This window comes from Candidatus Halocynthiibacter alkanivorans (assembly GCF_003333265.1).
Lineage (GTDB): Bacteria > Pseudomonadota > Alphaproteobacteria > Rhodobacterales > Rhodobacteraceae > Halocyntiibacter_A > Halocyntiibacter_A alkanivorans.
Genome location: NZ_QOLB01000155.1, coordinates 1 through 55,069 on the forward strand (window position 1 = coordinate 1; position 55,069 = coordinate 55,069).

The following is a 55,069-nucleotide window of genomic DNA, read 5'->3' on the forward strand; positions in this document are numbered from 1 at the left end:
GCTGTCAACGAAGCGGTTGCGGTTTATAAACGTGCGTTTTTCAACGCTTTTGTGAAACCGGCCTCGCTGCGTGATAAAATTTCAGCAAGCCGGCTCTCAGCCAACTCCGCGCTGGAATTAGCGATCGAAGGGACCATGAATGGTCTTACGATGCGCGCTCAGGTTGTCAGCGTTGGTAATGCAACGGCGATCTATTCTCTGATTGAGAACCAGGTTGATACGATGCTCACTCTCTCTCGTCTCGACAGTGCTTTTAAGGACTATTTTAACGAGGGTCTGAAAGGGGCGGTTGCCTCTGACGTGATCCGTGCAAATGCGGTCCAGCGGGCAATGGACGGACGTCTGGAAACGGTCCGTGCGTTGGTTGAAGCGTCCGACCCGTCGCTGAGCACGCTTGTTGAAGACGCCGCAGAGATTTCCGACAAGAAAATTGGCATTGTTGCCGCGCGCATCGCGGTTCTTCAGGCGCAGGCCGATACGGTCACAAGTTCCGATCTGGCCGCCGAGAAAGTCCGGCAGATTTCTGCTGATGCGGTTCTTATCGGCAATCACTCGGTCAACCGGATCACCGAAGCCACCGTGGCAATGGGTGTACAATTTACCGATGCCGAAAAACAAATGCAGTATATCATGATCGCGAGTATGGTCCTGTTTCTGGCGGCGCCATGGATGACCTATTTCATGATTGTTGGCCCGCTGCGCCGCGCCACCGCTGCCACCGGACGTCTTGCGTCCGGCGATATGACAGAATTGACCGGGCTGAAACGTCAGGGCGGTGAAATCGGCAGCCTTGTCAGCGCTTTGAATGTGTTCCGCTCCAATCTGGTCGACAAAGAACGCATGGAAGCCGAACAGGCTGAAGCCGAGCTGCAACAGCGCAAAGACGAAGAGCAGGCGCGGCGCGACGAAATCGGGCGCAAAGAAGCTCAGGCCGCCCGTGAAGCTGAGCGTCGTGAGGAAACCCGTCAGCGCGAACTGGCCGAGGCTGCGGAGCGTGACGCGATCCGCCGTGCTGCTGACGAAGACCGCCAGTTGCTTATGGATGAGCAGGATCTGGTTGTGGATTCACTGGCATCCGGGCTGCAAAAACTGGCCGGTGGTGACATGCGGGCAACCATCAATCAGAACTTTGCCGATCGCTATGAACAGCTTCGTTCTGATTTCAACCTTGCGGTGCTGAACCTGTCCGAGATGGTCCGCTCGATTTCGGCCAGCGCGGTGACCATCGACCACAATTCTGGCGAAATCAGCCATGCTGCGCTGGACCTGTCGCGGCGGACTGAAGAATCCGCTGCCGCTCTTGGCGAAACAGCCGCGACGCTGACCGAACTGACCTCCTCAGTGCAATCTGCTGCGGATGGTGCTCTGCGCGCAGACCAGCTGGTGCGGGTGGCCCGCGACAATGCCGAACAAAGCAGCGAAGTTGTGCGTGAGGCCGTTGAAGCCATGGGGGAAATCGAAACTTCGTCAAACCAGATCTCGAAAATCATCTCGGTGATTGACGACATCGCCTTCCAGACCAACCTGCTGGCGCTGAACGCCGGGGTGGAAGCAGCGCGCGCCGGGGATGCTGGCCGTGGTTTTGCGGTGGTGGCCTCGGAAGTGCGCGCACTTGCGCAGCGTTCTTCAGATGCGGCACGCGAGATCTCGACGCTGATTTCCAACTCAAGCAGCCAGGTGCAGCGGGGCGTTGGTCTGGTAGACAGAGCCGGCACAGCGCTGCAGTCGATCGTCACAGAAGTGGAAGAAGTTTCGGTGCATGTCGCTGAAATTGCGGCCTCGGCCAAAGAGCAGTCTACCGGGATCACTGAGATCAACCACGCGATCCACCAGCTCGACAGCGTGACCCAGCAAAACGCGGCAATGTTTGAAGAAACCACCGCCGCCAGCCAGGTTCTCGCCGCCGAGGCAACCACGCTGTCCGGCACGGTTGGCGCCTTCAAAACGGAAGAAGTGGCGACCAGCTGGGCTGAGGCGGAAGAGAGCTGGGACAGCAACGGCTACGCCACAGCCTCCTGATCCGAAATTGACCTTTCCCCGGCAACGGGGGAAGGTTAAGCAGGCCCATGGCAAAGACATTTGAGACATTGCAGGCGTTCTGCGACGCGGGGTTCGACACGGTCATTGACGTGCGGGCCCCGTCTGAATTTGCAGAGGACCATATTCCCGGTGCGATCAGCCTGCCGGTTCTGTCCGATGCTGAGCGGGCAGAAGTCGGCACGATCTATGTCCAGGACAGCCCGTTCAAAGCGCGCAAGCTGGGCGCAGCCCTGGTGGCACGCAACGCTGCTGATCACATTTGCGGACCGCTTGCGGACAAGGATGGCAGCTGGCGACCGCTGGTCTATTGCTGGCGCGGTGGTCAGCGCTCCAACTCCTTTGCCTCGATCCTTAGCCAGATTGGCTGGCGCACCGAGGTTGTCGACGGCGGCTACCGGACCTATCGCCGTCTGGTGGTTGATCTGTTGCACAAATCCACTTTGCCCCATGCGCTGATCCTGCTTGATGGCAATACCGGCACTGCCAAAACGGACCTGCTGCTGCGCCTGGGGCAACTGGGGGTGCAGATCATCGATCTGGAAGGGCTCGCTGCCCATCGTGGCTCGCTGTTTGGCGCCGTTGCCGGCGGCCAGCCGTCCCAAAAGATGTTTGAAAGCCGGCTCGCCGCCGCCTTTGGCGCGCTGGACCCCGCGCGGCCGGTGCTGCTTGAGGCGGAATCCTCGCGTATCGGTAATCTCAACTTGCCGGCGTCGCTGTGGACTGCGATGTGCGCCGCGCCCCGGATCGAAGTTCAGGCCGCGCCTTCAGAACGTGCCAGCTATCTTGTGCGTGCCTATAGCGACGTGATTTCTGATCGCACGAGAATGGCTGATACGCTTGCCGCCCTGACCAGTGTCCAGGGCCATGAGCGGGTGGAGAGCTGGCAGAAAATGGCGGTGTCCGGTGACCATGTGACCCTGGCGCAGTCCCTGATGCAGGAGCATTATGACCCGCGTTACCGGCGCTGGCGTGCGCGCCAGAACGTGGTCGCGGACGTGGTGCTTACCGTCAACGACATGTCAGAAGCGGGGCTTGATCTCGCGGCAGAACAATTGGCGGACCGCATCGCCGCCGGTATCACTGCGCGGTAATGAACGGCGCACCGGGGTGCAACTCGCCAATTTCAACCGCATCAAATCCTGCCTCAGTCAATGCCCGCACGAGGGCGGCGCTGTCCGCTGAAGGCACCGCCGCCAGCAATCCGCCAGCGGTCTGCGGGTCAAACAACAGATCGCCGCGCGCGCCGGGGCGCACGTCACATTGCCCGATCAGGGCGGCGCGGTTTTTAGGGTAAAGCGTCGATTGCACCCCTTGTCCGGCCAACAGCTCAGCGCCCTCAAACAGCGGCAACTGGTCCAGATGCAGTGTCGCGCTCAGCCCGAAGCCTGTGCAGATCGCCATCAGATGCCCGGCAAGACCAAATCCGGTGACGTCGGTCATTGCATTGGCATTGCTGAGAATTCTGGCCGCTTCCCCCTGAGGTCTGGCCATAGAGGCCAGCGCTTCTGCCACCCAATGCCCCCGCGCGCTCAGCGCCATCTCCGCCGCCAGGATCACACCGCTTCCTAGTGGTTTTGTCAGGATCAGACGATCGTCGGGTTGCGCGCCACTGACCGTGATCGCGGATTTTCCGCACAAACCGGTCAGTGAAAAGCCGATGCAAAGCTCCGCGCCGATGGAGGTATGGCCACCGACGATTTCTGCACCTGCCGCACTGAACACCTCTCCGGCGCCGGCCATGATCTCCGCCAGCCATTGCTGTTGCAGCGTATCTGACATGCGGGGCAGGGTGATCGAGGCAAGAGCGGCCTGCGGGCTTGCCCCCATTGCCCAGATATCCCCCAGCGCATGGGTGGCAGCGATACGGGCCATAACGTAGGGATCATTGCTGAAGGCGCGCAAATGATCGGTGGTGAACACCTGGTGTTGCCCGCCGGTCAACAACACCGCCGCGTCATCCCCCGCCCGGGTCAGCACATCTGCGCGGGCAATGGAGGGCAAATCCGCGAGGACGCCGGCGAGCACATCGCTGCCCACCTTGGCACCACAGCCACCACACATCGGTTTGCCTGCAGCCAGGGCCTCGGCCACCCCATCAGCCACTGGGTCAGGCAGCGGCACCGCTGCCATCGAGGGTAGCCGTTTCAGCTTTGTCATGAATTTTTGGTCGATCTGGTCTTTCCATTTCCACAGCAAAGCCCCCTCGAGCCGGACGCCGGATTTATCGGCCAGCGCGGACTTTCCACCCAGGGAAATCAGCTTGAGATAATCGCGCTGCGGCCGGAAGCTGCGCAGCTCCGCACCGGTCAGCGCCGCTACCAGATTGTGGTACAGCACCGGGGCCTGGCGCACCGCAAACACACCTGCTTTGGGCCGCGGTGTCAGGTGCATATGGGCGCAGTCGCCACAGGCAAAAATATCGGGATCATTGCTGGATTGCAGTGTTTCCCCCACCTCAATGAACCCGTCCACCAGGGTCAGCCCGGTCTCCTTGAGCCAGCCCCAGGGGCGGGCCCCGGCAGCACCGAGTGTAAAGGCTGACGGAATTTCATCGCCACCTTCAAGGCAGACGCGGTCGTGCTCAATGCGCAGGACCTCAACCGTTTCGCGCAACTGGACTCCCTGCGCCTTCAGATGCTGCAACAACTGATCCCGGGTCTTGCTGCGCATCTCCGCCAGCACTTCTGCACGGTCCACCAGGCTGATATTTGGGGCCTCACAGCCGTCCCGGCGCAGTGCATGCGCCATCGCCATGGCAATCTCGACCCCGGCGACTCCGCCGCCAATGACAACCGCATCCGCACTGGCCCTGCTGTTATGTACCTGTTCGCGAAAGCTGTCCCAGCTGTTGGCAAATGTTTCCAGCGGCTTGGCCGGTGTGGCGTGATCAACGAACCCATCAAGCCCCGGCATAGCCGAGGTGATGCCAATATCGATTGAGGCGATGTCATAGGCAATCGGCGGCCGGCCGGGCACAAGGATGCGCTTTTGCGCGCGGTCAATTCCACTGACCCGGCCCAGCACCACTCGGGCACCGGCAAAACGGGCCAGCCGCACCAGATCAAGCTCCAGCTCGTGGCGTTGGTAATGGCCTGCGATAAAACCCGGCAACATGCCGGAATAAGCGGCGCGTGCATCCGGGTTGATCACCGTCAGCCGTACGCCAGGCAGTGGTTTCATCCCCCACATGCGCAGCAGCAGTGCGTGGGAATGTCCGCCACCAATCAGCACAAGTTCGCGGGTCAGGGGAAGGGGCAGCTGCATGGTCATCTCCGCTCACAAGGCATCGGGCAGTTTGGCAGTCGGGTCCTGGGGCAAAGCGCGAGGCTGTGCCCGCTGAATTGGCGCACGGTAGACGTTTGGTCCGGGCCCTGGTATTTGCGTCTGGCAGCTGGCGATTGCCACATGAATCGGGCGCGCGGGAGAGCGCAACCAGGCGCAGTGGTGCCAATTCAGCGGGTGCATTGCAAGCCAGTATCACCGCCGGCGCCCGGGACCAGGGTTCAGCCCGGTTGAAAGCGCCCGTCCAGAAACATCAGCGGCGCGCCTTCGCGGGTTGCCGCACGGATCACCTGTCCGATAACCACGGCATGATCCCCGGCCTCAGTCACACTGTAATTCTCGCACTCGAACCGCGCCAGGCAACCCTCAAGCAAGGGCACATCATCGGCGCCCCGGCTCCATTTCAGCGGCGCAAAATCCAGCCCGTCGCCGGTGAAATGGCGGGCCAGCTCCAGCTGATCCTGCGCCAGAACGTGGATGGCAAAACTATTGCACGTGGTGAACGCCTCGTATCGGCGGGAATAACGCGCCGGGCACCACAGCACCATCGGTGGATCCAGCGACACGGAGACAAAGGAATTGGCCGTGATACCCAGTGGCCCGCGCGGGCAATCCGTGGTGATGACACAGACACCGGTGGCATATTTTCCAAGCGCATCGCGGAATTTTCGCGGGTCCTGTGCGTTGGGGATAAAGCTTTGCATGCGGGTGCCTTTGTTGCGGGTCTCATTTGCTGCGTCTGTGTGTCACACCGGCACCCGGCGTCAAGCCTTTCTGCGACCCGGCACCGGCCAAACCCGGCAATCCCTGTGATTTTCCGGCGGATCACCGTGGTTTCACTTGATTTTCCCTGGTGCACAGCCGGGAAATTGCCGCAGTTCAACTGAAACCCGTTGCAATCCGGAGCCAGCTCTCACAAGGTGACAGCCGGATGAAACACGCAAGACACGGAGAGCATCGATGAAGTTCACACGTCGTGACGCGCTGACGCTTGGTCTCGGGGCCACAGCGGCCTCGTTGCTGCCGTTTTCGGCCGCCTCGGCTTGCGAAGATGCTATCGCCGTGTTCACCGGTGGCCAGGAGCCTGGAGAAGGCGATATCAGCCTGCGTCTGCCGGCCTCGGTCAAAGATGGCAGTTCGGTGCCGGTGCTGGCAGAGGCGCCTGGCGCGGTGGTATTGGCGCTGTTTACCACCCACAACCCGGCGCCGCAGATCGCAACTGTGCATTTTGGCCCATTGTCAGAGCCTCAGTCACTGCTGACCCGGATCCGCCTGTCCCGCAGTCAGGACATTGTCGCAGTCGCCAGGCTGGCGGACGGAAGTTACATCCGGGACCGTAAAAGCGTAAAGGTCACTGTGAACGGCTTCAACATCTGAGCCCTTGAGATCAGGAACCCCATAATGACACCCGGCGTAAAACCCCATATTCAGATGCCAGCCAGGGTTGCGGCGGGGGATGTCATTACCATCAAGGTCCTGGCCATGCACGACATGGAATCCGGCCAGCGCCAGGACGGGGCCGGCAATATTGTACCGCGCTCAATCCTCAACCGGTTTACCTGCGCCTTTAATGGCGCGCGTGTTGTGGATATCCAGCTGGAACCGGCGATTGCCCGCAACCCATATTTTCAGTTTTCAGCCCTGGTGCCGGAGGCCGGTGAATTCACGTTCAGCTGGTATGGCGACGATGGTTCGGTGATTGAAACCACAAAACACATTCAGATCACCTGACTGCCGGCCATTTGAGGCTGTGGTGCCAGGCGGGTAAGGGATTCCCTATCCGATTGGTATGACGGGTCTGTTCTTATCTTGTCGCGGCGGACGAACCGGGCCGTATTGTACCCTATGCGTGAACAACCTATATCAGCGGGAACGGGCCAGACTTCGGTTGCACCGGTGCAGATCTGCACCCGGCCGGAAAAATCAACGCAGGGGAATACCGTGGATTGGATCGATCGATTTCCCGGGCTACGCAGCCTGGACGACAGCCTGCGCAAGGTCCTGCTGGAGCGCTCCACCATTGTCAGCCTGGCCAAAAATACTGTGGTGTTCGGGCCGGGTAAATCGTCAGAAAACCTGCTGTTGCTGCTGGACGGCACCGTGCGGGTTCAGCAATTGTCTGAAAGCGGCCGCGAAATCGTGATGTACCGGGTGCAGGCCGGTGAAAGCTGTGTGCTGTCCACCGCCTGTATGCTGGCCTATGAAGACCACTCCGCCGAAGGCATTGCCGAAGTCGACGTTCGCGCGGCAGCGATCCCACGCCAGGTGTTTGACGACCTGATTGCCAACTCCCAAACCTTCCGCACTTTTGTATTCACCGCCTATTCGCGCCGCATCACAGATCTGTTTTATGTGATCGAGGAAATCGCCTTCCGGCGTATTGATATCCGGCTTGCGGCGCGGCTTGGCGAACTGGCGGACGGGCAGGGGATCCTGCGTGCCACCCATGCGCAACTGGCGTCCGAACTGGGCACTGCGCGCGAGGTGATTTCCCGTCAGCTGCAGGAGTTTCAGCGCAAGGGTTGGGTGGAACTTTCGCGCGGCAGTGTGAAAATGACCGATCAGGGAGCGCTGGCGGCGCTGGCGGAAACCACCTGATCTCCGGGTCTTTCCTGGCCCGGATCCGGTGCAAACCTGCAGGGCGCTGGTGCAAACCCGGATCTGGGGCGCTTGGCCCTTGACCCGTAAGCCTGTGCAGGGCATCCCATCATCATGGTACCAATAGATAAGCTTGCACAGATCACCCAGCGTTTCGAATTTCTCGAAGCTTCCATGAGCCAGGGCAGCGGCGACATCGCCGCGCTTGGCCGGGAATATGCTGAACTGCGTCCGGTGGTTGAAGAAATCAACGTTTACCTTCAGCTGCTTGACGAGATCGCCGAGGCCGAGATCATGCTGGATGATCCGGAAATGAAAGACCTTGCGGCAGAAGAACTGCCGGCACTGAAAGCGCGGCTTCCCCAGGTGGAAGAGGGGCTGCAGATTTCACTGCTGCCCAAAGACGCCGCTGACAGCCGCCCGGCAATGATCGAGATCCGCCCCGGCACCGGCGGCGATGAAGCGGCGTTGTTTGCCGCTGATCTGCTGCGTATGTACCAGCGCTATGCCGAAGGCCGCGGTTGGAAATTTAACATCGTGCAGGAGAGTCTGACCGAGTTGGGCGGCATCAAAGAGGTCATCGCCAATATTCAGGGCGACAACGTGTTTGCGCGGCTGAAATTTGAAAGTGGTGTGCATCGGGTGCAACGGGTGCCGGAAACCGAAAGTGGCGGTCGTATCCACACGTCAGCCGCCACTGTCGCAGTGCTGCCTGAAGCGCAGGACGTGGATATCAAGATCGATGCCAATGACATCCGCATCGATACCATGCGCGCGTCCGGGGCTGGTGGCCAGCATGTGAACACCACCGATTCCGCGGTACGTATCACCCATATTCCCAGCGGTATTGTTGTTGTCAGCGCCGAAAAATCACAGCATCGCAACCGTGAAATCGCCATGCAAGTGCTGCGGGCCCGGCTTTACGATGCGGAGCGCCAGAAACTGCATGACGAACGTGCCGACAGCCGCAAATCCCAGGTCGGATCCGGTGATCGTTCGGAACGGATCCGCACCTATAACTTCCCGCAGGGCCGGATGAGCGATCACCGGATCAACCTGACGCTTTATAAGCTGGATCAGATCATGGGTGGCGATCTGGACGAGACAATTGATGCGCTCACCGCCGATCACCAGGCCACATTGATGGCCGAGATGGGGCAATGATTACCGGTTCGCAAGCGCTGTTACCTGCCGTCCGGCGCCTGCGTGATGCGGGGATTGAAGGTGCCGCCGGCGATGCACGACGCTTGATGGCCTGGGCCATGGGTATCGGCTCTGACCGCTTGACGCTGGTTTTGCCGGAGACGCTCAGCAAAGAGGCGCAAGCGCGGTTTGAAGCCGCAGTGCAGCGGCGCCTCGCGCGCGAACCAGTCAGCCATATCATTGGGTTCCGGGCCTTTTATGGTCGCAATTTTATTGTAGGGCCCGATGTGCTCGACCCGCGTCCTGAGACTGAAACCCTGGTGGAACATGCGCTGTCTGCGCCGTTTACCCGGCTGCTGGATCTGGGTTGTGGCAGCGGCGCTATCGTGCTGACACTGTTGGCAGAATGCCCGGACAGCACTGGCGTGGGCTGCGATCTTTCTGATGCGGCGCGCCAGATGGCGCAACAAAACGCCACCGCTCTGGCCGTCGCTGAGCGGGTGGATCTGATCGCCTCCGACTGGTTTTCTGAGGTCACTGACCAGTTTGATCTGATCGTCTCAAACCCGCCTTATATCTCTGCTGCAGAAATGCAGCATCTCAGTCCGGAAGTGCTGCGCCATGAACCCCATATAGCACTCAGCCCTGGCGGTGACGGTCTGGAGGCCTACCGGCAGATCTGTGCGCAGTCCGGGCCGTATCTGGCGCCAGGCGGGCGGCTGTTATTTGAAATCGGCCCGACCCAGGCCAAAGCGGTCGCCGGGCTGATGACGGCGGCGGGACTTTCTGATATACTGGTGCTGCCAGACCTGGACGGGCGGGATCGGGTCCTGTCGGGCATTAAACCGTGACCTTTGCGCGTTTCGGATGGCAAATCTGGACCGATAACCGCCTATCTGTCAGATAATACTTGTTTTTGAATTCAGCGCATGGTTAGTGAGAAACACGCGGGCGGCGGGACATTCGGTGTCCCCCTCGCCGAAAAATCAAACATCGTTCTGGCAGCCGGGAATATCCCCGTCGCATGACAGCGACCATAGCCACAGCGAAAGCCACCTATAGGGCTGGATACCAAATCATATGAGATCTTCTAAACCACGTTCACGGTCTAAGAATAACCGTAACCGTTCCACCGTTGGAAACGTTGTAAACCGGGTCTTTGACAGTTCCGGTCCTCAGGGCAAAGTCCGCGGAACGCCTCAGCAAATTATCGACAAGTACAACCAGCTGACCCGGGATGCGCAGTTGAGCAACGACCGGGTTGCGGCTGAAAACTTCCAACAGCACGCCGAGCATTACACCCGGATGTTGTCAGAAGCGATGCGCGAACAGCAGGAGCGCCGCGACCAGCAGGAGGCCCAGCAGCGGGAACGCCAGCAGGCCCAGCAGGCGCGCCACAATGAACGCCGTCAGGACCGCAGCGACGATCAGCCGCGTCACAATGGCCGACGTCATGAGCGTGACGGTGATCAGCCGCGCGCCGGTACACCTGAGCAGCTCCAGGAGCAGCCTCAAGAACAACCTGTTGAACAACCACGCGAATTGCCAGTTGAACAGCCACGTGAGATGCCGGCTGAACAGCCACGCGAAATACCGGTTGAACAGCCAAGTGAAGTGCCGGCCGAACAGCCGCGCGAAATACCGTCGGAACCGTCGCAGCCTTCCTATTCTGCTGAAATCTCACCTCAGCCCGATGTGATCGATATGGGCACTGAGAGTGACAGCGGCCTGGTCGAGACCCCGGAAGAAGCGCCAAAACCCAAACGGGTTGCGAAGCCACGTAAACCACGGGTGCGCAAAGCAGCGGCGCCAAAAGCCGACGCTAATGCCGACGTCAAAGCTCCGGTACAGGCGGAGGCCGAGGTCAAAGTCGCGCCCAAGCCCAGGTCTAAGCCCGAGGCAGCGCCTGCAGCGGCACCGGAAAAACCGGATACACCGGAAGCCGCTGAATAATCAGCGTTGCACACCGCATTAAAAAAACCCCTGCCATCCGGCGGGGGTTTTTTGTTGTTCGGGTCGGTTTGTAGTCAGGACTGCCTGTAATGCGATGACCGGGCAAGCGACCCGTCAGGTCTCAGCCCTTTTCGACTTCCCGTGCCAGGGCGCAGAATTTTTCCAGCGAAATCTCTTCCGCCCGTTGTGTCGGTTTGATGCCGGCGGCGACCAGGCGATCTTCCATGTCGGGTGCCTGTCCCTTGAGCGAGGCGCGCAGCATCTTGCGCCGCTGGTTGAACGCCGCGGCTGTCAGACGGCTTAAAACCTTCGCATTGGCCGGAAAGCGGGGTTCGGGCAGCATTTTCAGGTGCACCACCGCAGAATGGACTTTTGGCGGCGGGGTAAAGGCTTCGGGCGGCAGTTCCATCATGATTTGTACATCTGCACGCCATTGCGACAGTAGGGCCAGCCGGCCATAGGCTTTGGAGCCCGGCGTCGCGACAATGCGCAGCGCCACTTCTTTCTGAAACATCAGAGTCAGACTGTCCCAGAACGGCGGCCATTGTTTTGGCGTCAGCCAGCGCACCAGCAATTCGGTCCCGACATTATAGGGCAGGTTGGCCACCACCCGGATTGGTTTTTGCAGACTTTGCAACGGATCCACCGCCAGCGCATCGCCGATGATAAATTCCAGCTGACCCGGATAGGTTTCTGCAATTTCTTCCAGCACTGGCGCGCAGCGGGCGTCTTTTTCAATCGCCAGCACTTTGCGGGCGCCCTCAGCGAGCAGCCCGCGGGTCAACCCACCAGGGCCAGGGCCGATTTCCAGCACGTCTGAACCGCTCAGATCCCCGGCCTGACGGGCGATTTTCGCGGTCAGGTTCAGATCGAGCAGGAAATTCTGCCCCAGCGATTTTTTGGCCGCCAGCTGGTGGGTTTCGATCACCTCGCGCAGCGTAGGCAGATTGTCGATAGTGGCCATGTGGCTCTCCTGGGGTTGCGCCCGGAGAAACCGGGGTTTGCGCCTCTGGCGCGACCGGGGCGGCTTACGCCCTTGCCTGCACCATATGCCCCGCCAGGCGCAGCGCTGCAAGCAGCGATGAGGGATCGGCGATGCCCTGACCGGCAATGTCAAAGGCAGTGCCATGGTCGGGTGAAGTACGCACAAAAGGCAGCCCGAGCGTGACATTCACACCACCGGCAAAATCAATCGTTTTGATCGGGATCAGTGCCTGATCATGATACATGGCGACGGCGACGTCATACCGGGTGCGGGCGGTCGCATGAAACATTGTGTCTGCAGGCAGGGGACCGGCAAGATCAAAACCTTCGCTCCGCAGCCGGTCCAGCAGCGGGATAATCCAGTCCAGCTCTTCCCGGCCCATGGCACCACCTTCGCCGGCATGCGGGTTCAGACCGGCGACGGCGATGCGCGGCGCGGCAATGCCAAAATCACGTGTCAACGCGTCCCGGGTGATGCGCAGTGTTGCTTCCAGACTGTCGGCCGTCAACGTGCTGGCCACTTCAGACAGTGCAATATGGATTGTCGCCGGCACCACCCGCAGTTCGGGGCAGGCCAGCATCATCACCACCTGATCCACGCCGCCAAGCGCGGCGAGAAATTCAGTGTGACCGGGATAAGCAAAACCGGCGCCGTCTTTCAACGCTTTTTTGTGGATCGGATTGGTGCAGACGGCACCGGCATTCCCGGTTTTCACCAGATCGACCGCCAGTTCAATCGCAGCGATGACGCCGGCGGCATTTTCCGGCTGCGCCACACCCGGTACCGCATCACCCTCAAAGGCGATCGGCAAGACCGGCATGCCTGTCTTAACCGCGCGCGCGGTCTCCGACGGATCAGTTATCAACGATATATTGCTGCCTGCAGGCAGGTGACGCGGATCGCCGATCCAGAAAAACGGCAGGTCCGTTCCCAGTGTCTGCCAGGCTTTGAGCGCGATTTCATTACCAACTCCGGCGGGTTCGCCACAGGTGAGGGCAATGGGGGCCGGGCTGCTCACTTTACAATCGTCGCATCTGCGCGCAGTTCAGCCAGATAACTGCTGGCATAAGATCCGATACGTTCGTTTTGCAACCGGGACCGGATATCATCACGCGACAGTTCGGCGGTCACCTCATAGTTGCGGCCGCACATCATCAGAAACAGCGGTGTCTGCCCGTCATCCGCCATCAGAGCAGTGGAGATCTCGCCGGCGTCCAGCCTGGCAAGTTCCAGCGCAACACCCTGTGCAATATCATCCGGCGCCAGAACATAGCGCTGCAATGTACCACCTGGTTTTCCGAGCGCTTCGCCATAGAGATCGTTGCAAGTGTCAGCCGCCGCCCGCAGATCTGTCGCCGCTGAGATCCCGCCCTCCAGCCGGTAAGTGGCATAATCCACCGAGACCGGACGCGGATCGGGCACGGAGGTTTCCTCCAGCGCGCGCAGCTGAAACAGGCCAAGCGCCTTGCCGGTGTTAAACGGGCCGGTCACTTCTCCGGGTTTCATGGTCAGGAAGGTGCGGGCCATGCCGCCGGGCAGTTTGGACAGGTCAACCCAGTCCGTCGCGCCACCTTTTTCACGTGAAGGCGCCACAGAGACCTGCCGGGCAGCGCTGTTAAACGTATCAATCGATTTGATTTCGAGGATCTGGCGCGCCAGCGGCTCTGAGCGGGCCAGTTCTTCAGCGTTACGCGCTGGCAGGAAAATCTCATTCATCAGCACGCGGGCACCGCCGCGCGCGTTCTGCAGCGCCAGGGTGCGGTCGATATCGGCTTCGGTTATTTTGATACGCCGGGCAAATTTGCGCCGCACCACTTCCCGCCACACAATGCCGGCGTTAACAAAATCGCGGAACGTTTCCGAAGCGATGCCGTTATTGGCCAGCAATTGCTGGAACTGAGGCACACTCAGCTGGCCACGCGCGGCGAATTCTTCCATGCCTGCCTGAATGGCGTCCGGATTGGCGGCGATACCAAACTGACGCGCGACCCGGAGCTGAAGCCGCTCATCGATCAATTTGACCAGCGCATCTTTTTCTGCGTCGGCGGTTGGCGTTAGCATTTTGAGAAGCGCGATGCGCTGGTTCAGCTCAAACCGGGTCACCACGTCATCGTTTACCCGTGCCACTGGCGAAAAAAGGCTCTGCGCCTGAACTGGAAGGGCGGGCACGGAAATCGTACCTGCGGCCAGTATCACTGCGACTCCGATACGGGCGAATACCCCGTTTGCCGTCTGCTTCAGTCCCATTGTCAAAATCCGTCCTGCTCAGTTCGTAGCGTTATATTCGCCTGTTTGTGCCCTTGTCCGGCTCAGTTGTCACAGCGTTTGCGCGGCGCTGCTTCACCACTGCCGCCAAAGCCGGCCAGCGACACAGTTATGCCAAAATCTGTCGTCGGTTCAAGACTAGTCGAAGAGGTGAAACGGCGCGAGAGAGAAAAATTCACCGTGGCACATTCATTGCGAAACTCTGCGGCGATGCTGGCACTGGCGGCGCGGCCCGCGACAAAATCATACCGCCAGTCCGCCGTGCTGGTCCAGTACGAGCTGAAGTTCCATGCCACATCCAGCGTCAGCTCAGAGGCGTCGTCGTCCCGTTCTTCATCGGCATCTGCCACCAGATAGGTATAGGTTGAAGCAAGACCGAACGGGTCTGAAGCCCAGTCAAACCGGGTTTCCGATTTGGTCAGGGAAAAATCGTCAGCCACCAGGTTGCGGCTGCTCAGGCGCGATCCGTTGCCAAATTCAACCTGACCGGCGACCAGCCAGTCTGATTGCGTGCCATCCAGCCCCGATGCGTTGAAAAAGCTGGAACTGTCGTCCTGGTAATAAACCCGGCCAAGGGTAACTCCCAAAGACCAGCCCGCCGGGTCGTAGCGGTTCCAGCTGCCGCCAAACGTGGCTCGGGCCCCGTCTTCAAACCTGTCGCCTCCGGGAAAGCGGGACAGGGCAAACAGATTGCCCTCGTCAAATTCAACAAATACACTGTCTTCATCCGGCCCGTCGGGACCCGCCTGTCCGTTCCAGGCCAGCTGCACCACCGGCGTGATAATATGCGACACGCCTGTCGGGGTAGATTTCGCCCAGGGCCAGGCCAGCTGCACAGCGCCAACCCCGTTGACCACCGACTGATTTGTATCGAAATTGCTGTCCTGGTTGATGCTGTAATTCGCCGCGTCAATCTGTGCCGACGCTGTCAGCACCAGTCCGGTGTTAAAAATCCAGTCGCGTTCCCAGTCGAGCCCGGCACCGAAGCGCAGGCTGTCGCGCCCGACCTCGTCATCTTGCGACAACCGCCCCAGGCCCTGAAAACTGAAACGATAACCGGCCTGGCCACCGATCAGCCCGGGCTCAAACCGCTTTTCATAATCCGCCTGCCCAATCAGATAGGCCAGCTCGTCGGAACTGCCCTGATCAGAATCACGCAGCGTGCGTATTGTTTCCAGCTGAGCTGAAAAATACTGGTCATCGCGGGTGCGGGTCAGCGCTACGGAATTGCTTAACCGGTCGTTTCCTGAATATCCATAATCCAGCAAGTAAGTGTCATCTGAGGTCAGTGCGATATTGAAATTCAGCTGGTTGCCATTCTGATACCCAAAGTTGCCGGTTCCAAATACATAGGCCCGTGATGTATCGACCAGGTCGTCATTGGAATAAGCGCCTTCAAATTGAATGTCCCCATTGATAAATGCCTGGCGGTAACGCAGCTCCAGCGTGCGGGTCTGCGCCGAAATATAGGGGGTGAATGTCAGATCTGCAGAGTCTCCGAGCGGTTGAAAATACGGTATTTTTATACCGGTGCTCAGCGTTGAGGACGATTTGAGCTGCGGAATCAAAAAGCCCCGGCTGCGTTTCAGGGTCGGGTCGGGCATGCGAAGGCGCGGCAGGTACAGCACCGGTACGCCCATCACCCGCATTTGCGCGCCCTCAAAATACAATTGCCGCTCAAGCGTATCGTGGATGACTTTGTCAGAGCGGATTTCCCACAGCGGCACCGGTCTGTTGGCACAGACTTTACAGGCCGAAGCAACGGTTTTGTACAGTTGGGTGTAACGGCCATCGACGCGGGAAATTTCAGTGGCCGCCAGTTGCAGCTTCTGGTCCAGGATCAGCCGCGCACTGCGCAGAATACCGTTCTGAAGATCAGCATCCAGCTGCGCTGAGGATGCCAGGATAACGGTGCGTCCTTGCGGGTCACTCAGTTGTATCGGGCCTTCGACTTTCAGACTGCCGGTCTTCTGATCATAGGTGATGCGCGAAGCGATCAGGCTGGTCTCGCCATAGAACACCTCGACATCGCCCTCTGCGATCAGCGTATTGTCGGCGCTGACACTCAGCGTGTCGGCGATCAGGGTGGCCAGTTCCTGCGGCAACGTGGCCAGTTCCTGCGGCAGCGCGGCCGTTGAGATGAACGCGGCAGCTGTCAGAACAGGCAACGCCGGCAAGCGGGAGCGGAACATCAGCCGTCCTCCAGATGTAACAGAATTCCCGAGATCAGCAGTATTGCCGCAACAGGCGGTGCCCAGGCGGCCAGCAGCACGGGCAATTGACCGCTTTCACCCAGAACCCGGGCAAAATTGCGGATAAAATAGAATGCAAAGGCGATCAGAACCGCCATCAGAACCCTTTGGCCGGTTCTCCCAAAGCGGGTGTGGCGCATGGTAAAGGCAGCACCGACCAGAACCATCGCCATCAGCACCAGCGGCAGAGCCAGCTCCATCTGGAACCAGACCCGGTAGGCGCGCACAGAAAATCCGGCGTCCTGCAATTGTTCGATAAAGTCCGGCAGGTCCCAGATCGGAATTGATCCGGGTTTGCCAAAACTGTCCCGGATCTGTTCGCCGGTCAGATTGGAGGACAGTTCAAATTCTTCAAAACTCTGTGCCGTTGCTTCGGGGTTTCCACTGTCTTCAAATTGCCATTGTTTTGCCTGGCTCAGCTTCCAGGCGCCGGGGGTGAGTTTTGCGCTCTGCGCTTCCAGCCGGTAGCTGGGTTGCCCGTCCGGCCCAAAGCCGAGGAAACTGACCCCGTCCAGTTCGGTGCCGTCCAGATTGGAGCGTGCGGCGCGGATCACGACCTGGCCCAGGTGCGAGCCCTGCCGCAGCCACAGCCCCTCGCGGCTGACCGAAATCACCCGGTCGCCTTCGCCGCGATAGCTGGCCGCGACCTGTTCATACAGGCTGGAGGTCGCCGCGACGATCGGATTGAAGACCAGCACCGACAGCAGGCCGATAAGCAGCGATACAAGGACGGGGGAGGTCAGGCTGTGGATCGCGGAGCGCCCGGCGGCGCGCGAGACAATCAATTCGGAACTGCGCGCCAGAGACAGGTAAAGCACCACCGTCGCCAGCACGACAATCAGGGGCAGTATCTGATATATCCCGCTGGGCACATTCAACAGGGACAGCCGCAGTATCTGCGGAAAACCGACAGTGGCGGAGCCAAACCGGCGCATCTGTTCCACCATATCAAGCAGCGTAAACAAGATCAGGAAAATCCCGAATACCATCGCAAAACTGTAAGCAAACCGCCGGGCAAAATACAGATGCAGTTTCATGCCCGGGCTCCTTTGCGGCGGCTGAACACAGCGGGACGTTCGGCCAGCCACAGCAGCGCAGCGGTGACAGCAAGACCCGCAATGTTGGACACATAGACCAGGGCCCAGGCCGCGTCATTTTTCTTTGCTGCCGAGATCATGCTGTTGTCCAGTGCTTTCAGCAGGATCAGCAATACGATGGCCACCAGTATCTGACGCCACAAGCCGAACCGGCTGAATCCACCGATCAGCAGCGTGGAGAACCCGACCAGGGCGGCGACCAGGCTGAGCAGGGTCTGGCTGATGCGCTCATGACCCATAACCAGCAAACGTGCGCGGCTGGTGCCGGTCGCCAACACCGTAGCCGGGCTGGCGCGCAACAGTTCCCCCGTTGGCAGGTTGCGTGCGCTGCGTGTTGCGGAGAGCGACGTATTGAGACTGCCGATATCAAAGGAAAAATCGGAAAACCGGGTGATCGAAATGCGATTTGTTTCCAGGTCAATCGTCTGCGCCATGCCCTCATACATCACCAGTTTCGGCCCGGTGTCCGAGCGGATCAGCAGCGCCTGTTTTGCGGTATATTCAGTGCGCGTGGCGGTGCTGCGGCTGTCGGAGAGGAAAATCTCCAGCAGCTCGCCTCTTGGCGAAATTTCGCGCACGTAAAAGGTCAGCCCGCGCGCGGGGTGGATAAATGTGCCTTCGGTCAGCAGGCGCGAAGTCAGATTTCCGGACACTTCCGCCTGGCGGCGCGCGAGTTCCTGCACCGAAGCAGGCACCAGAAAATGAGACAGGAGAGAAAGCATCAACGCAACGATCAGGCCAAAAGCCGCCACCGGCCGTGCCAGTCGCCAGGGGCTGTAACCGGTGGCCTGAACCACCAGCAATTCGCTTTCGCCGCTGAGCCGGTTGGCGACATAGACCGCCGCTGCAAAGGCCGCCATCGGCAAGACCAGAAGGATAACTTTGGGCAGGCTGAGCGCGGTGAACTCCAAAAAGGTCCCTGCGGACTCGCCGTTGGCGATCAGCCGGTCGAACAGAACCACAGCCCGGTTGATCCAATAAACCAGCACCAGCACCAGTGAGAAAAATCCAAAGACGATCATCAATTGGGACAAGAGATATTTGTCGAATCTGCCCACATGCCCCCCGGGATCTCTGCTGTCGTTCGCGCCGACCATATCCCAGGTTACAGACGGGGAAAACTGCAAACTGAATCTGGCTCTTACGGGGTCTGGTCAAGGTTGCGAAGCGCGGGTAGGGTTCGGCCAGACAATTTTCAGGAGAGCCGTTATGACCACCCCCGCCAAGCTGGCCTATGCCGCAAGTGATCTCGACGCAATTGCCGCGTTTGAAGGTCGTATCGTTGTGTTTTCAGGCAGTGAAGGCAAACTTGATCCGGCGGCCCGGCGGGTGAACCGGCTGAGCAAAGGGGCGCTGGAGCGTCTGGTGGCCTCGGAAACATTCAAAAAACTCTCTGCAGGCAAGGCCATTGATCTGGCTTTTCCCGCCGGCATGGCGGCTGAGGCGGTTCAGGTGGTGAAGCTGGAGCGCAATGCCTCTGTTGAACTGTCGCGCAAAGCGGGCGCTGCCATCGGCAAATCTGCCGGAAAACACAATGTCATGATCCATGCACCGTTGATGAAACAGGCGGATGAGATCGCGCTTGGCGCCCTGCTGCGCGCCTATGGGTTCAACGATCATAAAAGCAAAGAAAGCCCCAAAGCCGGTGACATCACCGTTGTAGTGAAAGAACCGGAGACACATTCAGCGACCGCCGTGGATGCGCTGGCCCAGGGCGTGTTTTTCACCCGCGATCTTGTGTCTGAGCCCGCCAATATTCTGACCACCACTGAATTCGCCACCCGGCTGGAAGCGTTGAGCGATCTGGGCGTCAAAGTCGAAGTGCTGGAAGAAGATCAGCTGGAAGCGCTTGGTATGCGCACGCTTCTGTGCGTCGGGCAGGGTTCTGTCAGCCCGTCCAAAGTGGTGATCATGCAGTGGAACGGCGGCGGCGAGGAAGCGCCTTTCGCGCTGGTCGGCAAAGGTGTGGTGTTTGACACTGGCGGTATTTCCCTGAAACCCGCCGCTGGCATGGAAGATATGACCATGGATATGGGCGGCGCTGGTGTGGTGTCGGGCGTGATGAAAACGCTGGCCCTGCGCGGCGCCAAAGCCAATGTGGTCGGCCTGGTTGGCATCGTTGAAAACATGCCCTCGGGCAATGCGATCCGCCCCGGCGACGTGGTGAAATCGATGAAAGGCGACACCGTTGAAATCATCAACACCGACGCCGAAGGCCGTCTGGTGCTGGCCGATGTGCTCTGGTACGCCCAGGAACGCTTTAAACCCACCGGCTTGATCAACCTGGCAACCCTGACCGGGGCAATCATCGTCGGTCTTGGCCATGAGAACGCCGGCGTATTTTCCAATGATGACACTTTGTGCAATGCCTTCCTGAAATCCGCCGAAGCGGAGATCGAGGGGGCCTGGCGCATGCCGCTGGGCAAGGCCTATGACGATATGCTGAAATCTCAGGTCGCCGATATGCGCAACAGCTGTGGTCGCGCGGCGGGTTCAATCACCGCAGCGCAGTTCCTGAAACGTTTTGTCAAAGATGAAACCCCCTGGATCCATCTGGACATTGCCGGCGTTGCCGAGGTGAAAAAAGAAACTGCTCTCTCTCCCAAAGGTGCCACCGGCTGGGGCGTGCTGGCGCTGAACCGGCTGATTGCCGACAACTACGAGGTCTGATCCAGTGGGCGCTGTCTATTTCTATCACCTGACCCAGGCCTCATTGGAAGAAACCCTTCCCATGCTGTTGGGAAAAGCGGTGCAGGCCGGGTGGAATGTGGCGGTGCGCGGCACGCGCGAGGCGCGGCTGGACTGGCTTGATCAAAAGCTGTGGCAGGGGGCTGGTGACAGTTTCCTGCCACACGGCGTTGCCGGCGGTCCCCATGATGCCGATCAACCGGTGCTGCTGACCACTTCGACCAGCGCGGCCAATAAGGCAAGCTGCGTGATGGCGGTGGACGGTGCGGCGGTGACTTCGGAAGAGATCACCACACTACAGCGGGTCTGTATTATTTTTGACGGTACGGATACGGAAGCGGTGCAGCAGGCGCGCAGCCAGTGGAAAGAGCTGTCCGCAGCGGGTTGCTCTGCGCAGTACTGGAGCCAGGAAAGTGGCCGCTGGGAGAAAAAGGCCGAAAGCTGAAGTGGCGTGATACTGGCATCTCTTGCTTGCACAGCGCCCGGTGCCGGGGCAATGCGTCTCAGCGTCTCAGCGTCTCAGCGTCTCAGCGTCTCAGCGTCTCAGCGTCTCAGCGTCTCAGCGTCTCAGCGTCTCAGCGTCTCAGCGTCTCAGCACGACAACTCGTCAGCGGATCAGCACCAGCCGGTCACCGGTAATTTCTATTTTTGAATAGCGGCTGAGATAGCTCATACCCAGAAGCGATCCGTCCTGGTCTCCCTGGCTGACAAAAGTCTCAACGCCCTGGTCGCGCATGCCATTCAGCTCAAACTCCACACCGGACAGGCGTGCGGTGCGCACGGCTCCATTGGCTGTATAGGCGGTTGAAGTATAATGAAGTTTTTCCGGATCAGTGCCAATGCGCATCGCGTCCGCCTGGCTGAGCGCCACTGAAGTGGCCCCGGTGTCGATCATGAAATCAACCGGCACGCCATTGAGCTTCAGCGTCAGATAATAATGCCCGTCGCCCTGGCGTGGTACTTCGATCTGACCGGCAGGGCCGATATATTGTGCCCGGCTGTTGTCGCGCTGAATGTCGTCCCACAGGCCGTAACCGGCCATCAGCCCCACAATCAGCAGCAGCCAGACGATGCCTTGTTTCAACACATTATGAAGGTTCTGGCGGTTTTCAGCGATGAACCAGCCAATCACTGCCGCCGCCAGCACTGTCAGATAGACCAGTTGTACAGGATCGACTGAACGCATATTTTTCCCTCTCCTCAGTTCAAGATAGGCACGGAGGAGGTGAATGTCAGCCAGGGACGGCGGGAATAAATCCAATAATACCGTCGGCAATGAACTGTACTGACAGCGCCGCCAGCAACATGCCGAGCAGGCGGGTCACCACATTGGTGCCAGTCTGCCCCAGTGCCTTTTCCAGCAGCGGCGCCAGCAGAGCCATGACCAGCACCAGCACCAGGACGGCCGCCAGCATCAACAGCACCATGCCCGTTTCCAATGCGCCCTCGGCCTGATCCATCAGCAGGATCATGGTTGCAATGGCGCCTGGCCCGGCGATCAGCGGTGTGGCCAGCGGGAAGACCGAAGGGTCGTCATCCTCGCTGGTCTGGCTTTTGCGCCGCTTGGTGCGCCGTTCAAACAACATGTCCAGCGCGGTGAGGAACAGCAAGATGCCACCGGCGATGCGGAAGGCAGGCATGGAGATACCGGCAAAACCCAGAACCGCTTCGCCAAAAAAGCCAAACAGCGTCAGCAGCAGCGCACCAATCATCACCGCACGCAGCGCCACTGAGCGCCGCTGTACCGGGCTCATGCCCCGGCACAAAGCGACAAAAATCGGCGCCAGCCCGATGGGATCAATGATCACAAACAGGGTGAAGAATGCGGTGATAAGCGCCTGATACTCCAAGATTAAGCCTCTGCTTTTTCCAGTTTTTCCAGTGCCTTCATCCACATCGCGTCGGCCCGGTCCTGGGCGTTCATAACGTCGGAATATTTCTTCTGCCAGACCGCGGCCTCATCAGCTTTACCGTCTTCATACAGCGTCGGCGAAGCCAGTTTTTTGGCCAGTTTCTCGCGCATGTCATTCAGCTTCTGCACCCGTTCTTCGCATTTGCGCACATCTGAACGCAGCGCTTTGACCGCATCCTGGCTCGGGCGTTTGGGTTTTGCTTTGTCTTTGACCTTGTCTTTCGCCGGCTTGTCGACGGAGAGCAACATTTTGCGGTAGGTCTGAAGATCTTCTTCATAGGGCGCGACGTGCCCGTCTTTCACCAGCCACAGCCGGTCGGCAACCATGGAGAGCAGATGCATATCGTGGCTGACCAGGATCACCGCACCGGTATAGGCGGTCAACGCCTCGACCAGCGCTTCACGGCTTTCGATGTCCAGGTGGTTGGTCGGCTCATCGAGAATCAGCAGATGCGGCGCGGGCAGGGTGGCCAGAAGAAGCGACAGACGTGCTTTCTGACCGCCCGACAGGCGCCCCACTTCGGTATCTGCCTGATCTGAACCAAGCCCAAAGCCCGCCAGACGCGCCCGCAGCCGGGCCTGGCCTTCCAGCGGCCGCTCGCGCAGAAGGTGCTGCAGCGGGGTCTCATCAATGAACAGTTCATCCACCTGATGCTGGGCAAAGAAGCCAACCCGCAGCTTGCTGGAGGTGACCATATCACCGCCCATCGGCTTCAGGCGGTCGGACAACAGTTTGGCCAGCGTCGATTTTCCTTCGCCGTTGCGGCCGAGCAAGGCGATGCGGTCGTCCTGATCAATACGCAGGTCCAGACGGCTGAGAATGGCTTTACCGTCATAGCCCACCGAGACGTCTTCGGTGCTGATGATCGGCGGTGACAACTCTTCAGGCACCGGGAAAGTGAACTTCACCCGCGCCGCATCTTCGGGCGCGGTGATGGTGGTCATTCTTTCCAGCATTTTCACCCGGGACTGCGCCTGTTTGGCTTTAGAAGCCTTGGCTTTGAACCGGTCAACAAAGCTTTGCAGATGGGCGCGTTGCAGGTCCTGTTTCTTAGCGGCTGCAGCCTGAACCGCCCGTTTGGCGGAGCGCTGGCGTACAAACTGGTCATAAGGCCCGGTGTAATAGGTCAGCTTGCGCTCATCCAGGTGCAGAATTGCACCGACAGCCCGGTTCAACAATTCGCGGTCGTGGCTGATGATCAGCACCGTGTGGGGATATTTGCCCAGGTAGGCTTCAAGCCAGAGCGCGCCCTCAAGATCAAGGTAGTTGGTCGGCTCATCGAGCAGCAGGAAATCCGGCTCGGAGAACAACACCGCTGCCAGCGCGACGCGCATACGCCAACCACCGGAAAAGGCGGAACAGGGCATTTTCTGCTCGGCATAGGTGAACCCAAGTCCGCGCAGAATAGAGGAGGCACGCCCCTCGGCCGACCAGGCATCAATGTCAGCCAGTCTGGCGTGAATTTCGGCAATCCGGTGGGCGTCTGAAGTGGCATCAGATTCGGCCATCAACTCAGCGCGTTCGATATCCGCCGCCAGCACGGTGTCGATCAACGAGACCTCATTGCCCGGCACCTCCTGGGCGACGCCGCCGATACGGGCGCGCGCCGGGATAGTGATCGCGCCGCCCTCCAGCACCAGTTCGCCACGGATCAGCTTGAACAGCGTGGTTTTGCCGGCGCCATTGCGCCCGATAATCCCGACCTTGTGACCGGTGGGGATAGTGACGGAAGCGTTCTCGATCAGAGGACGGCCTTCAACGGAGTATGAGATATCATTAATTCTGAGCATGGGTGCTGTGTGCCTGCTCTTGAAGCAATCGTCAATCACAGCTTTTCATGTGGTCAATGTCGTGTTACGGGGCAGACAGAATTAAACCACAGGCACGGGGTCTGTGGGGACCGATATTACAAGGACCGATATCATGGCTGTAGAACGTACGCTTTCGATCATCAAACCAGATGCCACCAAACGCAACCTGACCGGCAAAATCAACGCCAAGTTCGAAGATGCCGGCCTGCGCATCATCGCGCAGAAACGCGTTCAGCTGACCATGGAACAGGCTGGCACATTCTATGAAGTGCACAAAGAACGCCCCTTTTATGGCGAACTGTGTGAATTCATGGTGTCCGAGCCGGTTGTTCTTCAGGTTCTGGAAGGCGAAGGCGCTATTCTGAAAAACCGTGAAGTCATGGGCGCAACCAACCCTGCGGACGCCGCTCCCGGCACCATCCGCGCTGATTTCGCGCTGTCGGTTGGCGAAAACTCGGTTCACGGTTCTGATGCACCTGAAACCGCTGCTGCTGAGATCGCTTATTTCTTCGCTGGCCTCGAGCTGGTGGGCTAAGCCCCGTAATCAGTCAGCACGTCTGATTTTGGCCGGCTCCGGGATCTCCTGGAGCCGGCCTTTTTATGACCGGACAGCGCCGCCCGCCTCCCCCGGCCTCTGCCACGCAGATCCCGCCCGGAGGGGGCAGGCGAAAAGCTGCGCTTTTCGCCTGTTGCACCGCGTAAAACGCGGTGCGCGGCCCAAGGCTTTGATTTTTCGTATTCGAAATTTAAAAGGGGCGGGAGGAATTGCCACGGTCATCGCGTCGTATGGTGTGTGCCGCCTTGCGCTCTGACGCAGGTCTTTACCTCTGTGAAGGACACACTTGATTGTGCACTTGTTTTCGGATGGCTCGATTTTCGGCCGGGGCGCCCGCTTTCAGCGTCGGGTTCCGGTGCCTATAATATTGAGGAAAAGTTCAATTTCTGAACTGTCATCCTGGCGGGGATTGGCTTTCAGATATGCCTTTGATCTGGCCTTGATCAGATCAAAGCGCGCCCGCAATTCTTTCTTTTCATCACCGCGGCAATCGTTCCACGGCCGCCCCTGCAGCCCCATGACCATCGCGTAATAACCAATGAAATGGGGTCGTCCGCCACGGTTCAGAAGCTGAAGATAGGCGCCGTCAGACCCGAGCTGGCGCAAGGCCTCAGCGGAGTGAATGCCGGCACGGGCATAAACCGCATCCGTGGCAGGACCGAGATTGCGAATGGAGGACACAGGAGCTGACATGCTGTCAGTCTAACCTGGCCCTGGCGTGGTGGAAAGTCAGATCGCCGCCCAGTCGGTAAACTTGTAATCCGCGACAGGTTCAGGTTGCGGAGTAGGAGCCGGTGAGGGTTCCTCAGGTACGGTTTGTTTTTCAGTGGCCATCTCACGTTCTCCTTACAGGTGTTCCGGCGGTCTGCAGAGACAGGCTGCCATAAATATAAGGAGAAAATGGGGCGCAATACGACCGGAACCAAGCACGATTACGGCCTGTTCATGCGATGTGTTCAGCCTGTGTTTCCATGTGATGTGCAAAGGGCGCCCGCCATAGGCTGACATTTTGCGCATGCGCGGACCTGTTTTTACTCAAGGACATCGGACAGGTCATTGTTCTTCTGCGGTCATGGCGCCGCCCCAAAGGGGCAGCGCCAAATGTTTCAACCGGCGTTGTGCACTGAATTTGCAATCAACTCTTCGACCACTGACGGATCTGCAAGTGTTGACGTATCACCCAGGCTGCCGGTGTCATTCTCGGCAATCTTGCGCAGGATGCGGCGCATGATCTTGCCTGAGCGGGTTTTGGGCAGGCCGGGCGCCCACTGGATCACATCTGGTTTGGCAATCGGGCCGATTTCGCGGCGCACCCAGGTCTCGAGTTCCTTCTTAAGCGCTGCGTCGGGTTCTTCGCCCTGCATCAGCGTCACGTAGGCATAGATGCCCTGACCTTTGATCTCATGCGGAAAACCAACCACCGCCGCCTCGGCCACTTTCGGATGCGCCACCAGTGCGCTTTCCACCTCGGCGGTGCCCATACGATGGCCCGAAACGTTGATCACGTCATCAACGCGGCCGGTGATCCAGTAATAGCCATCTGCATCGCGGCGGCAGCCGTCACCAGAAAAGAAATAGCCTTTGTATTGCTGGAAATAAGTTTCCTGAAACCGCTGATGGTCGCCATAAATGGTGCGCATCTGACCCGGCCAGCTGTCTTTGATGCAGAGCACGCCCTCGACGCCATTGCCTTGCAGTTCTTCACCCGTTGCCGCATCCAGAATGACCGGCTCGACGCCAAAAAACGGCAGGGTTGCAGAGCCGGGTTTGGTGGCGGTGGCGCCGGGCAGGGGGGTCAGCATATGGCCACCGGTTTCGGTCTGCCACCAGGTGTCCACGATCGGCGCTTTGCCCTTGCCGACCACCTCATTGTACCAGTTCCACGCCTCGGGATTGATCGGCTCGCCCACCGTGCCCAGCAATTTGATCGAGGACAGGTCGTATTTCTCCACTGGCGCATTGCCATGGGCCATCAATGCCCGGATCGCGGTTGGCGCAGTGTAGAACTGATTGACCTTGTGTTTTTCGCATACGGCCCAGAAACGGCCGGCGTCGGGCCAGGTGGGCACGCCTTCAAACATCAGCGTGGTGGCGCCATTGGCCAGCGGACCATAGACGATATAGCTGTGACCAGTGACCCAGCCCACATCGGCGCTGCACCAGAACACATCGCCGTCGTGATAATCAAAGGTGTATTGATGGCTGATCGCTGCAAAAGTCAGATAGCCGCCGGAACTGTGCACCACGCCTTTGGGTTTGCCGGTGGAGCCAGAGGTGTACAGGATGAACAGCGGGTGTTCCGCACCAACTTCCTCGGGCGGGCAATCGGCAGATGCCGCGGCCATTTCCGCTTTGACATCCACGTCGCGGGAGTCATCCCAGGTGGTCTGGCCGCCAGTATGTTTCACCACCAGGCAGCGCACATCGTCGGCGCAATGCAACAAGGCCGCGTCGGCATTGGATTTCAGCGCGGTGCGTCGACCGCCGCGCGGCGCTTCATCCGCAGTAATAAGCACTTTGGCGCCACAATCATTGACCCGGTTTGCCAGCGCATCGGGAGAAAAACCGGCAAATACAATCGAATGGATGGCGCCAAGCCGTGCACAGGCCAGCATCGCATAGGCAGCCTCCGGGATCATCGGCATGTAGATCACCACCCGGTCGCCCTTGGCCACGCCCTGGGACTTCAACACATTGGCAAATCGGTTTACCTTGTCGCTCAGCATAGTGTAGCTGATGTGCTGCGCCGGATCCTCGGGATTGTCGGGTTCAAAAATGATCGCGGTCTGCTCACCGCGGCTGGCCAGATGGCGGTCGATGCAATTGGCAGCGACATTCAATGTGCCGTCTGCAAACCATTCCACACTGACTTTGCCGTAGTCAAAACTGGTGTTTTTGACTTTGGAATAGGGTGTTATCCAGTCAAGACGCTTGCCCTGTTCGCCCCAGAACGCCTCGGGATCATTGACGGAGGCCGCGTACATTTTTTTGTAAGTTGCCTCGTCGGCGTGGGCATGTGCGCTGAATGCGGCACTGGGTGCGTAGGTCTTGCTGTCTGGCATGGTTCTCTCCCGTTATTCATGGCGGCGCCGGGCCGTCTGAAGATCATGCAAGGTGAATCGCAGATCTCTCCTCTTGATCTGATGTTTACACCATTTGCATGCAAACAGTGGCGTAAACCCTTTGACCGGTTCATCTATTTTGTGAATATCTTCACCATTCCACGCAGGTTTTGTAAATTGAATTAACTGAAATCAAATTTAATTGTGTAATTTCAGTGATATACGCTGACTTTTCAACATTTGTAGATGCAGAAAATTAACGAACACAGCAGGGGGGCTCGCTTTGAGCAGATCGAACTTCACCGTCATCACCTCAGTAACATATTGAGAAATATCTATGAAACTGATGGTGGCCGCCTTGTCCCGGACTCTGCAAGCGGTCCGCATTCCTACCACATATATCCCGGGACAAGGCTGTAAGACCTGTCTACTGTGGCGGCATGTCTCTTATTATCAAAGCCTTTTGCAAAGCTCATTTTGGTCAGGAGCCCGACCGTATCCAGACCCCGGGTGGGCGCCGGCGTAAAACCATTATCGTTGAATACGGCCCCGACCTCTATGTGGTGTCGCGGCGCAAGACCGTGGCCCGGGCGCGGCTGGAAGAGCATGTTTTAAAAGCGCTGGCGCCCACCGGTCACGTGCCTGGGTTTGTCGCGCGCTCTGAGCGCTATCTGGTGCAGGAGTATGTGCCCGGACAACGCTTGACCAAGGCACTGGAGACCGCAGCCCCGCAGCAACAACGACATCTGGTCAGTCTGGCACTGCAGACGCTGGCACAGTTGCAAGCCGCCGCGGCTCAGACCGGTTTGAGTGACCAGGCGCCTGCCATTGGAAAAAAAAAGGGCCTGGAAGACAGCCTGCTAACCCGGCCGGAAAGAATTGCCACGATTCTTGATATTGCTGCGCCGCGGTTTGATCGTGCGGCGTTGCGCCGGGATTTCACCACCGGCACGCCGGTGTTTGTCAAATGGGATGCACGTCCTGGCAACGCGCTGCTGCGCCCGGACGGATCGGTCTGCTGGTTTGACTGGGAAGACAGCGGGCGTTACGTCTCGCAAGCTGATCCGGCCTGGTTTCTCGCCGATGAGTGGTGTCCGGATTTTGGCGAAGACCCCTCGTTGGAAGGATTCGCACCTGAGGGTCTGGCGGACAGCCCCGAATATCTCAGCTTTGCCATTCTGCACAGCTGCCACCGGCTGTGGCTGATTCTGGACCGCAAAGGCAGCGGGCGCTGGTGGTCTTATGAGTCCTGCCTGGAGAACGACTATATCGGTGTCACAGCGCAGCATGTGGACCGGATCTGCACCCGGGCCGCCCGCTGGGCGTCGCGACTGGAGGGCGCTGAGGCGTTTCTGACGTTTTTTGCCGAAGTGAAGCGCAAAACAGCCGCAGCCGCGGATCGCAGCGCCACTGGTTGATCCCAGCACGCCAGTTGAGCCAGTTTACGCCTGAAAACAACGTTTCCGGACCGTGCAGCGCGTATTCAATTGTGATGGATTAACAGAGGTGCACCACATTACGGGATGCTGTTTTGCCAAACTCTTCACCAGAGGGGGAGTTTGGCTCCGACGGTAGGGATCGAACCTACGACCAATTGATTAACAGTCAACTGCTCTACCGCTGAGCTACGTCGGAACATGAGGCTGATATAGCCAGGGGATTCACCGGGTGCAAGCGTCTGTGGGTTTTTTTCATCATTTTGGGCAGAATTTTTTCTGAAGCTTTTCTGCGGCTGTTCAGCGGAACACGCCAGGGGCATGCAACGACAAAAGCGCCCCGGAAGGAACGCTTTTTATCTGCCTTACTCCAGAGGAGTAAGGGCTCCGACGGTCAGGATTGAACACACGACCAATTGATGAACAGGCGGGTTCACCATTCGTGCTGATGCCAGTGCCTGAATTGCGACGGATGGGCGGATTAGACGTCAGGAATTGCGGGACGCGAATTTGATCGCAGCGACAACAGGCGCGAGTTCGCACCCGACGCTACGCGGTCATCGCCTAAAACGGTCGGTGCAAGGTCCGTTGGCGCTCTGATCCTGGCTCTGATCAGTCGGAAACCAATAACGCTGCGCCCACGGTTCCTTTGTTGGTTAGCCTTAGCCAAAGCAATGCTTTTTGAAACCATATTTTCGACAAATTGAGGACTCCGGTAGGTTGATGCTCAGACGCGCTGAAAATCGTGGAATGCCAAGATCAGAGGACCAAAACATGTCGATTGAAAAAGTAGATACGCTCGTTGTTGGCGCGGGCCAGGCCGGTGTCGCCATGAGCGAACACCTGACCAGGAATGGCGTACCGCACCTCGTACTGGAGCGCGACAGAATTGCTGAACGCTGGCGCACGGGACGCTGGGATTCGCTGGTTGCCAATGGGCCTGCCTGGCATGATCGTTTCCCTGGTCTGGAGTTTGCCGATACCGATCCCGATGCCTTCGTATCCAAAGAGAGCGTCGCGGACTATTTCGTAGAATATGCGAATTTGATCGACGCTCCTATCCGCTGTGGTGTGGAAGTTAAGAAAGCCGAGCAACTTGCTAATCGCGCGGGCTTTCGTGTTGAAACGTCTGACGGCGTGATTGAAGCAAAAAGCATTGTGGCCGCCACCGGCGCCTTCCAGTGCCCGGTTGTCCCGCCGGTTGTTCCGAAAGAAACGGACATCGTACAGATGCACTCGTTCGATTACCGCAATCCTGGTCAGCTTCCGGACGGCGCGGTGATGGTCGTCGGTGCAGGGTCGTCAGGTGTGCAGATTGCGGATGAACTGATGCGTGCCGGCAAGAAGGTTTACCTTTCCGTGGGCCCACATGATCGTCCGCCACGCGCCTATCGCGGACGCGACAATGTATGGTGGCTGGGCGTTCTCGGAATGTGGGATGCTGCTGCTATGAAGCCAGGTACAGAACGGTTCACAATCTGTGTAAGCGGTGCCCGCGGTGGTCATACGGTCGACTTTCGGGATATGGCGGCCCAGGGCATAACACTTGTTGGTATGACGCAGAAATTTGAAGATGGCGTTTTGTCCTTCGCAGCAGATCTTGCCGAGAATGTCGCCAATGGCGATGCCGGCTATCTGTCCATGCTTGATGCTGCCGACTCTTATGTCACCCGCAATGGGCTCGACTTGCCGGAAGATCCTGAAGCGCGCGATTTTGGTCCCGTCCCGGAAAGTGTAAACGATCCGGTTCTCGAATTGAATCTGGTCGAAGCCAGCATAAACTCAATTATCTGGGCAACTGGGTTTTCTCAAGATTTCAGCTGGTTAAAAGTCGATGCCTTTGACGAGGCGGGAAAGCCAAAACACCAAAAAGGTGTGTCTTCAGAGCTTGGGGTCTACTTTTTGGGGTTGCCCTGGCAATCCTGTCGGGGCTCCACCTTTATCTGGGGGGTCTGGCACGACGCCAAACATGTGGCGGACCATATCGCGACCCAGCGAAAATACCTGGAATACAAGCGGCCATGCGAAAGTGTTCCCCAAAGCTGATACCTTAATTGCGCGGGCAAAGCCCGGGTGAGCGCAGCTCAGTTCGCGTTTGAGATACATTGGTTCTGTTCCTGCTTACCTTTCAGTTTTCAGGTCACATGGCTGAGCCGGGCTGCGCTTGCAGTCCTGTTCTTTTGTGGGAATTCAGGGCCAATGCACCTCTGGTACAACAGGTTCAATAAGTGCCTCAAGCATGGTGGATTAGGCATAAGCTTATCAGCGATGAGACAGACAGTTCTTTCAAACCAGAAACCCGATGTGAAATTCTGCAGGTGAAACACGATCCGCAGGTCCCTTTTCGGGATGGTTGCAGCCTGAGGAGGCCACGATGATATGTACAGGCGACCGGTATAGGGACTCGATCCGCGCAAAACGTGACGTCTATATCAATGGTGAACCCGTCAATGACGTCACCACTCACCCACGGTTCAAACCGCTGGATGATCTCGCCCGCGAGTTTTGTGGCGGACAGATCTGTGGAACCCCTGATGCAGCGGCCTTTCAGAACCCTGAGACCAGGCCGTGGATGGACAAATATTTTACCATCACCGGGGACTGGGCCGCCGGGTACCGTCGCAAACTATTGGCTTTGACCCGCGACATGCTCAACGCTGATTTCGCGGGCCATCGTTTGTATTTTCAGCTTTTCTCCCGGTCTCCGCCCTTTGCGCACCTTGCTGCCGTCTGTCGCAACTTCGACTGGGGCGGTCCGCGCGCCTTTGTCAAAGACGTCGCGGGTCAGTCCGGCATTGTAATGGGGGAACGGTCTTTGACCTCCAGGGACACAGCGGTGTTGAACTGGTTTTCGAACGACATTGCGTCCCAGACGTCCGAAATTGCAGTGGGGTGATCCGCCAGTCAACCGCAGCGGCCCATCTCCGTTGCAAAGCACCAGCCTCACGTAGCTCCGCCACACCTTCTTCGCGCATAATAATAACTTGATGGAGATCGAAATGACCCATACACGAATCCGCAAATTCAACACATCCGAGACCTACCCGGAACAGAACCTGGACAACGACCTGTGTCAGGCCGTCGTGACCCAGGGCGGAAAGACCGTGTATCTGCGCGGCCAGTGCCCTCAGAACCTGGATGATGCGGCAAACATCACCAGCCACGACCCCGTTGAGCAGACCCATAAGGTGATGCAGAACATCCGTCAGCTGATTGAAGAATCCGGCGGTCAGATGGAGCATCTGGTCAAGGTGGTGGTCTATATCACCGATGTGCGCCACCGCGAGGCCGTCTATCGCACCATGGGCGAATATATCAAAGGGGTGCACCCGGTCTCGACCGGGCTGGTGGTTCAGGCGCTTGCACGGCCTGAATGGCTGGTTGAAATCGACGGCACCGCCGTGATCCCGGCTTAAGGGTATGACATTTTCGCTTGTCGCCCGCTGCGCAAAAACCGGTATGTTCGGTATCGCAATTTCATCTTCCTCCCCTGCCGTGGCTGCACGCTGCGCGTTTGCACGCGCCGGTGTCGGCGCTGTGGCTTCGCAAAATGTGACTGACCCGACGCTTGGACCGCTTGCTCTGGATTTGATGCAAAGCGGTCTCAGCGCCAAAGAAACCATCGAAGCTGTGGTGGCGCAGGGCAAATTCATCGAATACCGACAGGTGCTTGCGGTGGACCGCAGCGGCGGAACCGCAATTCACTCCGGGCCCAACTCGCTGGGAATCTGGACACAGGCCCAGGACGAGAACGTCGCTTCGGGCGGGAATCTGCTGGCGAATGAAGGCGTGCCACAGGCCATTGTTGACGCGTTCCTGGCATCATCTGGCCACCTTGGCGACCGGTTGATTGCCGCTATGCGCGCGGCGCTTGCAGCCGGGGGCGAGGCCGGGGCGGTGCATTCGGCCGGGATGAAGATCGTCGACAAGGTCAGTTGGCCGGTGGCGGATCTGCGCTGTGACTGGACCGAAGATTGCCCGATCGAAGCCATAGCCACGGCATGGGACATCTACAAACCACAGCTGGACGCCTACATCCAGCGCGCGCTCGATCCGCGTGCGGCACCGTCTTATGGCGTGCCTGGTGACCAGTGAAGACAGGGAAAGAGACATGCAGAATTACACCTATCAAGATTGGAAATCCCGTGCCGGACAGCTTTCATTCCGGGGGCAGGCCTTTATCGACGGCAAGTTCGTCAATGCGGTTTCCGGTAAAACCTACGACAGCATCAACCCGGCAACAGGCGAGGTTTTAACCGCTGTCGCGGAATGTGACGCTGAAGATGTGGATCTGGCTGTCGCGGCAGGACGCAGCGCTTTTGAAAAGGGTGTCTGGTCACGTATGGCACCGGGCGACCGTAAGACCGTTCTGTTGAAATTGGCGGATCTGATCCGTGCCCATCTGGAAGAGATGGCGTTGCTGGACAGTCTCGACATGGGCAAGCTGGTCACTGATGCCGTGACCGTTGACGCGCCCGGAAGCGCACATTTCTTCCAATGGTATGCCGAAGCCATCGACAAGATCTATGACGAGGTAGCCCCGACGGGACCGGGCGATCTGGCGCTGGTGAAGCGGGTACCACTTGGTGTGGTCGGCGCGGTAACACCGTGGAACTTCCCACTGGACATGGCCACCTGGAAGGGCGCAGCTGCCCTGGCTGCCGGCAATTCAGTGGTGCTCAAACCAGCGGAGCAATCGCCGCTTTCAGCTTTGCGGCTGGCCGAACTGGCGGCTGAGGCCGGTGTGCCCGATGGCGTGTTCAACGTGGTGCCTGGCTTTGGTGCCACCGCGGGCAGAGCGTTGGGTCTACATATGGATGTCGATTGTCTGGCATTTACCGGCTCGACCGCGATCGGCAAGATGTTCATGCAGTATTCCGGGCAATCCAACCTGAAACAGGTCTGGCCTGAAACAGGTGGCAAGAGCCCCAACCTGATATTTGCGGATTGCGAGGATCTGGACACGGCTGCGGATATGGCGGCATTTGGTATCTTCTTCAATCAGGGCGAGGTGTGCTCGGCAAATTCACGATTGTATGTCGAACGCTCGGTCAAAGATGCTTTTGTTGAAAAGATGATCGCAAGGGCAGGGGCGACCCAACCCGGCGACCCGCTTGATCCTGCTTCGAAAATGGGCGCGATTGTCGACGAAAAACAAACCCGGGGCATCATGCGGTTTATCGAGGAAGGCAAGAAGACAGCCAACCTTGTCGCCGGAGGTGAGCGTGTCACGGTGGGTGGCAAAGGTTGTTTTATTCAACCAACTATATTTGACGATGTTGCCCATAACAATCCGCTTGCACGGGATGAAATCTTTGGTCCGGTTTTGTCGATCATTGCTTTCGACAGTGAAGATGAGGCCGTTGCAATGGCCAACGACAGTATCTACGGGCTGGCCGCGTCCGTCTGGACCGACAATCTTAGCCGGGCCTGCCGTGTGTCGGACCGGCTGAACGTTGGAACCGTGTCGGTCAACACAGTAGATGCATTGTCTGTTCAGACACCATTCGGCGGCATGAAACAATCCGGTTTCGGGCGCGACCTTTCTTTGCACGCCCTTGATAAGTATACTGCTTTGAAAACCACCTGGATAAAATACAAAGCTTAGTACAACAAAAGGGATCGGGGAAACGCGATGCTGAGATACACTCTCAGACAGTTGGAGTATTTCGTTGCTGTCGGAGAAGCCGGAAGCATCGCCCTGGCCTCAGAGAAGGTCAATGTGTCGTCGCCGTCAATTTCGGCGGCGATCAACCAGCTTGAAAAGGAATTCGGGCTTCCTCTGTTTGTCCGTCAACATGCGCAGGGCTTGTCACTGACACTCGCCGGGCGACGCATGATGGAACAGGCAAAGTTTGTTCTTCAGGAAGCCGACAGGCTGATGGACCTGGCCGGGGATATTTCCGGGACTGTACGCGGTCCGTTGTCCATCGGATGCATGGTTACATTTGCTCAGGTTGTTCTGCCATCCGTGCGGCGGAGTTTCGAAACCGAATTCCCCGAAGTGCGCGTGCGTCAGTACGAACTAAACCAGTCAGAAATATTCAGTGCTCTTCGGCGGGCTGAAATTGATGTTGCACTGACATATGACCTGGAATTGCCTGCCGATCTGCAATTCGTTTCTCTGTTGGAACTCCCTCCTTACGCCATCGTCAATGAAACGCACCCATTGGCGCATTTGCCATCGGTTTCCGTGGAGGAGCTAAAGAGCCACCCGATGGTCTTGTTGGATCTGCCGTTCAGTGCGGACTATTTCCTGTCGTTCTTTACTCAGATAGACGCCAAGCCAATAATTGCAGAACGGTCAAGGGATATGGCTGTGATGCGCAGCCTTGTGGCCAACGGGTTTGGTTATTCAATTGCCAATGTGCGCCCCCTGAATGATTTTTCGCCGGACGGGAAACCTCTGAAATTCATTCCTCTTGTCGGAGCCGTGCGACCGATGCGAATGGGGCTGTTAATGTCAACCGACGCGGAATCCGCCAGTGTCGTGCGCGCTTTCGTCCTGCATTGCAGCGACCGGCTTCAAAGTGGCGGTTTTACAGGCCTGGGCGGTTAGCAGCAGCAAAGCACCCAGGGTCAGTTAGTTTCCCCCTAATCAATGCTTTCACAAGCTTGTCTTTCGATCTTTGGGCCGCACGCTATTCTTGAGCAAACCCGCTTTCTGAGGAGGCAACATTGCGCGATCCCCGCTATGATATACTTTTCGAACCGATGCAGATCGGTCCTGTCACCGCCAAGAACCGGTTCTACCAGGTTCCGCACTGCAACGGCGGTGGCTACCGCGACCCCTCGGCCGCTGCTGCTATGCGCGGCATTAAGGCCGAAGGCGGTTGGGGGGTGATCTTCACCGAACAGTGCGAGATGCACCATACCTCGGAAATTACCCCTTTCATCGAGCTGCGGTTGTGGGAGGACAAAGACATTCCACAGCTTCGCAAGATGTCGGAGAAGATGAAAGAACATGGCGCGCTTGCGGGTATTCAGCTGGCCTATTCCGGTATCAATGGACCGAACCTGTACTCCAAAGAAGTACCCATGGCGGTTTCTGCCATGCCGATCCGCACGTTTACCAACGATCCGATGCAGGCCCGGGCATTGGACAAGTCCGACATCCGCGATTTACGCCGCTGGTTCGTGAACGCTGCCAAACGTTCAAAACTGGCCGGTTTTGACCTGATCTGCCTTTACGGCGCCCACGGGTTTGGAATTTTTCAACACTTTCTCAGCCGCGCCACAAACCAACGCAGTGACGAATATGGCGGCAGCCTGGAGAACCGGTCACGCTTTGTGAATGAGGTTATTGCCGATATCAAAGATGCTGTTGGCGACACTATGGGCATCACGCTTCGCGTCAGCCTTGATGAGACCATCGGCGACCTGGGGTTTTCTAACGCCGAAGTGCGCGACTTTGTCGAAATGAACAAGGATCTGCCAGACCTTTGGGACCTCGCGCAGGGCACCTGGGAAGATTGCTCCGGTCCGTCGCGCTTCACAGATGAGGCCGCGCAACAGGAGTTGGTCAGGGGTATTCACGATCTGACAGACAAACCCATTGTGGGTGTGGGCCGGTTTACCTCTCCCGACACGATGGTCAAACAGATCAGGTCCGGCCTGCTCGATTTCATCGGTTGCGCGCGCCCGTCGATTGCCGATCCTTTTCTGCCGAAGAAAATAGAAGAGGGCCGGATCGAGGACATCCGTGAATGTATCGGTTGCAACATCTGCATCACCGGTGACATGACCATGTCGATCAGCCGCTGCACCCAGAACCCGACATTCATGGAAGAATGGCGCAAGGGCTGGCACCCTGAAAAGATGAACGCGAAAGGCAACAGTTCCAACGTTCTGGTTGTCGGGTCCGGTCCCGCCGGGCTGGAAGCAGCGCGCGCCCTGTCGGAGCGCGGCTATGATGTTGCCATCGCCGAAGCCACAACCGAACTTGGTGGGCGCGTGGCACGCGAGCGCCTCCTTCCCGGGCTCAGTGCCTGGGGGCGGGTGCTGGAATACCGTGAATATCAGATCAGCCAGAAAGCGAACGTCGAAACTTATTTCGACAGCGAGTTGGATGCGGCAAGCATCCTGGAATTCGGCTTTGAGAACGTCTGTATCGCGACCGGTTCGAAATGGCGGCGCGACGGGGTGAGCCGACAGCACGTGGTTCCTTTTGCCATGGATGCCTCCATGCCGGTTTTTACACCGGACGATATCATGGGCGGGAAGCTGCCCTCGGGCAAAGTGGTGATCTATGATGATGACCATTATTACATGGGGGGCGTTCTGGCGGAGCTTTTGCGCAAAGAAGGCTGTGAGGTCACGATCATCACGCCTGCGGCCTACCTGTCGGACTGGACCAACAACACGCTGGAACAGCATGCAATCCATAAGAAACTGGCTGAAATGGGCGTCGGGATCGTACTGAACCGGGGCGTAACCGAAATTGGCAACGGCCATGTGGTGTCCAACTGCGTCTATACCGACACAACCACCCGGTTTGGATGCGAGGCTGTTGTAATGGTGTCATCGCGCCTGGAAAACAATCAGGTCTTCAACGACCTGAAGGCGCGTGAAGCCGAATGGGCGGATGCTGGGATCAAATCGGTCAAAATCATCGGTGACGCGAATGCGCCGGGGCCTATTGCCTGGGCCACCTATGCCGGTCACCGGTATGCGCGGGAACTGGATGGCGAAGATCCCGGTGATACGCTGCCCTTCCGCCGCGAAATCACCGAGCTGGCTTTGGATTGAGGAGCGATCGTGCAGCAATGTCTCAGACGTTAGAAAACCTCGGGCGGCTGATCGGGTTCAACTCGGTCAGCGCGAGGTCCAATCTTGATATTATCGGTTTCATCGAAACTTATCTGCGTGAGCGCGGGTTTCGATTGACGCGAATTTCCGATGCCACCGGTCAAAAGGCGGGGCTTTTTGCCGAAACCGGCCCGTCCGGGGGCGGCCTGCTATTGTCAGGTCATACCGATGTCGTGCCGACCGAGGGGCAGGTCTGGACCCGCGATCCGTTCCGGTTGTCACACGAAAGTGGCAAGTACTACGGGCGCGGTACCACCGATATGAAGGGCTATCTGGCCTGTATGCTGAGCGCGGCGGATAAGGCAGCAAAGCGTGATCTGAAAGAGCCGCTGAAACTGACCTTTTCCTATGACGAGGAAATTGGCTGCGTCGGGATCCAGCATATGGCTGATCGGCTTGCTCCGCTCCTGGGTACTCCACGTGCCTGTTTCGTCGGGGAACCGACAGAGATGCGTGTGGCAGTCGGGCACAAGGGCAAGGCGGCGATCAAAGCGACCTGTAACGGGCAAAGTGGACACTCCGCCCTGGCGCCTAAGTTCGTGAACGCATTGCATCTGGCCGCGGAATTTGTGGTCGAACTGGGCAAGGTCCAGACGTGGCTTGCAACGCAAGGCGCGCACGACGCGGCTTATGATATCGCCTGCAGCACAGTGCATATTGGCAAGCTCACTGGCGGCGTTGCCCTGAATATCGTTCCCGACCACGCTGAGTTGATCCTTGAATACCGCCATCTCGCGGCGGACCGGCAAGACATGATCATGGATCTGATCCGGGACGCGGCCACCCGTGTGGCCAGACGATATCAGCCCGACTATCCTGAGGCGAAAATCGCGCTGGACCGCTACAATGCCTATCCTGGCCTCGATGTTTCAGAGGGCGCTCCTGTGGTTGCCCTGGCGCAGCGTCTCGCAGGCAATCAGGAGGTCACCAAGGTTGCCTTTGGTACTGAAGCCGGCGTTTTTGCAAGCCTTGGTGTTCCGACAATCGTATGTGGTCCCGGGTCTATGGAAGGACAGGGCCATAAACCTGATGAATACATTTCTGGGGAGCAACTCGCTGCCTGCGATCGCATGATGGATCGTATTGTGGACGAGATTGCCATTTAGGGACAAGGCCAGGATCGTATGTGACCGGAGCTCCGCTGAAGCCTCCTGAACCCAGGGGAACCCGAAGACATTGGCTGGGAAGCCATCGAGGGGCGGTGGCGCCTGCTGGTAGCTTTGATCCGCGTGGTCCCGGGCGCGCCATCTTCGGCGGCAGGTTTTCCGCGACTAAGGTTAAGTACCACGTGACTTTTTGCTTTCGCGAACAGATCACGATCCTGCCTGAAACAGGTCGGCAACCAGGGCGAAGTCAGCATCCTGGAAAGCCAGAGCCTCCTGGTCTTTGTTGATCGCCACGACGATCTTCGGGGTGTTGACCTGGCGCAATCAGGCCTCGGGGCCGTCGTTAGGCTGAAGCTAATGAACGCTGAGGAATACAGTTCTTAAGGTACATCCACCGCCTTTCTATACTGCCTGCAATACGGCTGTGCCGAGGGAGGGACCATGCCAGAAGACCAATCAATAGCCATTGACGTCCGCGACGCTGTAAAGCGCTATGGCGATTTTACCGCGTTAAAGAAGATATCGCTTTCCATCCTGGACAACGAGTTTTTCACTCTTCTGGGCCCTTCCGGCTGTGGCAAAACAACGCTTTTGCGCATGATCGCCGGATTTGAAGATGTAACCGAAGGCGAGATCTATCTTTTTGGTGACGAGATCGAGAACTTGCCGCCGCATCAGCGCCCGGTGAACACCGTGTTCCAGAACTATGCATTGTTTCCGCATATGACGGTCCTGGAAAATGTGGCGTTCGGCCTGGAAATGCGGGGCAATTCCAGGGCGCAGGCCCGCACTCGTGCTGGCGAAATGCTGGAGCTGGTGCAATTGTCGCAATTTGCTGCACGCAAACCGTCGCAGCTTTCGGGTGGTCAGCAGCAGCGCGTGGCGCTTGCGCGTGCGCTTGCACCGCAGCCGAAAGTTTTGCTGTTGGACGAGCCTTTGTCCGCGCTGGATCTGAAGCTTCGCAAGTCGATGCAACTGGAGCTGAAATACTTGCAACGCGAGACCGGTATTACGTTCATTTTTGTGACTCACGATCAGGAAGAGGCGCTGACCATGTCCGACCGTATCGCGGTCATGTCCGAGGGCGAATTGCAGCAACTGGGCGCGCCGCGGGACATTTACGAGCGCCCGCACAATAAGTTCGTGGCTGATTTCATCGGAGAAACCAACCTTTTGGAAGTCTCGGTGGACAACATAATTAATGGTCGTGCGATCTGCCATCTTGGCGGCGGGCACGAACTGACCTGCAATGAAGTTGATGGCATTGGTGTCGGGTCGAAGGTCCATATGTCCGTGCGCCCGGAACGTCTGTTTATTTCAGACGATCCGACAGAAGGCGGATGCCTGAAGGGCAGGGTGCAGGAGAATATTTTCGCAGGCACCGATATTACGACCATCATTAACCTTGCGGACGGGCCAAACTTCACCGTCAGAACGTCTAACTCCGAGCGCGGAAACAAACGCATTTTTGAACCCGGAAACGAAGTGTTCGTCAACATGGAGATGGGGGCGGCACGCCTCCTCGCGGACTGATGGCGGCGGGAGCAACACGCGGCGGCGGCGTAACCACCGACACATACAAGGAAGCACGTACCTGGTTGCTCATGCCAGCCTGGCTCGTCCTCCTGGTGCTGTCTCTGGCCCCGGTGTCCATGATATTGATCTACTCGTTCCTGACCAAGGAGTTCAGGGGCGGGGTGATCTGGGACTTCAGCCTCGCGGCTTACGATCAGTTTTTCTTTGATCGCGGGCTGTTCGGGGATGAAGCGCCAAGTATCGAATGGACCTATATCACCATCTTCTGGCGCTCGATCTGGCAGGCGGGTGCCGCCACGCTTCTCAGCTTGATTATCGGTTTTCCAACCGCTTATTTCATTGCGACACGGCCTGAAAAGGTTCGGCCAATCTGGGTCTTCCTGGTCACCATCCCCTATTGGGTCAACCTGCTGATCCGGACTGTTTCGATGAAGTTCCTGCTGCGCGATCAGGGGCCGCTGAACGATTTCCTGATGTCCACCGGTCTTATCGACAGCCCAATTCACATTGTGAACACAAATTTCGCGGTGCAGCTGGGGCTGTTCTATTCATATCTGCCTTTCATGGTCCTGCCGATTTATGCCTCTGTTGAACGCTACAATTTTTCCTTGAGCGAAGCAGCGGCTGATCTTTATGCCACCAAATGGGTGGCCCTGCGGCGCATTCTGTTGCCCGCTATAAAGCCTGGCGTGATCGCAGGTTGTATCCTGGTGTTCGTCCCGTCACTGGGCTCGTTTCTCGCGCCAGATCTCCTGGGAGGGGCAAAGAACTTCATGATCGGCTCGCTCATTGAAGAGCAGTTCAAAGGCAATGCGGGCAACTGGCCATTTGGTGCCGCCGCCTCGATGATCCTGCTGACCATGGTTCTGATCATCTTACTTATCTTCGCGCGCCAGCAGGCCAAAGCAGAGAAGCGGGAGGGCTAAGTGATGGCAAAATCAAAATATGACATCAAATCGTACCGCGGCTTCGGCGCCATGACACTACTGTGCCTGGTGGTTCTTTATGCACCATTGATTGTGGTCACGATCTACAGTTTCAACGCGTCAAAATCGATCACCGTATGGGAGGGACTTTCGCTTCGTTGGTACGTCGATGTTTTCAGCGGGCCCGAAAGCGCGAAATTCAAACTGGCGGCCTGGAACAGCTTTGTGATCGCCATTGTAGCTTCGACAATCTCGACAGCGATAGCGACCCTGGCAGCGACCGCCATCGTGCGGGGCGGCAAGTTCCGGCTGCGTACCGTCTCTGTCGGGTTGATCTCTTTGCCGCTGATGGTACCGGAAATCGTGACTGCCGTGGCGACGTTGATCTTTTTCAACTACATCGGCATTGAACGCGGATTACTGACGATCCTGTTAGCCCATATCGCCTTTTGCATCCCCTTTGCCTACCTGCCGATCGCGGCACGGATGCAAGGCATCGAGGACAGCTACGAGCAAGCCGCGATGGATCTCTATGCCACCAAACGACAGGTCTTCACCAGGATCCTGCTCCCTTTGATGGCACCCGGCATTATCTCTGGTTACCTGCTCTCTTTCATCGTTTCGCTGGACGATTTCATCATCACCAACTTCGTCAAAGGCGCGGGTATTGAAACACTGCCAACAGCCATTTTCGGCGCAGTGAAACAGGGCATCAAGCCCAACATTATGGCCATTTCGACCATGCTGCTCGCCGTGTCGGTCGTCATGGTCACGATCTCATACTTCGTCAGCAAGACAGACAATACAAAGTAACCCAACAGATGGAGAACTCTATGAAAACCCTATTCAAAACTACGGTTGCAGCATCCGCTATTGCATTGTCAGCCAGCGTTGCCCTGGCCGAAGAAAAAGTGGTTGTTTACCACTGGTTCGAGTATATCCCTCAGGAACTCCTGACCAAGTTCACATCTGAGACCGGCATCGAAGTGGTGATGGACACATACGACTCCAACGAAGCCATGTTGGCCTCGCTGAAAGCGGGTGGGATCGGGACCTATGATGTATCGGTGCCGGGCGACTATATGGTCAAGATCATGGCAAACGAGGGCCTGTTGGGCACGATTGCCGAAGGAGAACTTGTCAACAAAAGAAACATCGAAGCTCAGTGGCTGGACGTCGATTTTGATCCGGGCCGCAAGCACTCGATCCCCTACCAGTGGGGCTCGACAGCGTTTGCCGTGAACCGTGACGTCTTTCAGGGCGACATTAACACCACCGACATCCTGTTCAATCCGCCGGCCGAATTGTCCGGCAAGGTCAACATGCTTGACAGCCAGGGTGAAGTTCTGGCGATGGCATCGTTGCATCTCGGCATTCCGCAGTGCTCAACCGACCGGGACCAATTGAGGGCGTTGGACGCGATGCTGCAGGAAGCCAAAACCTATTGGGCATCATTCAACTCTGATACCGCGAAAGAAGTGTTGGTATCCGGTGACGCTGCAGCAGGCATGATCTATAACGGTTTCTCGGCCAAAGCGCGTGAAGAAGGTGCAAATGTAGAATACGCCTATCCGAAACAGGGCTACATTGCCTGGATGGACAACGTTGTTTTGCTGAAGGACGCTCCGAACCGCGATAACGCTCTCAAATTCATGGACTTCCTGCTTGATCCGGAAAATGTCGCAGCGCTGACGAACTGGACCCAATATTCTGCAGGTGTTGAAGGCGTTGCTCCATTGCTTGGCGAAGCCCTTCGCACTCTGCCAGAGGCAAACCCGCCCGCGGAGGCCGGACCGGCTACGTTCATTGAGGTGTGCGACGCACAAACTCAGGCAATCTACGACAAGATTTGGACGAATGTAAAAAAGTAGGCGCTGGTTATACCTGTGCTCAGGCCAGTTAGCCTGAGCACAGGGTTGCCTCACGTTGCGCAAGAACAAGCGACGCTATTGTGGTGCAGGGAGCGAGGGCTTTGGAACCGGGATGAAGCGCTTAGAAAATCATTCTGGCCGGCGCGTGGTTTCGTTTTTTGTTTCACTCACCTTGGATGAAATAGTTCGGTCATTGCAGTTGCCAGATATGATTTCTACAACTGGCTCGCGTTTTGAGCGTGGCTTCACGGCCGAGACTCTTTTCCACCAATAGATATAGGGTCCGACGCTGACATCGTTTGAAATGGGGCTGTCGTTATTTGGCGCCACTCATTTTAGTCTCGGCAGCTTTTTTGCACGCAGTTAATACTGTTGGCGAGGGCGCCCAATTGACGTTGTCCGACCAAATTACTGCGGCTGGAAGTGGCGCGTGGCTCAGGAGGTTGCTCCAACCAACCGTGATCATCACTGCGGAATCCAACATTGCGGATAACCACTTAATATTCAAAATATATGGTGTTGCAATATAGGCCGTTCAAACGAGCGTTAACGCTTGGGGGAACCACGCGTGTGGGTTTCCCAAGAATTTGAAAACTTTGGAATATCTGGAGACGATTACCGGGATCGACCAGTGTTCACGAACTTGCAATCCGGTTTGTCCTGCAGTGTGCTTTGTCCGGTGACAGGTTCGGTGACAAGTCAAAATTCCCGGCGGATCTAAAAAGCCAAAAAGCCCTTAACCGATTGAGGTTAAGGGCTTTTTATGGCTCCGACGGTAGGGGTCGAACCTACGACCAATTGATTAACAGTCAACTGCTCTACCACTGAGCTACGTCGGAACATGAGGCTGATATAGCCAGGGGTTCCGGAGGGCGCAAGCGGATTTTGCGGCAAAATTTCAAAAGTTCCTATTTTTTACTCAGAAATTGAAAACATCGCATCCACCGAAAGTTCAGGCCGGGCGGCGGCTCGTTTTTTACCAACCAGATCAATCAGATGTGCAAAGCAATTGCGCTCTGCGATCGGCCACATCCTGGCATCAATATCGGCATAGACCCGCGCGGTCAGCACAGCGAGACTTTGTTCATCTGCCTGCGTAAGCGCCAGCAGAACATCATCTTCACGTTTGCGCCGGTGAGCGATCAGCCAGTCCAGCCGTGCCGCCGGGTCATGGATCGGCGCGCCATGGGCCGGGTAGTGAATGCGGGCGTCAACCGCGGCCAGGCGGGCACAGGAGCCCATAAAATCGCTCAGATCACCATCGGGCGGCGATACCAGCGAGCTGGCCCAGCCCATCACCAGATCTCCGGTAAACACCGCGTCCCCCCATTCAAAACACAGGTGATTGCCGAAATGGCCTGGTGTCCACATCGCCCGCAGGCTCCAGTCGCCATGGCTGATCTCTTCTCCGTCAGCCAACAGCACGTCAGGGGCAAAATCGTGATCAACCCCTTCGCCGCCACCGGTGAGCCCCTGGTCCGCCAGCTGCTGCATCGCCTCAGACTTGCCCGCCAGACTGTCACCAAAGGCCAGAACCGGCGCGCCGGTGGCTTCGGACAAGGCGCGCGCCAGCGGCGAGTGATCGAGATGGGAATGGGTAATAAAAATATGGCTGATACGCTCGCCCGGAGCCAGCGCTTCCAGAATGCGCGCCTGATGTTCTGGCAGTGCCGGGCCGGGGTCGATCACCGCGACCTCACCTTGCCCGACCAGAAACGTATTGGTGCCCCAATGTGTCATCGGCGAGGCATTGGGTGCCAGAACGCAGCGCAGCCCCTGTTGCGGCGTGCTGATTACCTGCGTGCCATCCATCTTTCACCCTTTCCAAATCGTCCCTCTGCGCGGTAGTCCTAACAGATGTTCTTTGCCTGGCTCAAACGCTATATGCCCCGTGGTCTTTATGGCCGTGCCGTTCTTATTCTGCTGATGCCGATCATCATGTTGCAACTGGTGGTCTCGGTGGTGTTTGTTCAACGCCATTTTGAACGTGTCACCGTGCAGATGACCAATGATATCGAACTGGAACTGGCCGCCTTGCTAAGCCAGGTGGGGGCGGCGAGTGATATTGATGCTGCGGCAATCGCTGCCAGCCGGTATGGCGTGCCGCTGGAACTCAGTACGAAATTTATCTCGACACCGGAACAAACTGACAATTTGTATCGTTGGTATGATTTTTCCGGCCGGGTGGTGATCGGCGTTCTGCGCGCCCGGTTTCCCAACCTGCGCCAGATTGATCTGGCCTCGGACGAAGGCCGGGTGCAGCTGCGCTTTATCACCCGCTACGGCCCGTTTCAGGTTGATTTTCGCCGCGACCGGGTGTCGGCCAGAAACCCGCATCAGTTTCTGGTGCTGATGGCGGTGACCGGGGCGCTGATGGCAGCGATTTCCATCATTTTCCTGCGCAATCAGCTGCGCCCGATCCGCCGTCTTGCCCGGGCTGCAGAGGATTTCGGCAAGGGGCGCAGCGTGTCGTATAAACCACTTGGCGCCACCGAAGTGCGGGCGGCTGGCATGGCCTTTCTCGACATGCGGGGCCGTATTGAGCGCCAGATCGAACAGCGCACCATGATGCTGTCCGGTGTCAGCCATGATTTGCGTACGCCCCTTACCCGGTTGAAACTGCATTTGTCGATGATGGATGACTGCGATGATACCCGGGATATGTCGCGTGATATCAATGATATGGAGCGGCTTCTTGATGAATTCCTGTCCTTCGCCAAGGGCGAATCCCTGGACAATCCGCAAATAACCGACCCGGCAGGGCTTGTGCAGGATCTGGTTTCACGCCTGGCCATGAGCGGCGAGGTGTTCGTGGGGAAGTGCAGCGGCGAAGGTACGCTGTCATTGCGGCCCCTGGCGGTGGGGCGGGCGCTTGAAAACCTGATCGGCAATGCGCTGCGCCACGGCAGTTGCGCCAGGCTGAGCTATATGATGAGCGACCGTGCGCTGGTATTTTCTGTGGAAGATGACGGCCCCGGCATACCGGCAGAAAAGCGCGATGAAGCGCTGAAACCGTTTGCCCGCCTGGATCAGGCCCGCAATCAGAACGATGGCGGTGGTGTGGGGCTGGGACTGTCGATTGCCAATGATATTGCCCGCGGGCACGGCGGCTCACTCCGCCTTGGCTCAAGCGCTTCTCTTGGTGGGCTGCGGGTAGATCTGATACTTGCGCGTTGAGTTGCAACAATGTTAACGCCGCTTAACCAGACGTTAATTTCTCCGCCAAAACAACTGAATGTTAATCCTGCATTTATCTTTGCCTCAGATAAATACGGGAGTTCAGTGGGAGGCAAGTGGGACAGTGAAAGCGATTTTGGCAGCAGCAGGTGTAATTTTTGTATTGTCCGGTGCCAGTGCCGTGCGCAGTGATTCCGGCAAGGCCTCGCCGGAAAATGTGCCGGCCATCTCCGCGTATCCGGACGCGGTTACGCGATAAGATATACGCGCTCTGACGGGGATCCGGCAGCGCAACATGAATTCTGAAAAACGCAGTCGCGGTGGTGCTGCAATGATCGCCCCTTCAGCCAAAAACGGCGGCGGACAAGTCGAAGGATGCGACCCTGCGCCAGTCCTTTACCGGGATGTCGCGCGAAGACCGTACAATCTCTATTCGTTCAGCTTGCAGCGGCCCGCCAATGAATTCCTGCGACACCGTATCCGCCAGCGCCAGCGTGGCCAGTGCGTCACCACCATAAGCAAGACTGATATGTGCGGGGTCAATGCGGTTGGAATCGTCCAGCAACCGCTCCGCCAGTTCACTGCGGGCGTGTTGCAATACGGCGGGCAGGGTGGCGTTCAGGTAAAGCGCCATGAAATAGCTGTCGCCACGGCCCAGAGACGTAATCGTCACACCGCCGGCACCCAGGGACGCGCAAATCTCTTCACAGGCGCGGCTGATATCTTCCAGCGGGCGGTCAATCTCTCCGACCAACGTAATATGGGGTGCAAAAACGGGCGCTCCCGTCGCCTGTGCCAGGCAGGACACTGCTTGTTGCAGCCGCTTCTGGTCCGCGGCAGAAAATGTGAGCCAGAGTGAGTACATGCCTGTTCTTTCTGAAATGAAGCGCTGGCGAAGCAGCCGCGTGATCGGGTTCCGGATCTACATATCTTCATTTTGTTGCTGCTGCCAAGCTCCTAGTCGCTGGAAGCCGCCTGGCGCTGAAACGACGTGGATACCCGCGCTTATCATTCATAATCTGCGATTATCCGCGAATTTTCACACCATTTGAAATTAGCGCTTGCGTATTTTTGCAACCGGTTGCATTTCTGTTGTCAAAGCGGCAGCTGCCTCAGCTCAAGAACAGGATCACGGGGGGACCACCCCGGGCTTCTCAAGTAAAGGACTACATTATGACTCGTATCGGACTTCTCGGCGCAGGCCGCATCGGACGTGTTCACGCCAAAGCCATCGCCGGTCAGAGCAACGCGACGCTGGTTGCAGTTGCCGACGCGTTTGAAGCTGCCGCCAATGAGGTTGCCGGCGAATATGGCTGCGACGTGCGTACGGTGGATGCGATCCTGGCAGCGGATGATATTGATGCGGTGGTGATCTGCACCCCGACCAATACCCATGCCGATCTGATCGAAAAATTCGCCCGTGCCGGCAAAGCGATCTTTTGCGAGAAGCCGATCGATCTGGACCTGAAGCGGGTGCGCGAATGTCTTGCTGTGGTTGAAGACTGCGGCGCCACTTTGATGCTTGGTTTCAACCGTCGTTTTGACCCGCATTTCGCGGCCGTCAAAGACGCAATTGCTACCGGCAAGATTGGCAAAGTGGAACAGGTCAATATCACCTCGCGTGATCCCGGTCTGCCACCACTGGACTATATCGATGTCTCCGGCGGTATTTTTCGCGACATGACGATCCACGATTTCGACATGGCACGTTTCCTGCTTGGCGACGAGATCGCAACGGTGCAGGCTTCGGCCTCCTGCCTGGTTGATGCCAAAGTCGCGGAACACAATGATTTTGACACGGCCTCGGTCATCCTAACCACCGGCTCGGGCCGCCAGTGCGTAATTTCCAACTCCCGCCGCGCCACTTATGGCTATGACCAGCGCATCGAGGTGCATGGCTCTGACGGCATGATCGCGGCAGAAAATCAGCGCCCGGTGTCGATCGAGATCGCCAATGGTGACGGGTTTACCCGGCCGCCGCTGCATGATTTCTTCATGACCCGTTACACCGAAGCCTATGCCGCAGAAATCGCTGCATTTGTTGCCGCAATCAATGACGGCACCGCAGCGACCCCATCGGGAAAAGACGGTGAAGCCGCGCTGGCGCTGGCGGAAGCGGCGCTGAAATCTGTGGCTGAGGGCCGCGCCGTCAGCCTGACGGAACTGGTCTGAGCACGGGGGAGACATCAAAATGAAAACGCTTGATCTGATCACCATTGGCCGCTCTTCTGTCGATCTTTACGGCGCCCAGGTGGGCGGCCGTCTTGAAGACATGGGCTCGTTCAACAAATACCTCGGTGGTTCTCCCACCAATATCGCCGCCGGCACCGCCCGTCTGGGGCTGAAATCCGCGCTGATCACCCGGGTCGGCGATGAACATATGGGCCGGTTTGTGCGCGAACAGTTGCAGCGCGAAGGTGTCGATGTGACTGCGGTCACCACCGACCCGGAACGGCTGACAGCGCTGGTTATCCTGGGCATTCGCGACGAGAACCAGTTCCCACTGGTCTTTTATCGCGAAAACTGCGCCGATATGGCGATTACCGAAGACGATATCGATGCGGATTTCATCGCTTCGGCGCGCTGCGTCTGTGCGACTGGCACCCATCTCAGCCATCCCAAGGTCGAGGCCGCGACGCTGAAAGCGCTGAAGCTGGCCAAAGCCTCCGGCGCGCTGACCGCTCTTGATATTGATTACCGGCCCAATCTCTGGGGAGTTGCCGGTCACGGCGAAGGTGAAAGCCGCTTTGTTGAAAGCCAGGCGGTTACCGACAAACTTATGTCCACGCTGCACCTGTTTGACCTGATCGTCGGCACAGAAGAAGAATTCCACATCGCCGGCGGCTCCACCGATACAATGGAAGCGCTGCGCGCCGTGCGTGCTGTCTCTGGTGCAACGCTGGTCTGTAAACGCGGTGCGCTTGGCGCTGTTGCGTTCAGCGGTGATATCCCCGCCAGTTTAGATGACGGTCTCACCGGTGAAGGGTTCGCGATTGAAGTCTTTAATGTGCTCGGCGCCGGTGACGGTTTCATGTCTGGTCTGCTCAAGGGCTGGCTGACTGGGGAAGATTGGTCGACAGCGCTGAAATTCGCCAATGCCTGCGGCGCATTTGCCGTCAGCCGCCACGGCTGTACCCCGGCATACCCATCGATTGATGAACTTGATTTTTTCCTCGAACGTGGCGTGAAAAATCCCGCGTTGCGTAAGGACAAAGAGCTGGAACAGGTGCATTGGGCGACCAACCGCAAAGGTGACTGGTCCACAATGCGGGTGCTTGCGTTTGATCACCGGCTTCAGTTTGAAGAGATGGATGGCGCCACCGAAGCCAAAATCGGTGCGTTCAAAAACCTCTGTCTTGATGCGCTTGGAGAGGTTGCCCAGGGCCAGCCCGGATATGGTCTGCTCTGTGATTCCCGCCTCGGCCGGGGCGCGCTGTACAAAGCCGCAGGGCAGGGGCTGTGGATCGGGCATCCAGTGGAATGGCCCGGCTCGCGCCCGCTGACACTGGAACCTGAAATTGGTCCCGATTTTGGGGGCCTTTCCGAATGGCCGCGTGCACACGTGGTCAAAGTGCTGTGTTTCTATCATCCTGATGATACGGACGAGATGAAAGCAGAGCAGGAAGACACCGTTGTGCGCCTGTACCACAGCTGCCGCCGTAACAATCTGGAAATGCTGCTCGAAGTGATCCCGTCCAAGGTTGCGCCGACCAATGATGCCACCACACCGGACATTATCCAGCGTTTCTACGATCTTGGCGTCTATCCTGACTGGTGGAAACTGGAGCCGTTCAAAACCGAGGCGGCCTGGGCCGGTGCGGTGGATGCCATCACCCGCAACGATACCAACACCCGCGGTATCGTGGTACTGGGGCTTGATGCACCGGCTGCTGAACTCGAGGCCTCCTTTGCGCTGGCCGCAAAATTTGACCTCGTCAAAGGGTTTGCCGTCGGACGCACCATTTTTGGTGACGCGGCGCGTGCCTGGATGACCGGGGCCATCACCAATGAAGAAGCCATCGATCAGATGGCTGGCAAATTTGAAAAACTCTGCAATGCCTGGGACACCGCCCGCGCTGCAGTTCAGGGAGAAGACGCATGAAAACAATCCGTCTGACCGCCGCACAGGCGCTTGTCCGCTATCTCGAAAACCAGTTCAATGACGATGGCGACCGTATCATCGAAGGTGTCTGGGCCATTTTTGGCCACGGCAATGTCGCAGGCCTTGGCGAGGCGCTGTACCACGTCAAAGACAACCTGCCCACATATCGCGGCCATAATGAACAAACCATGGCTCATGCGGCGATTGCCTATGCCAAACAATCCGGGCGCAAACGGACGATGGCGGTGACGTCCTCAATCGGGCCAGGTGGCACCAATATGGTCACCGCCGCAGCGCTGGCGCATGTGAACCGGCTGCCGGTTCTGCTGATCCCGGGCGACGTCTTTGCCAGCCGGGGTCCGGATCCCGTGCTGCAGCAGATTGAAGACTTCAACGACGGCACCGTGACCGCCAATGACTGTTTCAAACCGGTCAGCCGCTATTTTGACCGCATCACCCGCCCTGAACAACTGATCACCGCTTTGCCGCGGGCGTTCCGCGCCATGACGGATCCGGCGGACTGCGGCCCGGCGACACTGGCGTTCTGCCAGGACGTGCAGGCCCAGGCCTGGGATTATCCCGCGTCGATGTTTGAGCCCAAAACCTGGTCCAGCCGCCGCCCGGAACCCGACCAGGGTGAACTGGCGCGTGCAGTGGCTCTGATCAATGCCGCGAAAAATCCGGTGATCGTTGCCGGTGGTGGCGTGCATTTCTCTGCGGCCTGTGACGCGCTGCGTGACTTTGCACAAAAACATAACGTGCCGGTGGTGGAAACCCAGGCTGGCAAATCGGTATTGAAATGGAACCACCCGATGGCCTTTGGCCCGGTCGGTGTCACCGGCTCTGACAGCGCCAACGCGGTCTGCGGTGATGCGGATCTGGTCATTGGTGTCGGCACCCGGTTCCAGGATTTCACCACCGGGTCCTGGTCGCTGTTCAAGAACCCCGAGCGCAAACTGCTGGCGCTGAACATTCAGCCCTGGGACGCCATGAAACATGATGCGGTGTCGCTGGTGGCTGATGCCCGTGTTGGCCTGGAAAAACTGTCATCCGGTCTTGGTGATTACCGCGCTGAAGACTCCGCGCCCAATCTGCAGGCCGACTGGTACGCTGAGGTGGACGCGGTCACTGCCGCGCCCAATGACGCCTCGCACCTGCCCACAGACATGCAGGTCATCGGCGCAGTTCAGCGGGCCGCCAATGAGGACACCGTGGTGATGTCTGCCGCCGGCACCATGCCGGGCGAACTGCACAAGCTGTGGAAGTCCTACAACCCCGGCGCCTATCACATGGAATACGGTTTTTCCTGCATGGGCTATGAGATTGCCGGCGCCATGGGCATCAAAATGGCGCAGCCCGGGCGCGAGGTGATCTGTTTCACCGGCGACGGCACCTATATGATGGCCAATTCAGAACTGGCGACCGCTGTGATGATGGGGATCGATTTTACTCTGATCGTCACCGACAACCGCGGCTATGGCTGTATCAACCGGCTGCAGATGGGCACCGGCGGCGCTGAGTTCAACAACATGCTGGACCACAGCCACCACGTGAATGCCTCAGCCATCGATTTTGTGAAACACACCGAATCGATGGGGGCAAAGTCGCGCAAGGTCGCCTCAGTCGCCGAGCTGGAACAGGCGCTTTCCGAGCGTACTGGCAAAGGCGTCGAAGTCATCGTTGTTGACACCGACCCGTACCCGTCCACCGAGGCCGGCGGCTCCTGGTGGGAAGTCGCGGTGCCAGAAGTGTCTGAGCGCAAAGAAGTAAGAGAAGCCCACGACAAATACGTCGTGGCCCGGAATGAACGGAATACCCAATGATCCTGTTTGGCACCAATCCCATTGCCTGGTCCAATGATGACGACCAGAGCCTCGGCGCCCATATCACGCTGGAGCAATGCCTGTCTGAAACCGCTGAAATCGGTTTTGACGGAATTGAAAAGGGCCATAAAATGCCTACCACCGGGGACGCGCTCAGCGCTGTGCTCAAACCCCACGGGTTGAAGTTCATCTCCGGCTGGCATTCCCTCAACCTGCTGACCCATTCGGTTGAGGATGAAAAACAGGCGATCCAGCCCCATCTGGACCTGCTGAAATCACAGGGCTGTAAAGTTTGCATCACCTGTGAGACCTCCAACGCCATCCACGGCGCGGACGACACAGCGGTGAACGAAAAGCCCAACCTGGCAGCGGACGCGTGGGAAAAGTTCGGCGCCGATGTCGAAGCGATTGCCGAATATTGTGCCGATCAGGGCATCACCCTGGTCTATCACCACCACATGGGCACCGTGGTCGAAACACCTGCGGAAATCGACCGTTTCATGGAGGTCACCGGCCCGGCCACAAAGCTGTTGTTTGACACCGGGCACTGCCTGTTTGGCGGTGGCGACCCAGCAGAGGTCGGCGCCCGCCACATGGCACGTACCGCCCATCTGCATGCAAAAAACGTACGCCCTGACGTGATGAAGCAGGTGCGCGACGAAGGTCTCTCCTTCCTGGAAGGTGTGCGCCGTGGTGTCTTTACCGTGCCAGGGGATGCGGAAGGCGCCGTGGATTTCCTGCCGGTGCTGAAAGTGGCAGCGGAGCATGGGTATCAGGGCTGGCTGGTGATTGAGGCCGAACAGGACCCCGACGTTCGCAACCCGTTTGAATATCAGTCTATGGGCCTGAAAGCACTGAAAGCCTTTGCCTCTGACGCTGGCCTGAGCTGAGCCAATGGCGCTTATTGACCTCGATCACCCCTGGTTCAAGCGTCGCTGGCTGCGGCTGACCGTCACCTTTGTGGCCCTGGGCTGGGGGATATTCGAGTTTCTGACCGGCGAGATCTTCTGGTCAATCCTGTTCCTGGCCATGGCCGCCTGGTGCGCCACTAAATTCTTCTTTCTGCCGCGGCAGGAAGACCCATCCGAAAGGGATGATGATGCCTGATCTGCTACGAAAACCCACTGCCACCAGTGGCAAAGTCCACGATATTACCGCTGAATCTGCTGGCTGGGGTTACGTCGGCTTTGGTCTCTATCACCTTGAGCCAGGCGATGAGGTCTCTGAAGTCACCGGTGATCGCGAAGTCATCCTGGTCATCGTCGAAGGCAAAACCGAACTGAGCGCCGCTGGCAAGGATTATGGCGAGATGGGCGACCGTATGGATGTGTTTGAAAAGACACCGCCCCATTGCCTCTATGTGCCCAACGGCACCGACTGGTCAGCCAAAGCCACCACCAGATGCACGCTGGCAGTCTGCACTGCCCCTGGTCACTCCGGCCATGAAGCCGCACAGATCGGCCCGGAGGGAATTGAGCTGACCCCACGCGGCAAAGGCCAGAACACCCGTTACATCAACAATATCGCCATGGAAGGCCGTGACGTTGCCGACAGCCTGCTGGTGACTGAAGTGTTCACTCCGAATGGCAACTGGTCCAGCTACCCCAGCCACCGCCATGACGAAGACAATTTCCCCGATATGACCTATCTGGAAGAGACCTATTACCACCGGCTCAACCCCGGTCAGGGGTTTGGCATTCAGCGCGTCTACACTGAGGACGGCGAGCTCGACGAAACCATGGCGGTGAAAAGCGGCGACGTGGTGCTGGTGCCCAAAGGCCACCACCCTTGCGGTGCGCCTTACGGCTACGAGATGTATTACCTCAACGTGATGGCCGGCCCGCTGCGCAAATGGCGCTTTAAAAATGACCCCGACCACGACTGGATCGCCCAGCGCGACGCCTGAGCAGCGCTACGGCACAGGTTACAGACGATGCCGGGGCGCTGTTGTGCAGCGCTACGGCATCGTCTGTTTAAAACGAGGTCCCAGTGCGCTGGTTTGAACCTAGCCCATGTGCCTGGATTGAGAATTTATACCCAAGCAGCTACCCTGAGATAAATCAGGAGGGAGCTATGCCAAACGCATTTTCATACGCCTGCAGGGACTGTGAAGGAATGGAGGACTGCCCGGCCAGTGTCGTGGCCGCCACCAAAGCGGAAGTCTGGAAGCTGGTTGAGCTACACGCACAGCTAGCGCACGGGGAGGACCCGACAGAGTGGGATCAGGGCACCAGGGACTACATTGCCACATTGATCACACCAGTAACTGTTTAGACCGTTTGTGCCCGGACAGCAGATCACAAGCGGTGCGCCCGTAATGGCCCTGTGACGTAAATGTGATTTTCCGCTGAGCGACCCGGGCAATCCATGGTCAGTTGCTTGTGCAAAAAAGGCCCCGGCGATTAATCGACGGGGCCTTTTGCATTGCCGCATTCCGGAATGTGTCACCACATGCCTGGTGGTTTTATCAGAACGGGATTTCATCATCTACGTCGCCCCCCTGCCCGCCGCTGCCTTGCCCTTGACCGCCGCCGCTCTCGCCCTGCCCGCCGCCGTAGCCGCCGCCATCACCTGCGCCGCGCGTGTCCAGCATCGTCAGGGTTGAACCAAAGCCCTGCAGCACCACTTCGGTGCTGCAA

The 55,069-nt window shown here is 58.0% G+C and carries 47 protein-coding genes, 2 tRNA genes and 2 pseudogenes; 32 read left to right on the forward strand and 19 right to left on the reverse strand.

From position 1 onward, the window contains the following. Positions 1 to 2,019, forward strand: a 2,019-nt coding sequence (locus tag DWA01_RS23760) for a methyl-accepting chemotaxis protein (protein WP_136057792.1), incomplete at its 5' end; no start/stop codon positions are given. Positions 2,020 to 2,066: 47 nt separating this feature from the next. Then, entirely contained in the window at positions 2,067 to 3,131 is a 1,065-nt protein-coding gene (gene mnmH, locus DWA01_RS19975) for a tRNA 2-selenouridine(34) synthase MnmH (RefSeq protein ID WP_114287571.1), read from the forward strand. Here mnmH and selD read toward each other — a convergent pair. Both selD and DWA01_RS19985 read right to left on the reverse strand, forming a co-directional pair. Beyond that, positions 3,118 to 5,304: a selenide, water dikinase SelD gene (selD, locus tag DWA01_RS19980; protein WP_114287572.1), complete on the reverse strand. Its 2,187-nt coding sequence runs from the start codon at positions 5,302 to 5,304 to the stop codon at positions 3,118 to 3,120. The genes mnmH and selD overlap by 14 nt on opposite strands. A 239-nt stretch (positions 5,305 to 5,543) precedes the next feature. Further along, complete coding sequence (locus DWA01_RS19985; protein ID WP_114287573.1) at positions 5,544 to 6,026, reverse strand: flavin reductase family protein; 483 nt, start codon at positions 6,024 to 6,026, stop codon at positions 5,544 to 5,546. Between the two features lie 256 nt (positions 6,027 to 6,282). Here DWA01_RS19985 and DWA01_RS19990 point away from each other — a divergent pair, with 256 nt between their 5' ends. From DWA01_RS19990 to DWA01_RS20015, 6 genes are all read left to right on the forward strand, one after another. After that, complete coding sequence (locus tag DWA01_RS19990) at positions 6,283 to 6,699, forward strand: thiosulfate oxidation carrier protein SoxY (protein WP_114287574.1); 417 nt, start codon at positions 6,283 to 6,285, stop codon at positions 6,697 to 6,699. 24 nt (positions 6,700 to 6,723) lie between these two features. After that, entirely contained in the window at positions 6,724 to 7,053 is a 330-nt protein-coding gene (gene soxZ, locus DWA01_RS19995) for a thiosulfate oxidation carrier complex protein SoxZ (RefSeq protein WP_114287575.1), read from the forward strand. 210 nt (positions 7,054 to 7,263) lie between these two features. Next, positions 7,264 to 7,920 carry a Crp/Fnr family transcriptional regulator gene (locus tag DWA01_RS20000; RefSeq protein ID WP_235008632.1) on the forward strand — a complete coding sequence of 219 codons (657 nt, stop codon included), beginning with the start codon at positions 7,264 to 7,266 and terminating at the stop codon, positions 7,918 to 7,920. Positions 7,921 to 8,034: 114 nt separating this feature from the next. Next, the gene (gene prfA / locus DWA01_RS20005) at positions 8,035 to 9,084 is read left to right on the forward strand and encodes a peptide chain release factor 1 (protein WP_114287577.1); all 1,050 of its coding nucleotides are present in this window, start codon (positions 8,035 to 8,037) and stop codon (positions 9,082 to 9,084) included. After that, positions 9,081 to 9,914 (forward strand): peptide chain release factor N(5)-glutamine methyltransferase, encoded by an 834-nt coding sequence (gene prmC, locus DWA01_RS20010; protein ID WP_114287578.1) that lies wholly within the window; start codon positions 9,081 to 9,083, stop codon positions 9,912 to 9,914. The genes prfA and prmC overlap by 4 nt, the downstream gene beginning before the upstream one ends. Positions 9,915 to 10,143: 229 nt before the next feature. Next, complete coding sequence (locus DWA01_RS20015; protein ID WP_114287579.1) at positions 10,144 to 11,016, forward strand: DUF4167 domain-containing protein; 873 nt, start codon at positions 10,144 to 10,146, stop codon at positions 11,014 to 11,016. Positions 11,017 to 11,137: 121 nt separating this feature from the next. Here the strand turns inward: DWA01_RS20015 and rsmA are convergent, their stop codons facing one another. The 6 genes from rsmA to lptF all read right to left on the reverse strand — a co-directional run bounded on the left by rsmA (position 11,138) and on the right by lptF (position 18,673). Beyond that, a complete protein-coding gene (gene rsmA, locus DWA01_RS20020) occupies positions 11,138 to 11,980 on the reverse strand; it encodes a 16S rRNA (adenine(1518)-N(6)/adenine(1519)-N(6))-dimethyltransferase RsmA (protein WP_114287580.1) in 843 nt (280 codons plus the stop codon). A 64-nt stretch (positions 11,981 to 12,044) separates the two neighbouring features. Further along, the gene (pdxA, locus tag DWA01_RS20025) at positions 12,045 to 13,019 is read right to left on the reverse strand and encodes a 4-hydroxythreonine-4-phosphate dehydrogenase PdxA (RefSeq protein WP_114287581.1); all 975 of its coding nucleotides are present in this window, start codon (positions 13,017 to 13,019) and stop codon (positions 12,045 to 12,047) included. Then, the gene (locus tag DWA01_RS20030) at positions 13,016 to 14,248 is read right to left on the reverse strand and encodes a SurA N-terminal domain-containing protein (protein ID WP_114287582.1); all 1,233 of its coding nucleotides are present in this window, start codon (positions 14,246 to 14,248) and stop codon (positions 13,016 to 13,018) included. Before DWA01_RS20030 ends, pdxA begins: the two co-directional genes overlap by 4 nt. Before the next feature lie 62 nt (positions 14,249 to 14,310). Then, entirely contained in the window at positions 14,311 to 16,458 is a 2,148-nt protein-coding gene (locus tag DWA01_RS20035; RefSeq protein ID WP_114287583.1) for an LPS-assembly protein LptD, read from the reverse strand. Continuing rightward, positions 16,458 to 17,555, reverse strand: a complete 1,098-nt coding sequence (gene lptG, locus DWA01_RS20040; RefSeq protein ID WP_114287584.1) for an LPS export ABC transporter permease LptG — start codon at positions 17,553 to 17,555, stop codon at positions 16,458 to 16,460. Before lptG ends, DWA01_RS20035 begins: the two co-directional genes overlap by 1 nt. Further along, positions 17,552 to 18,673, reverse strand: coding sequence for an LPS export ABC transporter permease LptF (gene lptF, locus DWA01_RS20045; protein ID WP_235008633.1), 1,122 nt, complete (start codon positions 18,671 to 18,673; stop codon positions 17,552 to 17,554). Before lptF ends, lptG begins: the two co-directional genes overlap by 4 nt. 151 nt (positions 18,674 to 18,824) lie before the next feature. Between lptF and DWA01_RS20050 the strand changes: the two genes are divergently transcribed. Continuing rightward, positions 18,825 to 20,285 (forward strand): leucyl aminopeptidase, encoded by a 1,461-nt coding sequence (locus tag DWA01_RS20050; protein WP_114287586.1) that lies wholly within the window; start codon positions 18,825 to 18,827, stop codon positions 20,283 to 20,285. A 4-nt stretch (positions 20,286 to 20,289) separates the two neighbouring features. Then, the gene (locus tag DWA01_RS20055) at positions 20,290 to 20,748 is read left to right on the forward strand and encodes a DNA polymerase III subunit chi (protein ID WP_114287587.1); all 459 of its coding nucleotides are present in this window, start codon (positions 20,290 to 20,292) and stop codon (positions 20,746 to 20,748) included. Positions 20,749 to 20,910: 162 nt separating this feature from the next. Here DWA01_RS20055 and DWA01_RS20060 read toward each other — a convergent pair whose 3' ends face one another. Genes DWA01_RS20060 through DWA01_RS20070 form a run of 3 tightly spaced genes read right to left on the reverse strand, consistent with a single transcriptional unit; the run spans position 20,911 to position 24,006 of the window. Next, a complete protein-coding gene (locus DWA01_RS20060) occupies positions 20,911 to 21,489 on the reverse strand; it encodes a retropepsin-like aspartic protease family protein (RefSeq protein ID WP_114287588.1) in 579 nt (192 codons plus the stop codon). A gap of 46 nt (positions 21,490 to 21,535) precedes the next feature. Next, positions 21,536 to 22,153 (reverse strand): MarC family protein, encoded by a 618-nt coding sequence (locus DWA01_RS20065; RefSeq protein WP_200832627.1) that lies wholly within the window; start codon positions 22,151 to 22,153, stop codon positions 21,536 to 21,538. 2 nt (positions 22,154 to 22,155) lie between these two features. Further along, positions 22,156 to 24,006: an ABC-F family ATP-binding cassette domain-containing protein gene (locus DWA01_RS20070; RefSeq protein WP_114287589.1), complete on the reverse strand. Its 1,851-nt coding sequence runs from the start codon at positions 24,004 to 24,006 to the stop codon at positions 22,156 to 22,158. 133 nt (positions 24,007 to 24,139) lie between these two features. On the opposite strand from DWA01_RS20070, the gene ndk reads away from it, so the two are divergent. Continuing rightward, on the forward strand, positions 24,140 to 24,562 hold the full coding sequence (gene ndk / locus DWA01_RS20075; RefSeq protein ID WP_114287590.1) for a nucleoside-diphosphate kinase: 423 nt from the start codon (positions 24,140 to 24,142) through the stop codon (positions 24,560 to 24,562). A 360-nt stretch (positions 24,563 to 24,922) separates the two neighbouring features. Here ndk and DWA01_RS20080 read toward each other — a convergent pair whose 3' ends face one another. Beyond that, entirely contained in the window at positions 24,923 to 25,276 is a 354-nt protein-coding gene (locus DWA01_RS20080) for a TfoX/Sxy family DNA transformation protein (RefSeq protein ID WP_114287591.1), read from the reverse strand. Between the two features lie 413 nt (positions 25,277 to 25,689). After that, a complete protein-coding gene (gene acs, locus DWA01_RS20085) occupies positions 25,690 to 27,645 on the reverse strand; it encodes an acetate--CoA ligase (RefSeq protein ID WP_114287592.1) in 1,956 nt (651 codons plus the stop codon). A 440-nt stretch (positions 27,646 to 28,085) separates the two neighbouring features. Here acs and DWA01_RS20090 point away from each other — a divergent pair, with 440 nt between their 5' ends. Beyond that, entirely contained in the window at positions 28,086 to 29,063 is a 978-nt protein-coding gene (locus DWA01_RS20090) for a phosphotransferase family protein (protein ID WP_114287593.1), read from the forward strand. 142 nt (positions 29,064 to 29,205) lie between these two features. Here DWA01_RS20090 and DWA01_RS20095 read toward each other — a convergent pair. Continuing rightward, positions 29,206 to 29,280, reverse strand: a tRNA-Asn gene (locus DWA01_RS20095). A 575-nt stretch (positions 29,281 to 29,855) separates the two neighbouring features. On the opposite strand from DWA01_RS20095, the gene DWA01_RS20100 reads away from it, so the two are divergent. The 8 genes from DWA01_RS20100 (at position 29,856) to argE (ending at position 38,995) form a co-directional block, all read left to right on the forward strand. Beyond that, positions 29,856 to 31,127: a flavin-containing monooxygenase gene (locus tag DWA01_RS20100; protein ID WP_114287594.1), complete on the forward strand. Its 1,272-nt coding sequence runs from the start codon at positions 29,856 to 29,858 to the stop codon at positions 31,125 to 31,127. 328 nt (positions 31,128 to 31,455) lie between these two features. Continuing rightward, positions 31,456 to 31,977 (forward strand): 4-hydroxyphenylacetate 3-hydroxylase C-terminal domain-containing protein, encoded by a 522-nt coding sequence (locus DWA01_RS20105; RefSeq protein ID WP_114287595.1) that lies wholly within the window; start codon positions 31,456 to 31,458, stop codon positions 31,975 to 31,977. A 103-nt stretch (positions 31,978 to 32,080) separates the two neighbouring features. Then, a complete protein-coding gene (locus DWA01_RS20110) occupies positions 32,081 to 32,497 on the forward strand; it encodes a RidA family protein (RefSeq protein ID WP_114287596.1) in 417 nt (138 codons plus the stop codon). Between the two features lie 4 nt (positions 32,498 to 32,501). Continuing rightward, positions 32,502 to 33,176, forward strand: coding sequence for a DUF1028 domain-containing protein (locus DWA01_RS20115; protein ID WP_114287597.1), 675 nt, complete (start codon positions 32,502 to 32,504; stop codon positions 33,174 to 33,176). A gap of 16 nt (positions 33,177 to 33,192) precedes the next feature. Continuing rightward, positions 33,193 to 34,689, forward strand: a complete 1,497-nt coding sequence (locus tag DWA01_RS20120; protein WP_114287598.1) for an aldehyde dehydrogenase — start codon at positions 33,193 to 33,195, stop codon at positions 34,687 to 34,689. A 27-nt stretch (positions 34,690 to 34,716) separates the two neighbouring features. Continuing rightward, positions 34,717 to 35,640 (forward strand): LysR family transcriptional regulator, encoded by a 924-nt coding sequence (locus DWA01_RS20125; RefSeq protein ID WP_114287599.1) that lies wholly within the window; start codon positions 34,717 to 34,719, stop codon positions 35,638 to 35,640. Positions 35,641 to 35,759: 119 nt separating this feature from the next. Then, a complete protein-coding gene (locus DWA01_RS20130) occupies positions 35,760 to 37,829 on the forward strand; it encodes an oxidoreductase (protein WP_114287600.1) in 2,070 nt (689 codons plus the stop codon). A 17-nt stretch (positions 37,830 to 37,846) separates the two neighbouring features. Next, positions 37,847 to 38,995, forward strand: coding sequence for an acetylornithine deacetylase (gene argE / locus DWA01_RS20135; protein WP_114287601.1), 1,149 nt, complete (start codon positions 37,847 to 37,849; stop codon positions 38,993 to 38,995). A gap of 207 nt (positions 38,996 to 39,202) precedes the next feature. Here argE and DWA01_RS23765 read toward each other — a convergent pair. Continuing rightward, positions 39,203 to 39,298: pseudogene (locus DWA01_RS23765) on the reverse strand (electron transfer flavoprotein subunit alpha); the annotation flags it as partial. A 138-nt stretch (positions 39,299 to 39,436) separates the two neighbouring features. Between DWA01_RS23765 and DWA01_RS20140 the strand changes: the two are divergent. The 4 genes from DWA01_RS20140 to DWA01_RS20155 are packed head-to-tail and all read left to right on the forward strand — an operon-like array spanning position 39,437 to position 43,328. Next, entirely contained in the window at positions 39,437 to 40,528 is a 1,092-nt protein-coding gene (locus DWA01_RS20140) for an ABC transporter ATP-binding protein (RefSeq protein ID WP_114287602.1), read from the forward strand. Then, on the forward strand, positions 40,528 to 41,457 hold the full coding sequence (locus DWA01_RS20145) for an ABC transporter permease (RefSeq protein ID WP_114287603.1): 930 nt from the start codon (positions 40,528 to 40,530) through the stop codon (positions 41,455 to 41,457). Before DWA01_RS20140 ends, DWA01_RS20145 begins: the two co-directional genes overlap by 1 nt. A gap of 3 nt (positions 41,458 to 41,460) precedes the next feature. Beyond that, positions 41,461 to 42,270, forward strand: a complete 810-nt coding sequence (locus DWA01_RS20150; RefSeq protein ID WP_114287604.1) for an ABC transporter permease — start codon at positions 41,461 to 41,463, stop codon at positions 42,268 to 42,270. A 20-nt stretch (positions 42,271 to 42,290) separates the two neighbouring features. Further along, complete coding sequence (locus tag DWA01_RS20155) at positions 42,291 to 43,328, forward strand: extracellular solute-binding protein (protein ID WP_114287605.1); 1,038 nt, start codon at positions 42,291 to 42,293, stop codon at positions 43,326 to 43,328. Positions 43,329 to 44,092: 764 nt separating this feature from the next. On the opposite strand, the gene DWA01_RS20160 is transcribed toward DWA01_RS20155, so the two are convergent. Further along, a tRNA-Asn gene (locus tag DWA01_RS20160) sits at positions 44,093 to 44,167 on the reverse strand. A gap of 76 nt (positions 44,168 to 44,243) precedes the next feature. Next, a complete protein-coding gene (locus tag DWA01_RS20165) occupies positions 44,244 to 45,140 on the reverse strand; it encodes an MBL fold metallo-hydrolase (protein ID WP_114287606.1) in 897 nt (298 codons plus the stop codon). Positions 45,141 to 45,185: 45 nt separating this feature from the next. Between DWA01_RS20165 and DWA01_RS20170 the strand changes: the two genes are divergently transcribed. Next, a complete protein-coding gene (locus DWA01_RS20170; protein ID WP_114287607.1) occupies positions 45,186 to 46,505 on the forward strand; it encodes an ATP-binding protein in 1,320 nt (439 codons plus the stop codon). A gap of 343 nt (positions 46,506 to 46,848) precedes the next feature. Here DWA01_RS20170 and DWA01_RS20175 read toward each other — a convergent pair whose 3' ends face one another. Further along, positions 46,849 to 47,370, reverse strand: coding sequence for a 2'-5' RNA ligase family protein (locus DWA01_RS20175; protein WP_114287608.1), 522 nt, complete (start codon positions 47,368 to 47,370; stop codon positions 46,849 to 46,851). Positions 47,371 to 47,678: 308 nt separating this feature from the next. On the opposite strand from DWA01_RS20175, the gene iolG reads away from it, so the two are divergent. The 7 genes from iolG to DWA01_RS20210 all read left to right on the forward strand — a co-directional run bounded on the left by iolG (position 47,679) and on the right by DWA01_RS20210 (position 54,704). Continuing rightward, entirely contained in the window at positions 47,679 to 48,677 is a 999-nt protein-coding gene (iolG, locus tag DWA01_RS20180) for an inositol 2-dehydrogenase (protein WP_200832628.1), read from the forward strand. A gap of 19 nt (positions 48,678 to 48,696) precedes the next feature. Next, positions 48,697 to 50,607 carry a bifunctional 5-dehydro-2-deoxygluconokinase/5-dehydro-2-deoxyphosphogluconate aldolase gene (locus tag DWA01_RS20185; protein WP_114287609.1) on the forward strand — a complete coding sequence of 637 codons (1,911 nt, stop codon included), beginning with the start codon at positions 48,697 to 48,699 and terminating at the stop codon, positions 50,605 to 50,607. Continuing rightward, positions 50,604 to 52,430 (forward strand): 3D-(3,5/4)-trihydroxycyclohexane-1,2-dione acylhydrolase (decyclizing), encoded by a 1,827-nt coding sequence (iolD, locus tag DWA01_RS20190; RefSeq protein ID WP_114287610.1) that lies wholly within the window; start codon positions 50,604 to 50,606, stop codon positions 52,428 to 52,430. The genes DWA01_RS20185 and iolD overlap by 4 nt, the downstream gene beginning before the upstream one ends. Further along, positions 52,427 to 53,320, forward strand: a complete 894-nt coding sequence (iolE, locus tag DWA01_RS20195; RefSeq protein ID WP_114287611.1) for a myo-inosose-2 dehydratase — start codon at positions 52,427 to 52,429, stop codon at positions 53,318 to 53,320. Before iolD ends, iolE begins: the two co-directional genes overlap by 4 nt. A gap of 4 nt (positions 53,321 to 53,324) precedes the next feature. Then, positions 53,325 to 53,537 (forward strand): hypothetical protein, encoded by a 213-nt coding sequence (locus tag DWA01_RS20200; RefSeq protein ID WP_200832629.1) that lies wholly within the window; start codon positions 53,325 to 53,327, stop codon positions 53,535 to 53,537. Further along, entirely contained in the window at positions 53,530 to 54,336 is an 807-nt protein-coding gene (iolB, locus tag DWA01_RS20205; RefSeq protein ID WP_114287615.1) for a 5-deoxy-glucuronate isomerase, read from the forward strand. The genes DWA01_RS20200 and iolB overlap by 8 nt, the downstream gene beginning before the upstream one ends. 167 nt (positions 54,337 to 54,503) lie before the next feature. Next, positions 54,504 to 54,704, forward strand: coding sequence for a DUF1059 domain-containing protein (locus DWA01_RS20210; protein WP_114287612.1), 201 nt, complete (start codon positions 54,504 to 54,506; stop codon positions 54,702 to 54,704). Between the two features lie 193 nt (positions 54,705 to 54,897). Here the strand turns inward: DWA01_RS20210 and DWA01_RS20215 are convergent. Then, positions 54,898 to 55,069: pseudogene (locus DWA01_RS20215) on the reverse strand (single-stranded DNA-binding protein); the annotation flags it as partial.

What these genes read in the sequence shown, in the direction of transcription:
- mnmH (WP_114287571.1), top strand. Translation starts at nt 2,067, where the DNA reads ATGGCAAAGACATTTGAGACATTGCAGGCGTTCTGCGACGCGGGGTTC.
- selD (WP_114287572.1), bottom strand. Translation starts at nt 5,304, where the DNA reads ATGCAGCTGCCCCTTCCCCTGACCCGCGAACTTGTGCTGATTGGTGGC.
- DWA01_RS19985 (WP_114287573.1), bottom strand. Translation starts at nt 6,026, where the DNA reads ATGCAAAGCTTTATCCCCAACGCACAGGACCCGCGAAAATTCCGCGAT.
- DWA01_RS19990 (WP_114287574.1), top strand. Translation starts at nt 6,283, where the DNA reads ATGAAGTTCACACGTCGTGACGCGCTGACGCTTGGTCTCGGGGCCACA.
- soxZ (WP_114287575.1), top strand. Translation starts at nt 6,724, where the DNA reads ATGACACCCGGCGTAAAACCCCATATTCAGATGCCAGCCAGGGTTGCG.
- prfA (WP_114287577.1), top strand. Translation starts at nt 8,035, where the DNA reads ATGGTACCAATAGATAAGCTTGCACAGATCACCCAGCGTTTCGAATTT.
- prmC (WP_114287578.1), top strand. Translation starts at nt 9,081, where the DNA reads ATGATTACCGGTTCGCAAGCGCTGTTACCTGCCGTCCGGCGCCTGCGT.
- DWA01_RS20015 (WP_114287579.1), top strand. Translation starts at nt 10,144, where the DNA reads ATGAGATCTTCTAAACCACGTTCACGGTCTAAGAATAACCGTAACCGT.
- rsmA (WP_114287580.1), bottom strand. Translation starts at nt 11,980, where the DNA reads ATGGCCACTATCGACAATCTGCCTACGCTGCGCGAGGTGATCGAAACC.
- DWA01_RS20030 (WP_114287582.1), bottom strand. Translation starts at nt 14,248, where the DNA reads ATGGGACTGAAGCAGACGGCAAACGGGGTATTCGCCCGTATCGGAGTC.
- DWA01_RS20035 (WP_114287583.1), bottom strand. Translation starts at nt 16,458, where the DNA reads ATGTTCCGCTCCCGCTTGCCGGCGTTGCCTGTTCTGACAGCTGCCGCG.
- lptG (WP_114287584.1), bottom strand. Translation starts at nt 17,555, where the DNA reads ATGAAACTGCATCTGTATTTTGCCCGGCGGTTTGCTTACAGTTTTGCG.
- DWA01_RS20050 (WP_114287586.1), top strand. Translation starts at nt 18,825, where the DNA reads ATGACCACCCCCGCCAAGCTGGCCTATGCCGCAAGTGATCTCGACGCA.
- DWA01_RS20060 (WP_114287588.1), bottom strand. Translation starts at nt 21,489, where the DNA reads ATGCGTTCAGTCGATCCTGTACAACTGGTCTATCTGACAGTGCTGGCG.
- DWA01_RS20070 (WP_114287589.1), bottom strand. Translation starts at nt 24,006, where the DNA reads ATGCTCAGAATTAATGATATCTCATACTCCGTTGAAGGCCGTCCTCTG.
- ndk (WP_114287590.1), top strand. Translation starts at nt 24,140, where the DNA reads ATGGCTGTAGAACGTACGCTTTCGATCATCAAACCAGATGCCACCAAA.
- DWA01_RS20080 (WP_114287591.1), bottom strand. Translation starts at nt 25,276, where the DNA reads ATGTCAGCTCCTGTGTCCTCCATTCGCAATCTCGGTCCTGCCACGGAT.
- acs (WP_114287592.1), bottom strand. Translation starts at nt 27,645, where the DNA reads ATGCCAGACAGCAAGACCTACGCACCCAGTGCCGCATTCAGCGCACAT.
- DWA01_RS20090 (WP_114287593.1), top strand. Translation starts at nt 28,086, where the DNA reads ATGTCTCTTATTATCAAAGCCTTTTGCAAAGCTCATTTTGGTCAGGAG.
- DWA01_RS20100 (WP_114287594.1), top strand. Translation starts at nt 29,856, where the DNA reads ATGTCGATTGAAAAAGTAGATACGCTCGTTGTTGGCGCGGGCCAGGCC.
- DWA01_RS20105 (WP_114287595.1), top strand. Translation starts at nt 31,456, where the DNA reads ATGATATGTACAGGCGACCGGTATAGGGACTCGATCCGCGCAAAACGT.
- DWA01_RS20110 (WP_114287596.1), top strand. Translation starts at nt 32,081, where the DNA reads ATGACCCATACACGAATCCGCAAATTCAACACATCCGAGACCTACCCG.
- DWA01_RS20115 (WP_114287597.1), top strand. Translation starts at nt 32,502, where the DNA reads ATGACATTTTCGCTTGTCGCCCGCTGCGCAAAAACCGGTATGTTCGGT.
- DWA01_RS20120 (WP_114287598.1), top strand. Translation starts at nt 33,193, where the DNA reads ATGCAGAATTACACCTATCAAGATTGGAAATCCCGTGCCGGACAGCTT.
- DWA01_RS20125 (WP_114287599.1), top strand. Translation starts at nt 34,717, where the DNA reads ATGCTGAGATACACTCTCAGACAGTTGGAGTATTTCGTTGCTGTCGGA.
- argE (WP_114287601.1), top strand. Translation starts at nt 37,847, where the DNA reads ATGTCTCAGACGTTAGAAAACCTCGGGCGGCTGATCGGGTTCAACTCG.
- DWA01_RS20140 (WP_114287602.1), top strand. Translation starts at nt 39,437, where the DNA reads ATGCCAGAAGACCAATCAATAGCCATTGACGTCCGCGACGCTGTAAAG.
- DWA01_RS20145 (WP_114287603.1), top strand. Translation starts at nt 40,528, where the DNA reads ATGGCGGCGGGAGCAACACGCGGCGGCGGCGTAACCACCGACACATAC.
- DWA01_RS20150 (WP_114287604.1), top strand. Translation starts at nt 41,461, where the DNA reads ATGGCAAAATCAAAATATGACATCAAATCGTACCGCGGCTTCGGCGCC.
- DWA01_RS20155 (WP_114287605.1), top strand. Translation starts at nt 42,291, where the DNA reads ATGAAAACCCTATTCAAAACTACGGTTGCAGCATCCGCTATTGCATTG.
- DWA01_RS20165 (WP_114287606.1), bottom strand. Translation starts at nt 45,140, where the DNA reads ATGGATGGCACGCAGGTAATCAGCACGCCGCAACAGGGGCTGCGCTGC.
- DWA01_RS20170 (WP_114287607.1), top strand. Translation starts at nt 45,186, where the DNA reads ATGTTCTTTGCCTGGCTCAAACGCTATATGCCCCGTGGTCTTTATGGC.
- DWA01_RS20175 (WP_114287608.1), bottom strand. Translation starts at nt 47,370, where the DNA reads ATGTACTCACTCTGGCTCACATTTTCTGCCGCGGACCAGAAGCGGCTG.
- iolG (WP_200832628.1), top strand. Translation starts at nt 47,679, where the DNA reads ATGACTCGTATCGGACTTCTCGGCGCAGGCCGCATCGGACGTGTTCAC.
- DWA01_RS20185 (WP_114287609.1), top strand. Translation starts at nt 48,697, where the DNA reads ATGAAAACGCTTGATCTGATCACCATTGGCCGCTCTTCTGTCGATCTT.
- iolD (WP_114287610.1), top strand. Translation starts at nt 50,604, where the DNA reads ATGAAAACAATCCGTCTGACCGCCGCACAGGCGCTTGTCCGCTATCTC.
- iolE (WP_114287611.1), top strand. Translation starts at nt 52,427, where the DNA reads ATGATCCTGTTTGGCACCAATCCCATTGCCTGGTCCAATGATGACGAC.
- DWA01_RS20200 (WP_200832629.1), top strand. Translation starts at nt 53,325, where the DNA reads ATGGCGCTTATTGACCTCGATCACCCCTGGTTCAAGCGTCGCTGGCTG.
- iolB (WP_114287615.1), top strand. Translation starts at nt 53,530, where the DNA reads ATGCCTGATCTGCTACGAAAACCCACTGCCACCAGTGGCAAAGTCCAC.
- DWA01_RS20210 (WP_114287612.1), top strand. Translation starts at nt 54,504, where the DNA reads ATGCCAAACGCATTTTCATACGCCTGCAGGGACTGTGAAGGAATGGAG.